The following is a 57,671-nucleotide window of genomic DNA, read 5'->3' as shown; positions in this document are numbered from 1 at the left end:
TGCCGGGGAACATGTCGCCGAATCGCTCCATGAAGTCGGCGAACATCCTGTCCGTGTCCTCACCGGCGGCCCGGGCCTCGAGCATCCGGTTCAGCTCGTTGAACATGTCCTTCATTCGCTGAACCGATTCGGCCGACATGTCGGACATCGCCGACGACATCTGGTTGAAATAGCTCTGCATCAGCTGCGAGCGCAGCTCGTCCATCAGCTCCTCGAACGCTTGGCGCGCCGCGTTGCTGGTCCAGTCGTACTCCTGCAGCGACTCCACCTGCCCGGCGAGATCCGGTGGGAGAAGATCAAGCGCCATACGCCGCTCAGTCGCAACCTCTTCGGTTATGTCGGCGCGCCGTTGATCCCCCGAGGCCCTCGCCTCGGCGACGAGATTGTCGATGCCGTCTCTCTCCTGCTCCACGATCTCACGAAGGCGACGGGCCACATCCTCGTACGGACCGCCGAGATCATGGCGCTCCAACATGTCCCGCCGGCGCTGGCGCAACCGCTCCAGGATGTCCCGCAGCCCGGATAGGCGTTCCCCGTTGCGATCCGTGAACCCGCGTTGGAGAAGCCGTTGCAGTGCCTGATTGAGATCCCCGTGATAAAGGAGCTCGTCGGTCAGCTCATCGAAAACATCGTCCGCGTCGAACTCGAATCCGGTCTGGGTCCCATCCCATCTCGAGTAGCGGAACTTGGCCATCGCCTAACGGGCCCGGTAAGTGGCGCGGACGCCCGCCGCGTCCTTGTTGAGTCTCTTGGCGAGATGAAGGCCTTCCAACACGAACTCCGTCGCGCTGGCGATCTGAGCCGCCGAGTCGTCGGATCCCCTCTTGCCTCCCAGATGGGTGACCACGTCGCGCAGGTAGGGCATCTGACCTAGCGAGTCGACGAAGCTCGCCGCGGGAACGTCGTCGCCGGTGTGAACCACGACCCCGCTGTCGAACTCGGCTACCGCGTCACGCAGCTTGTCCTGGCCGACGGTGCTCTTGAACACGGTCAGCACGGCCTGCTGCACGATTCGCTCGACTACATGAGCGTCGCGGCCCTCGTCGATGGTCTCGATCTCCACCTTCCCGGCGGTCGACGAAGCCAGCGACTCCAGGTCGCTGACGCGGGGCACCGCCTCACTCTCGCCCAGACGAAGCGCCCGCCGTACCGAGCTCGCCACGAGCGTCTCGTAGTTCGACACACTCAAGCGGACCGATACACCCGAACGCTGATTGATATGAGCGTTCTGCCGGGCGAGGTGCGAGATCGTCGCCACGATCTCCGACATGTACTGCGGAACTTCGATCCTCACTCCCGGCACCGAGATGGGAAGCGCTTCCTGGCGAACCACCGATATCTCCGTCTCGATGTCGAGGGGGTAGTGGGTGCGGATCTGCGCACCGAACCGATCCTTCAGCGGCGTGATGATCCGGCCACGGTTGGTGTAGTCCTCCGGGTTGGCAGAAGCCACGAGCATCACGTCGAGCGGCAGGCGGATCTTGTAACCCCGCACCTGAACGTCTCGCTCTTCGAGCACGTTCAGCAGGCCGACCTGGATCCGCTCGGCAAGATCGGGCAACTCGTTGATGGCGAAAATGCCGCGGTTCGTGCGCGGCACCAGCCCATAGTGAAGGGTCAGCTCGTCGGCCAGGTACCGCCCCTCTGCGACCTTGATCGGGTCCACCTCGCCGATGAGGTCCGCTATGGACGTGTCAGGTGTCGCCAGCTTCTCGCCAAAGCGGTTGTCGCGGTGCACCCACTCGATCGGCGTGTCCTCCCCCCGTTCGGCGATCAGATCATGGGCATAACGCGACACTGGTTTGTACGGATCGTCGAGAATTTCGGATCCCGCCACGATCGGAATCCACTCGTCGAGCAGTGAGGTGAGGCTGCGAATGATCCGCGTCTTCGCCTGCCCCCGCTCCCCGAGGAAGATGATGTCGTGGCCGGCGAGGAGGGCATTTTCCAGCTGTGGCAGCACCGTTTCCTCGAAACCGAGCACGCCCGGGACCAGGGGCTGGCCCTCGGCGATCCGCCGGGCCGCGTTGCGGCGAACCTCCTCTTTGACCGGGATCGACTCCCAGCCCGAATCTCGCAGCTGCCCGAGGGTCGCAGGTCGTGAGCTCATGCGGCAAAGCTACCCGCCTTCTCGTCCACTACGTCCCCGCCGGTAAATACCTGTTCGCGCATTACGCGGCATTCGGTGATTGAAAAAAATCCCGTCGGGGGTAGAAGGAGATCGCTTGTTTTAGGTAAAAGTTGTGCATGGGGCGAACTGCCTAGTTTGGCAGTAGACCCTTCCAGGACGTCCGTTATCGCGCCGATATAGGGGTCAACATGAACTCGGTCGCTCTTCCAGTCTCAGCAACAGCACCAGCCCTCGGCGCCGAGGTCGACCTGATACGTCAGGCGGCCCGGGGCAACGAGGAATCATTCAGCGAGCTGTACCGGCGCCACAGCCAGACCGCATGGCGCGTCGCTCAAGCGGTCGCCGTCGACCGTGACAGCGCGATCGCCGCTGTCGCCGAGGGCTTTGGGCGTTCGCTTCGCAGCCTTCGGCGCCAGAGCCGGCTCGACTCCGAGACCTACCGGCCGCTGCTTCTGTCGGCTGTCTATAAGGCCGCGATCGACCACCTGCACAGCCACTCGACCCCGACCCCCACTTTCGCCGCCCGTTCGGTTCCCAAGGGCAAGGGAGCTCACTCCAAGGGAGCCAACGCTGCCCTGCTTGAGGCGGCCTTCCGGAGCCTTCCGGAGCGCTGGCGTGCAGCGGTGTGGCTAGGTGACGTTGAGTCCATGGAGGCGGAACGGATCGCGGCGGTTCTCGGCGTGTCCTCGGCGGTGGCCAGCCAGCTCCTCACCCGTGGGCGCAGGGGTTTGGCCGGTCGGTTCGCTCAGGCCCGCCGGCCCGAGCCCGAGCACCTCGGCAGCGCTCTCCGGCCCCTTGCCGCCGCGGTGCCGGCGAACCTCGCCGACGAGGCCGCAGCAAGGTGGAAGGCACTGGTCAGCGACCCCAGCGCCCGTTTCGCCCCTCTCACCGGCTGGATGAACGAGCGGGCCGTTCGCCCACTCTGGGTTTCGGTGGGCGCCCTCATGGGTCTCGGCCTCATCGGGCTAGGCATCGTCGGGCAGAACAGCTCCGTGAACAACGGTGGCGTCGCCACCGGCAGCCTCCCCGGCGCCAACTCGCCTGGCCTCAACCCGCTAGCCAATAGGGGCGGCCTCGGTGGCCTCGCTGGCGGCGTCGGGACGGTCGCACCGAACAGCGGCCTCAACCCGCTCGGGCTGGGGACGTCCGGTAGCGGGGGCTCAGGAGGAGCCACGACCCTCGGCACCAACCCGACCGGCTCCGTCGCCGGCGGCGGGGGATCTGGCGGCGGTGGTGGGAACACGCCGAGCAGTCCTACGAACAGTTCCAACCCCACTCAGCCTCCGGTTCAAACCCCGACGACGCCGAAGCCGACCCAGGGCCAGACGCTGCTCAATTCGCCGGTGGCCAGCGTGACTAACAGCGGCACCACCGCCAACGTCAACGTCAATAGCGCCCCCACCGGCAACGCCGCCACGGTGACGGTCGGATGCAGCAGCGGTGTCGGCCTCACGGTCGGCGGCACCACGCTCGCGGGCTGCGCGCCCGCCGGCCCGCCGCCGCCGCCGGCAAACACGGTCACTGGTCCTCCGTCGGGCGGCCAAAGCAGCGCCACCAATCCGGTCTCGAACGTCACCAAGACGGTAACGAACACGGTCACCGGAATCACCTCCGGCCTCTGAGTTCTCAATAGCGCAGTACCCTCAGGCCCGCATGGACCTGGGAGGGATGTGGTCGGTCGCGCCGTCGGACGACGAGCTGCGCCGGCGACTCGCCGACCCAGACCTGGACGACTCTGACTGGGAGCGCCTTGCCGTTCCTGGGCACTGGCGATCGCACCCGGCTTTCTCCGGTGCTGACGGCCCGGTCGCGTATCGCCACCGTTTCGAAGCTGAGATGCCGGCGGATGGGAGGCGAGCTTTCCTGACCTTCGACGGTGTCTTTTACCAAACGGACGTCTGGCTAGACGGCGAGTACGTCGGTGACACCGAGGGATATTTCTTCCCGCACACATTCGAGGTCACCGAACTTCTGTCAGCGAAGCGCGACCACCTGCTCGCAGTGGAGGTCGCATGCAGCCGGCAGACTGACCTGCGGGCAAAGCGCAATCTGACCGGCGTCTTTCAGCACTGGGATTGCATCGATCCGGATTGGAACCCCGGTGGAATCTGGGCCCCAGTCCGTCTTTTCGAGACCGGAGAGGTTCGGATTCGCAATCTGAAGGTGCTGTGCCGCGACGCCACCGCCGAGACCGCGACCCTGGAGTTCGAGGCGGAGCTCGATACCGTCGCCCAGGCCGAAGTGACCGTATCGACAGAACTTCGCCGGGAAGGCGCGTCGTCGCCGGCGGCTCAGCGCGTCGATTCTCATTCGTTGGCCGCGGGTGACAACCGCGTTCGCTGGAGGGTCGGAGCAGACCGTCCGGACCTGTGGTGGCCTCACGCCCTGGGCGACCAACCTCTGTACGAAGTGAGCGTCGAGGTTCGCGTCAGGGACAACGACGACGTCAGCGATTCGCGCAAGTTGCTGACCGGGCTCCGTCAGGTGAGAGTGCGTAACTTCTTGGCGACGGTCAACGGCGAGCGCGTCTTCCTCAAGGGAGCGAACTACGGTCCGGCGGCGCGGGCGCTGGCGGAAGTTACCCGTGAGGATCTGGTTCGGGACGTCTCCCTCGCGAAGGATGCCGGCCTGGACCTGCTTCGCGTCCACGCGCATGTCAGCCGCGCGGAGTTGTACGAGGCCGCCGACCGCGCAGGCGTCTTGTTGTGGCAGGACATGCCGCTCCAGTGGGGCTACGGGCAAGTGCGCAGGCAGGCGGTAAACCAGGCGCGCGAGGCGGTCAACTTCCTTGGCCATCACCCTTCCATCGCACTGTGGTGCGCCCACAACGAACCACTCGCGTTGGAGCTGACGCCTGGCACCGCGCTGGCGCCGAGAACGGTCGCGAGATTGGTGGCGGGTCAGGCTCTCCCAAGCTGGAACAAGACCGTCCTGGACCGTTCGATCCAGCGGGCGCTGGAGCGGTCCGACGGATCGCGCGAAGTGGTGGCTCACTCCGGGGTGCTGCCGCACCCGGCGTGGGGAACGGACAGCCATTTCTATTTCGGCTGGTACCACGGACACGAGCGTGACTTCCCCGGAGCGCTCGCGCGGCTGCCGGTGCTCGCTCGATTCGTGAGTGAGTTCGGGGCGCAGGCGGTGCCTGAAACGGCGTCGTTCATGGAACCCGAGCGGTGGCCGGATCTTGACTGGACGCGTCTCGAGGAGCACAACAGCCTTCAGCGCGAGATATTCGAACGAAGGGTTCCGCCTGCGGACTACGTGACATTCGACGATTGGAAGCGGGCAACCCAGGAGTACCAGGCACTCGTTCTGCGTCACCACATCGAAACGCTGCGTCGCTTGAAGTACCGACCGACAGGCGGGTTCTGCATGTTCATGCTCAGCGATTCGCAGCCGTCGGTCAGCTGGTCGGTGCTCGACCACGACCGGATCCCAAAGGCCGGCTACCGCGCGCTTGCGGCGGCGTGCGCTCCTGTCATCGTCGCCGCCGATCGTCCCGATGCGTCCTATCGGCCCGGAAGCCATATCGCCCTTGACATCCACGCGGTCAGCGACCTGCGGAACCCGCTGACAGATGTGGTTGCGAAGGTCGTTTTGAGCTGGCCGGGCGGCCAGCGATCGTGGCGTTTCGCCGGCGATGTCCCGCCGGACTCGTGCGTTCGCATCGGAGCGATCGCTGCATCAATCCCCCCCGAGGCGCCCAATGGCGAGCTACGGCTGGATCTTGCGCTGCGCTGGGACGGCGGCGAAGCAAAGAACGGCTACACGAGCCGAATCGCTTCGTGAGTAGCCGACGGCAGGGCCCGCCAGAAGCATTCCGGGATCCAACACGGCGGGACGGCGGGACCTTTTTTCGCAAAAAGGCACCTATCAGGTGCCCAATCGCAAAGAAACGCTCTGCGCAGGCCCCGAGTGCCTCGGACAAAAGCGGTCAAAGTCGCACTAATCGGGGCGGGTCCGAACACGGCAACCCCGCGCCCCAAGCGACCCGCATCGCCGCGACCTGTCGTCGGTACTTATGCGATTCACGGACAGTTCTGCTCTAGCGTCATCCGGCGAAGGATCACCGACCCGACGTATCGAATAGTGATTGCGGAAGGTCCAAGAAATGAGCGAACGCACCACAAAAGACAGCAACCGCTCGACGAACGGTAAGGCCAAGGCGAAGGTCGCGGCTGCACGCCGGCGATCCGAGCCGCGACTAGGAGAACTCGAGTTTTCGGAGTGGTACGAGACACCAGTGTTCGAGCCAAGTAACGAAGAGCGGATAGAGACGATGGCAACGGGCGGACGGGCTCCGTCGCGTTTGGTAGCCCGGGTTGTGCTGGCAGCCGGGGCACGCCGCGAGCGGCGCCGGGCAGAGCGTCAGCACCAAGAGCCCAATCGCGAAGAGAGCGTCCAATCGGTCGCCGGGTCACCAGCGCCGGCTGCCCCCGCGGCGGCACCTGAACCCGCACCCGAATCCGCGCCCGAACCCGCGCTTGCCGCCGTCACCTCGCCCGCACCAGAACCTGCAGCCGTTGCTGCCGAGGTCACCTCGCCGGAGTTGGCGCCGGACCCGGTGGCGGTCGCAACTGCGGTAATGGACGATCCGGTACCACGGAGCCCAGAGATTTCAACGGAACCGATTGTCGAAGCCCTCGAACCGCCGCCTGCCTTGACGGCAGACGACGGCCCCGAACTTCGCGAGCCCGACCCCGAACTTCCCGCCGCCGCCGCCACCGCCGCGACCGCCGCCAGCGCCGCACCCCCCACCCCTGCCGCCCCCGCCCCCGCTCCCGCCGAAGCGACCGGGCCGGAACCCGTCTTGATCCCGGAGCTCGTCGACCGGCCAGGGTGGCGCAGGAAGGCCAGCGATCTGCTCGACCGCTGGGCGGAAAAAGAAGTCGCCGTCGCCACCAAACTCGACGAGGCACTGGCGCCGGCGATCCCGTGGACAAGGAAGCCGGCCCACTCCCGCCGTCACCGCAGCTCTTGAGGTCGGGCGCGGCAGGCGGCAGCGACGTCCCTGCTGGTAGAACCAACCTTCACGATGCCAAGGTTCCTGTCCGCTGAGTGGTTCGACGCGGTTCGCCAGCACTCCGGGCACACGGCACCAGTCCAGCCACGCCAGGAAGGCCGCACCGGCCAAACCGAGCCGGCCGGTGACAAACACCCCGGCGCCCACGCCCACCACAGCATCCACGGGCCCAGCCCCGATCGGCTCGTGCTGGAACAGGTTGTCATCGGATCACCCGACGGCAACGTCCGGTATTTCGTAGTCGTCGAAAACGGACAAGCCCGAATCGCAGAACCCGGCTTCGCCCGCCAGACCGCGGATCTGACGATCACCACCGACTGGACTACCGCAACCGCGATGGCCAAGGGTGTACTCGCCACCCAGGCTGCGCTTATGCAAGGCCGGCTCCGGGTTCGCGGAGACATGGCCAAACTTGCCGGCCGAGCCGGCGATCTCGCCGGCCTGGACCCGGTTCCCGAGGCGGTTAGGAAGGCCACCACCTACTAGAAACAGGAACGGCCGTTGCCGCGGCAACGCCCAGTTACCGGGCACATTTGTTCGCAGGCATTGCATCTTTTGGATCGCCGCCACGCCGGGGTATCCTCATCCATCTATCTATCGGGGAGGTAGCGCTAGTGACCCTGTCGGACGTGATCGACGACGGCTTCCTGGCTCGATACCGGGCGTTGCTTGACGCCGAGGACGAAGCCTTTGACGAACTGGAGCACGCGTTCGAGGAAGGCGACAGAGCACACTTCGACAAGGATCTGTGCGCGTGGCGCCAGGCGGTCGAGAAGAAGCTCGGCTACCTGCACCGCCTGGGCGTGGTGCTGCCGCCCACGATCAGCGCCTAACCAGCTCTCCGAATCTTCAGCCGGCCGCCGGTTCAACCCGCCGGCGCGGAGACCCATCCGGCGAGTCGCGGTCCGGCGCCGGCCAAGCCATAACCTGGCCGCGCACGACCAGGAGAACGTCTGTCCCGGGAGCCGGCGCTCCAGGCCCGGTCACCCTGATCAGTAGGCGCGACAACGGCTCGCCGCTGACCGTGTGCGCAGTCAAAACCGCGTCATGCCCGAAGAACAACCTCTCGTCCACGTGCGCCGGGATCCCCCCGCCGGCTGGCACCGCGTTACGGGTGCGGGCTTCTATCTGCTCGGGACGCACGAGCACCGTCGCGGCGCTTCCCGGATGAGCCCAGCCGCCCGAGGCCCCTTCTTGCAGCACCAGCCGGCCGAGGCAGGTGGACACCACACCTCCGCCCTCGACCTTGCCGGGAAGCAGGTTGGCCTCGCCGAGGAACGCGGCCACCTCGGCATCGACCGGCCGGCGGTACAGCTCCTCCGGCCTGGCCTGGGCGACGATCCGCCCCTGGCGAAGGATCGCGACCCGGTCCGACACGGACAACGCCTCGTCCTGATCGTGAGTGACCAGGACGGCGGTGGTCCCCCGGTCTCGCAGGATCTGGATCACGTCCCGGCGAACCGCCGCGCGCAGCGCGGCATCGAGGGCGGAGAACGGCTCGTCCAGCAGCACCAATTCCGGCTGGACCGCCAGGGCACGCGCCAACGCGACGCGCTGCTGCTGCCCGCCGGACAGTTCGTGCGGGTACCGCCGCTCCAGTCCGGTGAGGCCGACCATGTCGAGGAGTGATTCGACAGCCTTGCGGTCGAATCGCCGTCCCAATCCGAACGCGACGTTGGCGCCGACCCTCAGGTGCGGAAAAAGAGCGCCGTCCTGCGGCACGTACCCGATCCTCCGTCGTTCAGGCGGAACGGATCTACGGCTGTCGTCGACCGCGACGCCTCCCACGCGCACAATGCCGGATTCGACTCTCTCGAAGCCGGCGACGACCCGGAGGAGGGTGGTCTTGCCGCTACCCGACGCACCGAGCACCGCGATCACCGAGCCGGCCTCGACTTCTAGGTCCACGCCGTCGAGGACGCGGTTGGCACCGTAGCTGTGTCGTACATCGCGAAGCTCGAGTGTGTTCACTGGCTGGCCTCTGCGGGATGGCGGTCAAACCACATCGTAAGGATGTAGCTTGGCACCGCGGCCAGTGCGACCATCACCACCGCGTACGGCGCGGCCGCACCGTACGCAGCGTTGGTCTGGTAGGCCCAGAACTGCGTGGCGAGCGTCTGGACGCCGGTCGGCACCAGCAGCAAGGTTGCGGTGAGTTCTGTGACCGCGGAAAGGAACACGAGAGAGAACCCCGCCGCCAATCCCGGGGCTACCAGCGGCAGGGTCACCCGGAGCATGGCTCCGAGTCGCCGCTCTCCCAGTGACCGTGCGATTTCTTCGAGGCGCCGCGGCGCTTGGGCGACCGACGCCTTGACGCTTATGAGGGCCAGCGGGAAGAAGAGAATCGCGTACGCGGCGACGAGAAGGCTCGACGTCAGGTACAGCGAATGGGCGAAGTGGGTGGTGAAGTAGATCAGCGCGAGCGCGATGACCAAGCCGGGCAGGGACTGCACGAGATAGGTGCTTCGCTCGATGATCAGAGACGTTGGCGAGCGGTGACGGACGACCAGCAGCGCGACCGGTAGGGCGAGCAGGGTGGCGATCAGTCCCGCTCCTGCACTGTAAGCAGCGGAGTGGGCGAGGGAACCCCACACGGACGATCCAGGCAGGGTCGTCGCGTGGCTTGCCGCCATCCAGTAGGTGAGCGTCCCAACCGGCAGCCCGAGGCCTGCTCCCGCGATGAGCGCGAGAACCCCGGTCGCGACGGCCTTTTGGCGTCCCCGTAGGCGGCGCCGGCCGAACGGGCGGGCCGCGCCGCCGCTGGCCCTGCTGAGCCTCCCGCGCGTGCTCATACCGGCCTCGCCGATCAGAACGATGATCCCGATCAGAACAAGGACCAACGACAGGCCCGACGCCCCGGCGGGGTCGAACCCGTTCTGCAGCTGGCCGAAGATCGTCGTGGTGAACGTCTGGAAGCCGACGATTTCGAACGCGCCGTATTCGGCGAGAAGCGCCAAGCACACGACCAGGCAGCCTCCCGTGACCGCCGGCCTGATCTGGCGGAGGGTCACCCGTATGAATGTTTGCAGCGGACCAAGACCGAGGCTCCGTGCGACCTCTTCCTCCGCGGGGTCGGACCTCCTCAACGCGGCCGCCACAGGCAGGTAAACCAGCGGATACAGCGCCAGCGTCATGACGAGCAACGCCCCGCCGAACCCGCGGATCGCCGGCGCTATCGAATGCCACGAGTAGCCGACGACGAAGTCGGGGATCGCGAGCGGCAACACGATGAGCACCGCCCACGCCTTGCGGAACGGGAGGTTCGTCCGCTCGATGATCCACGCCGATGCGGTGCCGAGAATCGCCGCACCCGCACTGACGCCGGCGGCGAGTTCGATCGTGTTGACGAGAAGCACTCGGGTGAGGCGCCGGAAGAGGAGGCGGAACACGTCGTGCCAGCCGGCGTGCGCGGCGTTCAGCACCAGGAAGAGGAGAGGCAGCAGCACCACAACCGCGATCAGCGCGCTGAGCCCGAGCAGCCCCCAAGGAAACTGGGATCTTGTGCCGTTTCGCCGGGTTGGAACAGCGATCGCCACGGCCTCCGCTTCCCTCCTCAGATGAGCTGCGCCTGCTGCAACAGGCGCAGCGCCACCGAGCCGTCACCGAGCTGAGCGACCGTTATCGGCGCGGGTTGGAGCTGCGAGAACGGTTTGAGCCCGGCCGGATCTCCAACGCCGGGCCGCAGCGGATACTCGAAGCTGTTGCTCGACAACAGGGCGTGTTGTCCCGCCTGTGACACCAAGAAGCCGACCAGCTGGTCCGCTTCCGCCTTGTGACGGCTCGACTTGAGCACGCTTGCACCCGAGATGTCGATGACGTAACCGGGATCACCCGCCGACAAGAAACCGATCTGCGACTGCAGCCGCGCGGTTCCGACGTTCTTGGCCGTCCGGTACCAGTAGTAGTGGTCGACGACGCCGAGTTCAGCTTGGCCGCGGTTGACGTCGGCGGTGACCGTTTCGTTGTCCGGGTCGATGTGGCCCGACGCGTTGGACTTCACGGCTTTGAGCCACTGAAGGGCGGCCTGCTCCCCCTCGGCGAGGGCGACCGACGTGACGATCGGCTGGAAGTCCGGCTCGGTCGGGGCGAGCGCAAGCTTGCCTTTCCAGCGCGGGTTGGCGAGGTCGAGGATCGACGTCGGGACCTGTCCCGTCGCCAGCTGGGACGTGTTGTAGACCAGGACGCTCACCCGCGCAGAGAAGCCGACCCAGTCGCCTGCGGGCGAGTTGTACCTCGCCGGGACGACCGACAGCGCGCTCGCGGGCACCGGGGCGAGGAGCCCCTTGCCCTGCAAGAACATGAGCGCCGGCGAATTCTCGGTCAGGACGACGTCGGCAGGAGAACTCGACCCCTCCTGCTGGATCTGCTGAACGAGGGCGTTCTCGTCGCCGCTCCGCGCGTTTACGCGGATGCCGGTCTGCCGCTCGAAGGCCGTGATCTCGGCCTGGGTCGTTTCTGCGTGCTGCCCGCTGTAGAGAGTGATCGACCCTGACGATCCCGGCTTCGAGGTCCCTCCACAGGCAACCAGCACCCCGGCACCAAGCACGACAGCAGCCGCTGCGGCCAAGAACCGGAGGGCCGGCCTTTGGAGCATCCCGACAGTTTCCCAGGCGCTAGGCATGCTTCACAACTTTTCTTAGGGACGCCGAAGATTCTACCGGCCTTCGGTCAGGAGGCGACTGCCGGGGCGGCCGAATCAGACCCGGTTTGGCCGGCCGCCGGGTGGCCTGAGAAGCCGGCCCCGGCGTAACGTCGAACCCGTTTCAACACCCGCCGGCATGCCGGCCGCCAGCCCGGAGGCTCCATAAACACATGTCCGTCAGCCCCATACGTGTAGCAGTGACCGGCGCCGCCGGGCAGATCGGCTACAGCCTGCTCTTCAGGATCGCCAGCGGGGCGCTGCTCGGCCCCGACCAGCCCGTGATCCTTCAGCTCCTGGAGATCACGCCTGCGCTGGGCGCCCTGCAAGGAGTGGTCATGGAGCTCGACGACTGCGCTTTCCCGCTGCTGGCGGGCATCACCACATCAGACGATCCGAACGTCGCTTTCGGAGACGCCAACATCGCCCTCCTGGTTGGCGCCCGACCGCGAAGCAAGGGGATGGAACGCAAGGACCTACTCGAGGCCAACGGAGCGATCTTCACCGTCCAGGGCAAGGCGTTGTCGGACAACGCCGCGGACGACATTCGCGTGCTCGTGGTCGGAAACCCGGCCAACACCAACGCTCTCATCGCGATGCACAACGCGCCCAATATCCCGCGCGAGAGGTTCACCGCGATGACCCGCCTTGATCAGAACCGGGCGAAGGCGCAGCTCTCCGCCCGTTCCGGGCGCCCGGTCACCGAGGTCACCAACCTCACCATCTGGGGCAACCATTCCGCGACCCAGTACCCCGACATCTTCCACGCCAAGATCGGCGGCCGGCCGGCAAAGGACGTCATCGCCGACGACGCCTGGGTGGAGAAGGAGTTCATCCCCGCGGTGCAGCAGCGCGGCGCCGCAATCATCGAGGCGCGAGGCGCGTCGAGCGCTGCGAGCGCTGCGAGCGCTGCGATAGATCACGTGCGCGACTGGATGGGTGGATTTGGGAACGGTGACTGGACGTCGATGGCGATCCCGTCGGACGGCTCCTACGGCGTTCCCGAGGGACTCATGTCGTCGTTCCCGGTGACGACGTCTGGCGGCCAATACCGGGTGGTGCAGGGACTCGATATCGACGATTTCTCACGGACGCGAATCGACGCGTCGGTTGCAGAGCTCGGCGAGGAGCGCGACGCGGTACGCGAGCTTGGCCTCATCGGCTGAGGCCAGACCGCCTTATAGACGGTCGACGATCGCGCTTATAGGCGGTCGATGATCGCGCTTGCGAACTCCGAGGTCTTGACCTCGGTGGCGCCCTCCATCTGGCGTGCGAAGTCGTAGGTGACGATCTTGTCGGCGATGGTCGCCTCGAGGGCGCGGACGATGTCGTCCGCCGCTTCCTGCCAGCCGAGATGCTCGAACATCATCACTCCGGAAAGGAGCACCGACCCGGGGTTTACCTTGTCGAGCCCGGCGTACTTCGGCGCGGTCCCGTGGGTGGCTTCGAAGATCCCGTGACCGGTCACGTAGTTGATGTTGGCGCCAGGGGCGATGCCGATTCCGCCGACCTGCGCTGCCAGGGCGTCTGAGAGGTAGTCGCCGTTCAGGTTGGTGGTGGCGATGACGTCGAACTCGTCCGGTCGGGTGAGGACCTGTTGCAACGTGATGTCGGCAATGGCGTCCTTGACGAGGATCCGGTCGCCGGGCTCGCCCTTCGAGTCCTCCCAGCTGACCGCCACGTCGGGGAATTCCTCGCGCACGAGCTCGTAACCCCACGTGCGGAACGCGCCTTCGGTGAACTTCTGGATGTTGCCCTTGTGAACGAGGGTGACCGACTTGCGGCTGTTCTTGACCGCGTAGTTCATCGCTGCGCGGATAAGACGCTTCGACCCTGACTCCGACACCGGCTTGATGCCGACACCGCTGTCGGGGCGGATGTCCCAGCCGAACTCGTCGTGGAGGAGCTGGATCATCCGCTTGGCCTCGGCGGTGTGCGCCTGGACCTCGAGTCCGGCGTAGATGTCCTCGGTGTTCTCGCGGAATATCACCATGTCGACCAGGTCGGGGCGCTTCACCGGCGAAGGAACACCTTCGAACCACCGCACCGGGCGCAGGCAGACGTAGAGGTCCAGGATCTGCCGGAGCGCCACGTTCAGCGAGCGAAAGCCACCGCCGATCGGAGTGGTCAGCGGGCCCTTGATCCCGATCAGGTACTCGCGAAAGACGTCGACGGTCTCCTCGGGGAGCCAGTCACCGGTCTCGTTGAACGCCTTCTCACCGGCGAGCACTTCGCGCCACGAGATCTTCTTGCCGTGCTTTGCGGCCGCAGCGTCGAGAACGGTCCTGGCCGCCGGCCAGATGTCCACGCCCGTCCCGTCACCCTCGATGAAAGGGATGATCGGCTCGTCAGAGACTTTGAGGGTGCCGTCGGCAGCCATGGTGATCTTGTCGGCCATGGCGCAAGAGTACCGGGGCGACACCTCACACTGTCCCGGTGCACGGAACGCCGATAGGGGGTGCACACGAGACTGTCCCGGGGGGCACCTCACACACTCCCTACCGCGGCGTCACGCTCCCTGCAATAATCATTTTGTGGGCAACTGGGCGCTAGGCCCGGTCAAACTGCTCGGGCGCGACGATGCGCTCGCAGCCGCAGAAGCCGGACTGGCTAGGGGCGGCGGGGTCATGTTGATGGGCTCCCCCGGGGTAGGCAAGACGGCGCTGATGCGCGCCGTCCTCGGAGGTCTGCGTGAAGACGCCCACGCTCGGGTTCTGTGGTTGATGGCGCACGCCTCCGGACCCGACATCCCCTTCGGGGCGTTCGCGCCGCACGTTCCCGAGGTGGTCGGGGTTCCCGGCGCTCGACCGGAGCCCTTTTTCCTCCTTCAGACCATCCGCCAAGCAGTGATCGAAAGCGCCGGGAGCCGAGACCTGACCCTCGCCGTCGACGATGCCCACTGCCTGGACAGTGCGTCGGCGACCCTCCTGTTCCAGCTGATCTCGACCGGGAGCGCCAAAGCGCTGATCGCCGCCCGGGCAGGCGAGGCGCTGGCACCCCCGCTGCGGTCGCTCTGGAAGGAGGGTCTGGTCGAGCGGATCGACCTGGGACCGCTCGACAGGGACGAGACGCTGGAGCTGGCCGAGAACCTGCTCGGGGACGCCGCCGACGGTGAGCTGAGCGAGGCTCTATGGGAGACCAGCGGCGGCAATCCCCTTTACCTCAGCGAGCTGATCCTTTCGGGGACCGATGCCGGCAGGATCGCCAAGGAGCGCGGCGTATGGTGCCTGGTCGGGGGGCTGACCATCGGGCCCCGCCTTCAGGAGCTGCTCGACGAGAGGCTGAGCGCCCTGGACGAGGACCTTCGGGACTCGCTCGAAGTGATCGCCTTCGCCGACCCGGTTCCGTCCCAGGCCCTCGAACGGGTGGTGCCGGAGCAACACCTCGAGAACCTTCAGCGAAACGGTCTTGTGGTGATCGACGCCGGCGCCGGCGAGAAGTACGTCCGGATGAGCCATCCCCTCTACGGAGAGCTGATACGGGGCCGGCTGCCCGATGTCCGCGCGGACGAGCTGCGACGGCTGCTTGCCGACGCATTCGAAGACGCCGGCCTGCTCCAGGGGGATTTCCTGAGGGTGGCCTCCTGGCGCCTCGAATCCGGCGGAACGAAAGATCCCGAATTCCTGCTGGAAGCAGCGGTCAGGGCCTCCGCCCGTTTCGACTGGTCCTTGGCAGCTCGGTTCGCCCGAGCGGCCGTCGACTCGGACGGCGGGACCGCCTCCCGGATAGCTCTCGCCGACGCGCTGGCTCGCCTGGGTCGTCCCGACGAGGCGCTCAACGTTCTTGGGAGCTGTGCCAGTAAGAGTGACGAGGAACGGGCGCGCCTGGCGGTGTTGCGCGCATCGGCGATGTTCTGGGGACTCGGCGACTGGTCGCAGGCCAACCGGACCCTGGAGGACGCGGAGCAAGCCCTCGAGGACACATCGGAGAAGACTTGGGTCGCCGGCGTGAGGGCGGGGATGCTCAACTTCATCGGCAGGCCCGACGTCGCGGCCGGCGCAAGCCGGCCCCTGCTCGACGTTCCCCACCTGTCATCGAAGGCGCGGCTCGCTGCGGGATACGCGTTGTCGACTGCGCTCGCATGGGGCGGTCTGACCGATCAAGCGTTGCGCGTGCTCGACGCGTTCCGGCCGAGCGAACCCGGCGGTGTCTCAGCCGCGCCGCTCGGAATCGACTGGCCGCTTCTCGTCAGGACCAGCGCGTATAGGACCGCCGGGAGGGTCCGGGACACCGAGGAACTGGCCCGCGACGAGTACGCCCTCGCGCTCCAGATGCACAACAACGAAGCCAAGGCGGTCGCTACCGGCGCGCTCGCATGGGTAGCGCTCGTGAGAGGACAGCTACCCCTCGCCGTGCTGCGGTGTCGCGAGGCGATCGCAGCAAACGATTCGACGGCCGCGGGGGACGCGACCGTCGGCCGGCGGCTCCTGTTGTGCCTGCTCGTCGAGGCCCTCGCTCTTTCGGGAGACGCGCTCGGGGCGGCCAGTGTTCTCGCCGAGGCGCGCTCCGAGATACGTATTTCTGAACGGTGGATGGTCCCCCGCCTTTGGATCGCCCGGGCTTGGGTTGCCGTGGGACGAGGGGAGGTAAGCAGTGCATTGCCCGAACTCAACACCGCGATCGACGAAGCCCGGAGAGGTGGCCACGTCGCCCATGAGGAGGTCGCGCTGCTCGCCCGATTGCGACTCAGCGGATCGGGTGGTGCCGACGAAGGGACGGTGAGACGGGTCCAGGAGCTGGCCTCCTGGGTGGAGGGCGATCTCATCCAAGTCATGGCGGCTCACGCGCGGGCGCTGGCGGACCGGTCGGCCGACAGGCTCGACTCCGTCGCGGAGCAGTACGAACTTCTCGGTTTGGGTCTGTACGCAGCGGAGACCGCTGCGCAGGCCAGCCAGGCCCATGCGCAGGCTGGGCAGCCTCGCCGCGCGGCGGCGTCGGCTTCAAGGGCCCAGTCGTTGCTGAGCGGACCCGAATCGGCGCGCCCGGTGACGCTTCAGCTGGCATCGGCGCCCGCGTCCCTCACCCGGCGCGAGAGGGAGGTCGCCCTCCTCGCGCGGAGCGGGATGTCCAGCCAGGCGATCGCAGCCCGGCTCCACCTTTCGACCAGGACGGTCGACACCCATCTGGCGCGCGTCTACTTCAAGCTCGGCATCAGCCGGCGCTCGGAGCTCGGGGACGCTCTGGGGATGGACGATTCGGCTGCGGGATTCGAGTCGCCGACCGGCTGAGCCCAGAAGACGACCCGGTCAACTTGTTTTCGCGCTGGCCGAAACCCGGGTTTCGCTTGGAGCCGGAGTCGCCTTTCGATCAAAACGGAAATTTGGGTTCCCGTTGATATTCCGATGATCCGGCGCGGCTAACTTTTTCGCCGGCAGTACCCGGGGGCAGGTTCTTCGGGGCGGGAAAGGAATCATGCAGCAGAAGTCACGCCGCGCGGCATCGGGCGCGCCCACGAGGTCTCGCCGCCGCGCCCATCGCGCAGCGAAACGCGGCGTTTTGCAGGGTATTTCGTCGATCGCCGAAAACTCCGGTTCCGCCGCAATGGTCGGGGTTTTGGCTCTCGCGGGGGCGACGACGGTGTCGGGAGTCGCCGGCGCGGTGATCCTGGCGCAGCCGGCGACCGCGTCGACGGTCATTGGTGGATGCCTGGCGCCTCTCGTGAATTGCGCCGCGGGAAAGTCGACCTCGGTCCAGGCGGCCTCCGTGCCGGCGCCGGTCGCGCCGGGATCCCAGGGCGCCGCCACCGGCCCGCAGCTGGCGCCCCTGCCGCCCGCCCCTGTCAACCAGAGGTCGATCTCCTACGTTCCTGACCGCCCGATGTCGGGGATCATCAACGTTTCCGGAACCGGCTACCGCCTGGTTGGCAGCGACGGCGGCGTGTATTCGTTCGGCGCGCCCGACACCGCGACCCTTCTGGGCACCTGGCTCAACGGCCGGATCGTCGGATCCGCGACCAACGGGTCGAGCGTCTGGCTCGCAGGGTCGGACGGAGGCGTGTTCACCCTCGGCGGCGCGGGTTTCTTCGGCTCGGAGGGCGGCGTAAAGCTCAACGGCCAGATCGTCGGCATGGCGGCGACGCCCAGCGGCCACGGCTACTACCTCGTCGGCCGAGACGGCGGGGTGTTCACCTTCGGCGACGCTCGGTACTTCGGATCGATGGGAGGCCACCGTCTGAACGGCCAGGTCGTCGCCATGGCGGTCGACCCGGCGACCGGCGGTTACTGGCTGGTCGGCTCGGACGGCGGCATCTTCGCCTTCAACGCACCGTACTTCGGATCGCTGGGAGGCGAGAAGCTGAACGGCCGGATCGTGGGCATCTCGGCCACCCCCTCCGGGAACGGCTACTACCTCGTCGGAAGCGACGGCGGGGTGTTCACTTTCGGCGGAGCCCCCTACTTCGGATCGCTTGGAGGCCGGAAGCTGGGCGGTTCAGTCGTCGGCGTGGCCACCACCCAGTCGGGCAACGGGTACTGGTTGGCCGGAAGCGACGGGGGCGTGTTCACCTTCGGCGACGCCCCGTTCTACGGATCGGCTGTCGCCCCGCCTCCGCCGCCTCCCATGCCGCCCGTTCCCCTACCCGCTCCGCTGGCCTCGGTTGCCCCTTCCGGCCTGGTCGTGCCGCCCGGCTCTACGGGCATGGACATCTCCCGCTATCAATGCGGGGCGATTCCCGGCGGGCACTTCGCCATCTCGGTCGTCCAGGTCACCGGTGGGGCCTTGAACTGGCCGGCCAATCCTTGTTACGCGGCCGAGGCCGCTTGGGCGGGACCCAACCTTCAGTCGTACATCTTCATGGACGGCCTGCCCAACCCACTACCTCCCGAAGCGATGAGCGGTCCCGCCGGAGTGTGCGGGTCGAACGGCGCGTGCCTGGCCTACAACTACGGCTGGTTCTGGGCAGACCACTGGGTCGCCTATTCGAACTCGCTCGGGTTTCACGCACGGCAATGGTGGCTCGACATCGAGACAGGATCGGGCTGGAGCGACGCGGGGACCAACGATCAGGTGATCCGGGGAGCCCTCGACGCGTTGCGGCGCAGCGGCGCTCCCTATGGCATCTACTCGAGCCCCCGGCAGTGGGGCATCATCACGGGCGGCTGGTCCATCCCGGGTATCCAGATCTGGGTGCCCGGAGCCGGGAACCTCTCAGGTCCCGGGTTCACGGCCACGTCTTTCTGCGGCGACCCCTCCGAGAGGTTCGCCGGCGGGGTGTTGCGCTACGTCCAGTACGGCTACAAGGGCGGCTTCCCGGGCTCCTGGCCCGGCCCTCCATCTCGCTACGACCTCGACTACGCCTGCTGAAACACCGAACAGGGACACCGGCCGGGCGGAAGCCTTAACGCCCGGCAGGATCAAAGGATCGCCGATGCTCCGAGCCCGAGATTGGTGTAGATGTCGCGCGTCGCTTGCGACGTGTTGAGCGTGTAGAAGTGCAGCCCCGGGGCGCCCGCGTCGAGGAGGTCCTGACACAGCTTGGTGGCGATCTCGATGCCCGCAGCCTTCACGGATTGGGGATCGCCGGCCGACTCGAGCACCTCCACCACCTCTGGCGGGACGGGCGCGCCCATGCGGGCCATGCGCGGCACCGCGGTGAGGCTGGTGATCGGCATGATTCCCGGAAGCACCGGCTTCGAGACATCTCGCGCGGCGAGGTCCTCGAGAAGCGACAGGTACTCGTCGAGCCGGAAGAAGAACTGCGTGACGCCGAAGTCGGCGAGCCGCATCTTTTCCGCGAGGCGGTCGCGATCCGTCCGCATGTCCGGCGAGCGTGGATGCCCGGCAGGATGCGCAGCAACTCCGACGCAAAAGCCGCCGATCGCATTCGCCAACTCCACAAGCTCGATCGCATGAGCCAGCTCGCCCTCGACTGCGTCGGGGTCCGTAGGAGGGTCCCCACCGAGCGCCATCAGATTCTCGACACCGGCCTTGCGGAACTCGACGAGTATCTCGGCCAGCTCGAGCCTGGTGTGCGCGACGCAGATCAGGTGCGCCATCGGGTTCAAGGTCGTGGTCCGCAGCATGCCGACCACCAGATCGTGCGTTCGCTGCCGGGACGACCTGCCGCCCCGGTAGGTGACCGACACGAACGACGGTTTCAGCGGCTGTAGCTCCATCAGGGTCTGGACCAGCCGAGCGTGCTCCTCGTCGTTCTTCGGGGGGAAGAACTCGAACGAGTAGGTGCGGCCCGCGGCGAGCAGGTCGGCTATCCGGGACATGCGAGAAGGTTAGTGGGGTTAGGCGACGTGCAACCGGTCGACTAGCGTCATCCTGTGATCGAGGAGACTCCGCGTCTGGGCGTGCTTGCGTCGGGCTCCGGCACGGTTTTGGCTGCCATCCTGGACTCCGGCTTGGCGGTGTCGGCGGTGATCCTCGATCGGCCTTGCCGGGCGGGCGACTTGGCCCGGGAGGCTCGAATCGACGTCGAAGTGGTCGAGCGGGAGAGCTTCGGCAAGGACTTCGACCGCGTCGCTTACACCAATCGCGTTATCGACGCCCTAAAGCGGCACCAGATCGACGTCGTCGCGATGGCCGGGTTCGGGACGGTCCTTTCGAGCGACATATTCGCCGTCTATCCCGGTAAAATTCTGAACACTCATCCTGCTCTTCTGCCGGCGTTCAAGGGGTGGCACGCCGTGCGCGACGCCCTCGAAGCGGGGGTGAAGGTCACCGGTACGACAGTCCACGTCGCCACCGAGGATGTCGACGCCGGACCGATCCTCGCCCAAGAGGCGGTGAGGGTGGAACCCGGCGACACCGAAGAGACACTTCACGAACGGATCAAGCAAGTGGAAAGACGGCTCTACCCGGAGACGATCCGCATTTTTCTGAACGACATGAAAGGAGCCCCGCAGTGAGGGTCCTGCTCTCGGTCTACGACAAGACCGGCTTGGAAGACTTCGCCAGGGATCTGGTCGAGCTGGGTCACGAGTTGATCGCCAGCGGAGGCACGGCAAGTGCCCTCGGCGCGGCTGACATCCCGCATAAGACGGTCGAGTCGATCACCGAGGCGCCGGAAATGCTGGGCGGTCGGGTGAAGACGCTGCACCCTCGGCTGCACGGAGGGATCCTCGCCGACCTTTCGAAGACCGACCACGTCGCCGACCTCGAGCGCCAGTCGATCGAGCCGATTGGGATGGTTGTCTGCAACCTGTACCCGTTCACCTCTAAGCCGTCCATCGAGCTGATCGACGTCGGGGGTCCGACGATGGTGCGGGCGGCCGCTAAGAACTGGGCTCATGTCGCGTCGGTCGTGGACCCCGACGACTACGCGTCCGTGCTCGACGATCTCCGGGCGAACGGTGAGGTTTCAGAAGATCGTCGCCGGCGGCTGGCGGCCAAGGCGTTCGCCCACACAGCTGCCTACGACGCCGAGATCGCGAACTGGTTCGCCAGGAACGAAGCAGGGCAGGACAACGACCTGCCCGCGACGGTCCATCTCGCCCTCGAACAGGCTCAGGTGCTTCGCTACGGCGAGAATCCGCACCAGCGCGGCGCCCGTTACCGCGAGATCGGCCACACCAGCTGGTGGGATGGCGTGGTGCAGCACGGCGGGATGGAGTTGTCGTACCTGAACCTCTACGACGCGGACGCGGCGTGGAGACTTGCGCACCAGCTCGAAGATCTCGGGGCTGTTGCAGCGGTCGTGGTGAAGCACGCCAATCCTTGCGGCGCGGCCGTGTCCGACGATGCGCTCACCGCGTATGACAAGGCGTTCGAGGGCGACCCGATGTCGGCGTTCGGCGGCATCGTCGCGCTGACTCGCCCGGTGACCGAGGAGGTCGCCGCCGAGATGGTCGGCAACGCCAAGGCGGATGTCCTCATCGCTCCCGGCTACGACGACGCCGCGCTGGCGCTATTCGCCGCCAAGCGCAAGAACATGCGGGTACTCTCCGCGCCGCCTCCCGGGACCGACTCCTTGCACCTTCGCCAGATCGGGGGTTCATGGCTGGTCCAGGACCCCTACGAGTTCCGATCCGGCCGGGACAGCTGGAGGATCGTCACGAAGGCCCAGCCGACAGACGACAACTGGCGGGACATGGAGCTCGCCTGGCGGGTCTGCGCGTGGGTGAAGTCGAACGCGATCGTCCTGGCTGCCGGCGGGATGGCTGTTGGCATCGGCGGCGGTCAGCAGAACCGGGTCACTCCCGGTGAGATCGCTGCGGCTCGAGCCGCGGGCAGGGCCAAGGGCGGCGCCGCAGCAAGCGACGCGTTCTTCCCCTTCCGGGACGGGCTCGACGCGGTCGCCGCGGCCGGCGTCGCCGCAGTGGTGCAACCGGGAGGATCGGTCAACGACGACAAGGTGATCGAAGCCGCCGACGAGCACGGCCTGGTGATGGTGTTCACGGGAGAAAGGCAGTTCCAGCATTGAGCCCTCTCGAATTCGTGAGGAGGGGGCGATGAGCGCCCCGAAGATCGGCGAACCCGTGATCTTGGCCGGCGCACCGGTCGCCGACGCGGTGACCGAGGACGTCAAGCAACGGGTGGAGAAGCTCGCCTCGGAGGGGAAATCCGTCGGTTTGGCGACGATCCTGGTGGGTGACGATCCCGCCAGCGCCGGCTATGTCGCCAAGAAGCACCAGGCATGCGAGTCGGTAGGGATGCTGTCGGTCGACGTCCGGATCTCGGCGGACGCGTCGCAGGCCGAGCTGATCGAGGCGGTCGAGCAGCTGAACGCCGATCCGCTGGTCGATGGGTACCTCCTTCAGTACCCGGTGCCCGCGGGTTTCGATTTCAACGAGGCGGTCGCCGCGATCAACCCCTCGAAGGATTCCGACGGGTTGCATCCGACCAATCTCGGTTTCCTCGCCTTGGGAGATCCCAACCATCCCCGGCCGTGCACCCCGCTCGGCATTCAGGCCATTCTCGCCCACTACGACGTTCCGGTCGCGGGGCGCAACGTCGTGATCGTCGGGCGAGGCCCCACGCTGGGACGTCCTTTGTCGATGCTTCTGTCGCTCAAGGAGCCGGGTGCCAACGCGGCGGTGACATCGGTTCATACCGGAGTTCCGGACTGGCAGGAGTACACCCGGCGAGGCGACATCGTCGTCGGTGCGGCGGGCGTGCCGTCTATCATCACCCCGGACGTCATCCGCCCGGGATCGTGCGTCATCGGGGGCGGCATCACCTGGGAGGGACGCAAAGCCCTCTCCGATGTCGACGAGTCGTGCGCCGAAGTGGCCGGGTGGATAACCCCGCGTCTCGGCGGGGTTGGTGTTACGACGGTTGCGATGTTGCTGCGCAACACTGTCGCCGCTGCCGAACGAAGGGCGAGTCTTTAACGAGATCCCGCCGGAACGCGGCTCAGTTACTGTGGCTCGTCATACCGGCTGCGACGCGATAGGCGTCTATGTGCCGTTCGGCGCTCGCCTCCCAGGTGTGCGCCGCGGCGATCGCCAATCCTGGTGAACGGCGGGCGTCGAAGGTCGGATCGCCGATGACGAGCTGGTGGATCAGCTCGGCCAGGGTCGCGTCGTCACCTGGATCGAACATGAGGGCGGCGCCGTCGGTGAACTCTTCCATTGCTGACCCTCTTGTCGTAACCGTGGGTGCGCCGCATGCGAGTGCCTCCAGCGCCGGCAGGCCGAAGCCCTCCTCGATCGACGGGTAGACCACCGCGGCTGATTGGCGTAGCAAGGGTGGCACGTCGTTGTCGGGCACGAAGCCGAGCCGTTTGATCCTTTCGGGATGGCTCGACGCGCCGATCGCTCTCTTCAATCGCTTCTCCTCGCTTGCCCACCCGCCGCCGGCGATGACCAGCGACAGCGTCGGGTGGCTGCCGCTGATCCGACCGAACGCCCGAACGAGAGTCGGCACGTCTTTTCGGGGCTCGACAGTTCCGAGGTAGAGAACATACGGAGCGGTCACGCCGGTCAGTCGCAGCGCCTCGGCATCCGAACCTTTCCTGTCCTCGGTCGGCTGGAAGCGCTGGGTGTCCACTCCGTGTGGAGCAATCATGACGTGACCCGCGAGCTTGAACCGGGCCGTCAACCTGTTCGCGGTGGTGCGGCTCACGCATATCAATACCTGAGCCTCTTGTGCCGCGACCTTGATCGCATGGGCAAAGAACAACGCCTTCGACTTCGAGTGCCATTCGGGATGCTCGACAAACGTCAGGTCGTGGATGGTGACCACCTTCGCGACCTTCGCGCGACGCGGCAGCGTGTAGTGGGTCGAGTGGTGCACGGCAGGCGCTATGTCGCGCAGGAGCCGTGGCATGGCCGCCTGCTCCCATATCAGCCGCGTTGCCACCGATCTCGGCGCGGCCGCGCTTATCGACGCGCCCGGAGCTGCGGTCCGCCATCGCTGAGAGTCGCTCCTACTGGTGATCACATCGAGAGACACGTCGTCGCGCTCGTCCAAGGCGCCGAGGAGCCCGGCCACGTACCGGCCGACACCCCCGGCCTGTGACGGAACCGCGGAAGCGTCGATGCTTACGAGCAAGGGAAGCTAAAGCCCCTTGACGATCTCCGCCATCTTCTCCCCCGCCTCGGTGGGGTTCTGCACGACATGGACCCCGGCAGCCGACAGCGCCTCCATCTTCGCCTGCGCGGTTCCCTTCGAACCCGAGATGATCGCGCCGGCGTGTCCCATCTTCTTTCCGGGAGGCGCGGTCACGCCGGCGATGTAAGCGACGACCGGCTTGCTGACCTCCTTGGCAATGAAGTCGGCGGCCTTCTCTTCCTCGGAGCCGCCGATCTCGCCGAACATTGCTATCGCCTTGGTGTCGGGGTCGGCTTCGAATGCGGCGAGGCAGTCGACGAAGTTCGTCCCGGGGACCGGGTCCCCACCGATGCCGACGCAGGTGGTGACTCCGATCCCGAGCTGCTTCAGCTCGTACAGCGCCTGGTAGGTCAATGTTCCGGAACGGGACACGATCCCGACCGGCCCTCCCGGCAAGGCGATCTCGCCGGCGGTTATGCCGATGTTGCACTTGCCGGGGCTGATCACTCCTGGGCAGTTGGGGCCGAGCAGCCGGGTCCCCGGGTAGGACTCGATCAGCGTGTTGTACACGCGCGCCTCGTCGTGGGCCGGTATGCCCTCGGTGATGCACACCACGAACGGGATCCCGGCGGCGGCGGCTTCCAGGATCGCCGCGGGCGCGCTCTTCGGCGGAACCGAAACAAACGACGCGTTGGCTCCGGTCGCCTCGACCGCCTCGGCAACGCTGTCGTAAACCGGTATCCCTTCCACGTCCTGGCCGCCCTTACCGGGTGTGACGCCGGCGACGACCTTGGTCCCGTAAGCCTTGTTGCGCAAACCGTGGAAGCGTCCCTGACCTCCGGTCAGGCCCTGCACGACCACCTTGGTGTTCTCGTCTACAAAGACACTCATCGATTCTCCTTCCCGGCCGGGCGCCCCGCAGGCCCGGCCTCCTCCGCCAGGCGGGGGCCCCAGCCCCGCCGGCGGCCGTGGTCCCGGGTTGCACTCATCCGCCGACTCCCGCGAGCTCGACGGCCTTACGGGCCGCGTCCAACATTGTCGGTGAGGACATCACCCTGTCCGAGAGGACCGCCTTCAGGATTTCCCGGCCCTGGTCCGCGTTGGTGCCGTCCAAACGGATCACCATCGGGGCCTTGATGCTGACCCTCCCGAGCGCCTGAACGATCCCGTTGGCGACCTCCTCACCGCGCGTGATGCCGCCGAAGATGTTGATGAAGATCGCCCGTACGTTCGGGTCGGAGTTGATCACCTCGAGAGCGTTCGCCATAACCTCGGCGTTGGCACCCCCACCGATGTCGAGGAAGTTGGCGGGCGACCCGCCTACCTGATTGACGACGTCGCAAGTGCTCATCGCCAGGCCCGCTCCGTTGGCGATGATCCCGACAAAACCTTCGAGCCCCACGTACTGCAACCCTTTGCTCTTGGCGAGGCGCTCCCGCTCGTCGAGTTCGTCTATGTCCCTGAACTCGTCCCACTCCGGATGCCGGAAAGCAGCGTTGTCGTCGAGAGTCACCTTCGCGTCGAGCGCGTGCACCTTCCCTTCAGGCGTCAGGATCAAGGGGTTGATCTCCACCAGGTCCGCGTCGCCCTCGACGTAGCAGCGGAACAGATCGACGAGGATCCGGGCGGCACCGTCACGAGCTTCGGCATCCAGGCCTGCATCCTCAACCAGCTGGCGCGCGGCCCCCTCGCTGAAACCCTGTGCGGGATCGATGTAGAGCCGCGCGATCGCGGCGGGGTCTTCGTCCGCAACCGCTTCGATGTCCACGCCTCCCCGCGCGGAGACCATGGCGAGGTACTTCTTCGCTGCCCGATCGAGGGTGAAGCTCGCGTAGTACTCCTTGGCGATATCGGAAGCGTGCTCGACCCACAGTCGGTGAACGACGTGACCCTTGATGTCCAGTCCGAGAATGTTGCCGGCGTGAGTGCGCAGCTCCTTCTCGTCGTTGGCGAGCTTCACTCCGCCGGCCTTGCCCCGCCCGCCGACCTGCACCTGCGCCTTGACCACTACCGGGTAGCCGGCCTTCTCCGCTTGTGCGACTGCTTCTTCGACCGTGTCCGCAATCCCGCCGGCTGAAACCGGTATGCCGAAACGGGCGAAGTACTGCTTGCCCTGGTACTCGAACAGATCCACTCTCGCTCCTGTCTTCTCTCCTCGGAATCAGCAGAAAAAAGCCAACGGCCGGCGCGCCTCACGCCGTTCCGGCTGTCTCCCGCTCGTCCAACGTCTGCTCCAGCCAGCCGGTGATCTCACCGAGCGGCGCACCGGGAGTAAAGATCCTCGCCACCCCGGCCTTGGCCAGCTCAGGTATGTCGGCGTCGGGAATGATCCCGCCGGCGAAAACGAGAATGTCGCCGGCGCCGCGCTTATCGAGCTCGCCGATGATGCGGGGGAACAGCGTCATGTGAGCCCCGGAAAGGATGGACAGCCCGACCGCGTCGGCGTCCTCCTGGATGGCCGTCTCGGCGATCTGCTCGGGCGTCTGGTGCAGGCCGGTGTAGATGACCTCGAACCCCGCCTCCCGGAGCGCGCGAGCGATGACGCGCGCTCCCCTGTCATGTCCGTCCAATCCAGGTTTGGCGACCACCACCCGGTAGGGCCGTTCCATCGGCCACAGATACTCGCAGGTCGCCACGTACGCGGGCCAACCAACGTCCTCACCAGGCGGGACGCACGCCGGTACGCGACCCCAATCCCTGGGACGCCTCCCGGTAAAATTTCCCAATCGCATCGAATGATGAGCTTCCCCCCAGAACGGTCTACCGCCGGCCGCCCGTTGAGGGCGGGTGGGGAACCCGAGGAGCCTCCGAGATCGGCACGCACTCGGCCGTGCCCGGTCCGCGCGGCCGTCGCTTCCCTCGCGGGCCGCGGCTGATCACCCGCCGTCGCTGGCCTCGCCGGGTTCTCGTCGTCGCCAACCTGCTGGTGGGCTTGACCATTGTCGGTGCGGCGGGCGCCTACGGGTACGTCAAGTGGCGTTTCGCTCAGATCCACACCAAGGACGTGAGCACTCTCACCGAGAAGAGCACGGGTGGAGGCGCGCCGTTCACTCTTCTAGTGGTCGGCAGCGACAGCCGCGCTGCGATCTCCGCCAACAACCCCAACTCGCAGGCCTTCGGCTCGTCATCTCAGGTCGGAGGCCAGCGATCCGACACGATCATTCTGGTGAGGGTCGTCCCGGCGGCAAGACAGCTGATGATCATGTCGATCCCCCGCGACCTCTGGGGGCCGATCCCCGGTCACGGCAGCGATCGGATCAACTCGGCCTTTGACAACGGGCCGGCTCTTCTGGTCCAGACGATTCAGCAGGATCTGGGAGTCCCGATCAACCACTACGTGGAGGTGAACTTCGACTCCTTCCGCGACATCAGCAACGCGGTCGGCGGAGTGAAGTTCTACTTCCCCACCCCCGCCAAGGACGCCTACTCGGGTCTCGCGATCCCGACACCTGGCTGCTACACGTTCCAGGGAGACTCGGCACTCGCGTTCGTTCGCTCCCGCCACTACCAGTACAACCTGAACGGATCCTGGCACTACGAGGGACTCAGCGACCTCGCCAGGATCCAGCGCCAGCAAGCCTTCGTGAAGAAGTTGATCAAGAAGGCCGAGGGCGAGTTCACCAACCCGATAGCTCTAAACAGCGTGATCGCTGGCATCACCAAGAACCTGACGGTCGACAGCAGCTTCGGTTCCACCCTGATGCTGGATCTTGCGCGGGACTTCCGGACGATGAACGTAAGTGCGTTACCGGCGCTGACGATCCCGACGTACGGGTTCACGACCGCCGGCGGCGCCGAAGTGCTCGGACTGCAACAGCCCCAGGCGTCTCAGGCGATCGCCGCGTTCAACGCGTTCGGCAACACGCCTCCGCCGGCCCCGTCTCAGTCGAAGCCCTCGGGCTCGTCCCCCACCGCTCCGGCTGTCACTATGCCGCCGGTGACGGTCGCTCCTAGGTCGGTGAGCATCGAGGTTGCCAACGGCTCGGGCAACTCGGGCCAGGCGAACTCGCTGGCCACCTGGCTGACCGGGCAGGGCTACCACGCGGGGATCGTCGCGTCTCCCGGCTACGGCCACGCCACCACCGAGATCCGTTACGCCCCCGACTCCAAGACCGCCGCCGAGCAGATCGCCGCGAAGGTACCCGGTGGGGCGACGCTCGTTCTGGCTCCAGACCTGACACCGACGCCGTACAACCTCGAGATCATCACCGGAAGCTCCTACGACGGATCGGCTTCGGGTGCGGCGGGCGGCGCGGCCAGCGCCGGGCCGACGACCACTGTGACGACGGTTCCGGGCACCAACTCGACCGTCTACGAGTTCCCCGGCCAGTCAGGGCCGCCGCCTGCCAACTGCCAGTAAACAGCCGGCGCTTCACGCCCTCTTCAGCGGCGCCAGCGAAAGCGCGAGGTGCTTCTCGCCGACGGACGGAAAACGGACCCTCGCCTCCGCCTTCTCGCCCTCCCCCTGCACCGAAATCACCACGCCCTCGCCCCACTTGGCGTGAACCACGGTCTCGCCGGCCCGCAGGCCTAGACGATCTGCGCCGGTTCCGTGCACGGGCCCAACCTTGCCCCGCCGCATCGCCGCCTCCACTATCGCGTCCCTGCCGCTGATCCCACCCGGTCCGGCGGGCCTCGTCCCGCCCCCGCTTCGCCGGCTGCCGCCGTCGGTGCGCACGAGGGCTTCGGGGATCTCGTTGATGAACCGGCTCGGAGCGTTGTACTGGGTCTGGCCCCACAAAGTCCGGCACCACGCGTTGGAGAGGTACAGGCGTTCGCGCGCCCTGGTGATCCCGACGTACGCAAGCCGGCGCTCCTCTTCGAGCTCGTCTGGTTCACCCAAAGAACGCAGATGCGGGAAGACGCCCTCCTCCATCCCGATTATGAACACGATCGGGTACTCCAGGCCCTTGGCGGTGTGCAGGGTCATCAACGTCACCTTGGAGGTGTCGGAGTCGACCTCGTCTGCGTCGGCAACGAGGCTCACCTGTTCGAGGAACGAGTCCAGGTCCTCCGACTCCCGTGCCGCTCCGACGAGCTCCTCCAGGTTCTCTATGCGCCCGGCCGCTTCGATTGTGTGCTCTGCGGCGATCTCGGCCATGTACCCGGTTCGGTCCATCAGCGCCTCTAGCAGCTCCGCCGGCCCGATGCCCTGATCTCGCTCTGCGCGCAGCTCCGACAGCAGTCCCATGAGCGCGCGAAGCCCCCCGAGCGCCTTTCCGGTAACGCCTGCCTCCTCGGCGTGGTCGATGGCGCCGGCGAACGAACCCGAGTGCTGTCGAGCCCACCGGTCGAGACGGTCGACGCTCGTATCACCGACACCCCGTCGCGGCACATTCACGATCCTCTTCAGCGAGACCTCGTCCTCTGGGTTGGCGATCGCTCGTAAGTACGCGAGGACGTCCTTGATCTCCCTGCGGTCGTAGAAACGGGTTCCGCCTACGACCTTGTACGGCACGTCTCGGCGAACCAACTCTTCTTCGATCGCTCGGCTCTGCGCGTTGGCACGGTAGAAGACGGCGATGTCACCCCACTGGTAGGCCGTCCCGTCGCCTCTTCCTGCACCGTCCGCTCGGTGCAGGCGCAGGACTTCCGCAGCCAACCAGGAGCCCTCGTCGTGCTCGTCCTCCGCGTGGTAGTGGACAACGAGCTCCCCGCCGGCATGCTCGGTCCATAACGCCTTCGGCTTGCGCATCGCGTTGTTGGCGATGACCGCGTTCGCCGCGTTGAGGATCGTCTGAGTAGATCGGTAGTTCTGCTCCAGCACGATCACGGTCGTGTCAGGGAACGCCTCCTCGAACTGCAGGATGTTGCGGATGTCCGCACCCCTCCAGCCGTAAACCGACTGGTCGCTGTCTCCGACCACGGTGACTTGGCGGTGTTCGCCGGCAAGCAGGAGCACCAGCTCGTTCTGCGCGCGGTTGGTGTCCTGGTACTCGTCGACCAGGACGTGACGGAACCGCTCGCGGTAGTGCGCGAGCACGTCGGGACAAGCCTGAAAAAGATTGACGGTCACGAGCAGCAGGTCGTCGAAGTCCATTGCGTTCGCAGCGAGGAGACGCTGCTGGTACTCGCGGTAGACCTCGGCAACCTTGCGTTCCATAAGGGTGCGTGCAGTGCCCGAGAAGCTCTCGAAGTCGACCAGTTCGTTCTTGGCCGCCGAGATGTAGCCGTGAATCGCGCGCGGAGGGAACTTCTTGGGGTCGAGCCCGAGGTCCCGCACGACGTAGCCGACCAGCCGCACCGAGTCGGCCTGGTCGTAGATGGTGAAGTTGTTCCGGTACCCGAGGCGGACGGCGTCGCGGCGAAGGATCCGGACACAGGCGGAGTGGAACGTCGAGACCCACATTCGCTGGGCGACCCGCCCGACAAGGCCCTCCACCCGGTCGCGCATCTCCTCCGCCGCTTTGTTGGTGAAGGTGATCGCAAGGATCTCGTATGGGGAAAGTCCCTTGTCCGAGATCAGCCAGGCGATCCGGTGGGTGAGCACTCGCGTCTTGCCGGATCCGGCGCCGGCCACGATCAGGAGCGGTTCGCCGGGATGGGTCACCGCCGCAAGCTGGGCCGGGTTGAGCCCGTCGAGCAGGGACCGCCCTTGGTGGCCGAGTGGATCGGAGTCCGGCTGGACCCCGTCCGGGTGGGAGTCGAGCGCCATTGCCCGATCCACGGTACCGGGTGCGAGAGACCGTGCCCTGTCTCCAAGTCATTGCTTCTGGGGGGCTCATTGCTTCTGGGGGGCTCATTGCTTCTGGCGGGCTCTTGAGTTCGGACGGGCGCTCCCCTGCTGGCGGCGACCAGTCCCATTAGGGCAAAGTGGCGGACCATGATCGGTATCTGCCAGGACCGGGTGGTAGTTGTGACCGGCGCCGGCCGCGGCATCGGGCGCGAGCACGCGCTCGAGTTCGCCCGCCAGGGTGCGAAGGTCGTCGTCAACGACGTCGGCGCGGCAGTGGACGGAACCGGCAGCTCCGAAGGACCCGCCGGCGAGGTCGTCGACACCATCCGGCAAATGGGAGGCGAGGCTCTCGCCAACGGCGACGACGTCTCGGACTTCGAGGGAGCGCAGCGTCTGATCAAGACGGCTATAGACACGTTTGGTGGCCTGCACGTGGTCGTGAACAACGCGGGCATCCTCCGTGACCGGATGCTCGTCAACATGTCCCCCGAAGAGTGGGACGCGGTCATCCGGGTGCATCTTCGCGGAACGTTCGCGACGAGCAGGATCGCAGCCGACTACTGGCGAGAGCGCTCGAAGGCCGGCGAGGACAACGACGCCCGCATCGTCAACACATCGTCGCCATCAGGGATCTACGGCAACGTGGGCCAGACCAACTACGGAGCGGCGAAGGCCGGGATCGCCTCGTTCACGATCATCGCAGCGATGGAACTGGGACGCTACGGCGTCACCGTGAACGCGATCGCACCGGTCGCGCTCACTCGCATGACCGAGAACCTTTCCGTCGCCGGCCAGCAGCCGAACCGCAAGCCGGAAGGCTTCGACGCGTCCTCGCCGGCGAACATCGCGCCGCTCGTCGTGTGGCTGGGCAGTCCCGAATCAAGGGGCGTAACCGGGCGGGTGTTCAACGTCCGCGGCGGGCAGATCAGCGTGGCCGAAGGCTGGGTCGCCGGCCCGGCCATCGATAAAGGCGACAGGTGGGATCCCGCAGAGCTCGGGGCGGTCATCCCCGACCTGGTCGAGCGTGCCGCCCCCAACGCGGGGATGGACGGCCGGCGCGGTTAGCACGCCGTCTCAACGCAGCAGCGCTACTCCCACTCGATCGTGCCGGGCGGCTTGGACGTGATGTCGAACGCAACCCGGTTCACACCCGGAACCTCGTTGATGATCCGGCTCGACAACCTTTCCAGCACCTCGTACGGCAGGCGCGCCCAGTCGGCTGTCATCGCGTCGTCGGATGTGACCGCGCGGATGACGATCGGGTAGGCGTAGGTGCGCTCGTCGCCCATGACGCCGACGGTCCTGACCACGGGCAACACGGCGAAGCTCTGCCAGAGGTCACGGTAGAGACCGGCTCGGCGGATCTCCTCGGTGACGATTGCGTCGGCGGCCTGAAGAATCGCGACCCGTTCGGACGTGACGGTGCCGACTATGCGCACCGCGAGTCCCGGTCCGGGGAACGGCTGGCGCCAGACGATCTCCTCAGGCAGACCGAGTTCCTCGCCGACCGCTCGCACCTCGTCTTTGAACAGATTCCGCAGCGGCTCGACGAGCTCGAACTGCATGTCGTCCGGCAATCCGCCGACGTTGTGGTGCGACTTGATCTTGGCGGCGTCCTTGGTGCCGGACTCGATGATGTCGGGATACAGCGTCCCCTGCACCAGGAACCGTGCTTCGCCGAGATCCGCCGCCGCTTCCTCGAACACTCTGATGAACGTCTCGCCGATGATCTTGCGTTTGCGCTCCGGATCGATCACGTCGTCGAGCGCTCCGAGAAAACGATCCCCCGCCTTCACGTGAACCAAGTCCACGTTGAACTGCTCCCTGAACGTCGTCTCGACCTGATCACCCTCGCCGGCGCGCAACAGCCCGGTGTCGACGAAGACACACGTCAACTGCGAGCCGATCGCTTTGTGCACCAGTGCGGCGGCGACCGCGGAGTCGACTCCACCGGAGAGGCCGCATATCACCCGCTCCTTGCCTACCTGCTCGCGAATCGCCTCGACGGAGGCTTCGATGACGGAGGTCATCGTCCAGGACGGCCGGCATCCGCAGACCTCGTACAGGAACGCCTTCAGGATCTCCTGGCCCCCGCGGGTGTGGACCACCTCGGGATGGAACTGGACGCCGTAGATGGCCCTGGAGGGATCCTCGAGCGCGGCTACCGGGGCGTCGGCGGTCATCGCTGTCGCGCGGAAACCGGCCGGGGCCTGGGTGATCGCATCGAAGTGGCTCATCCAGACGTCGAACGAGGGAGGAACGCCGGCGAATAGCACCGACGGCGCCGGGCCGTCGGAGGTGAGCGAAAGTGTGGTGCGCCCGTACTCGCCCTTTCCCGAGCCGTCGACGACGCCATCGAGTTGCCGGGCGATCAACTGTGCGCCGTAGCAAATGCCGAGCATCGGGACGCCCGCCCCGTAGATGTCCGGGTCGAGCAAGGGAGCCCCCTCAACGTTGACCGACTTTGGGCCTCCGGAGAGGATCACGCCTGCCGGCTTCCTTGCTTCGATCTCGGCGGCGGTGATCGTGTGCGGAACGATTTCGCTGTACACGTGGGCTTCGCGAACGCGCCGCGCGATCAGCTGCGCGTACTGCGCTCCGAAGTCGACGACGAGTATCGGCCCGTCGGTCGAAAGAGCGTGGGGGGTGCTGGCTGCGGGCACCGAGCCGGTTAGTGGCCCATCCCGACGCCCTGGGCGCGCTGAAGGTTCTTGCCTTCGGTCTGGAGTGCGGGGGCCACCATTACCTCGGCCTTCTGGAACTCCTTGACCGACTCGTAACCGCAGGTGGCCATCGACGTCCGTAGGGCTCCGAAGAGATTGAGTCGCCCGTCGTTCTCGTGGGCCGGTCCGACCAGAATCTCCTTCAGGGAACCGCGGATCGTGGTCTTGACCCTCGCTCCGCGCGGAAGGCTCGGATGGAACGTCGCCATTCCCCAGTGGTAGCCCTTGCCCGGCGCTTCGATCGCGGCGGCCAGAGGAGATCCGATCATCACCGCATCCGCACCGCAGACGATTGCCTTGGCGATGTCGCCTCCTGTGCCCATGCCCCCGTCGGCGATGACATGGACGTACACGCCGGTTTCGTCGAGATGCTGAGCGCGGGCGGCGCGCGCGTCGGCGATGGCCGTCGCTTGCGGAACCCCGATACCGAGGACACCGCGTGTGGTGCACGCGTGGCCGGGCCCGACGCCGACGAGGATCCCGACCGCCCCGGTCCGCATGAGGTGAAGGGCGGCCTGGTAGGAAGCACACCCGCCGACGATCACCGGGATGTCGAACTCACGAATGAACCGCTTCAGGTTCAAGGGCTCCACTGTCTTCGAGACGTGCTCCGCGGAAACGACCGTTCCCTGGATGACGAACAGATCCAGCTCTGCGTCGATGAGAGCCTTGGCGAACTGCTGGGTGCGCTGGGGGGTGAGAGAGGCGCATGACACGACGCCGGCGTCTTTTATCTCCCGGATCCGCTGAGTGACCAACTCGGGCTTGATCGGCTCCGTGTAGATCTGCTGCATACGTGCAGTTGCTTTGTCAGCGTCGAGCTGCGCGATCTCTTCGAACAGCGAGTCGGGGTCCTCGTAGCGGGTCCAAAGACCCTCGAGGTTGAGCACGCCGACGCCGCCGATGCGGCCGACCTCGATCGCAGTCGCCGGGCTGACCACCCCGTCCATCGCGGAGGCCATCAGCGGCAGTTCGAATCGGTACGCGTCGATCTCCCAGCTGATGTCGACGTCCTCGGGGTCGCGCGTCCGCCGGCTCGGGACGATCGCTATGTCATCGAACCCGTAGGCCCTGCGCCCGGATTTTCCTCGCCCGATCTCTACCTCGGCCACCCTCACTCCCTGTCGCTCGCGTCGTTGTCGATTTGACCCCAGCCTAGTGGGCTAGGCCTGGTTCCCAGCGCGACCAGAACGAGCCGTCCGGTCACCTGAAGAGGGATCGGGACGTGTGTTCGCGGTGCTTATCGAGGCTTATCGAGCGGGACCGTCGCCGGCCTGCGCAGGCGCAGGCGGCTTCCACCGGCCTGTGCCGGCGGGCTCCCACGCGGCGGGCGGAGGAGGCCAAGTCGCGGGCGGCTCATCGCCTTGCGGCTGCGTGGTCGGCGTCTGCCCGTTGGGCTCGATCTGAGTCTGCGTCGGTGCGGTCGCCCGGGGCTTGGCGAGCACCTGGGTCACTATCCCGGCCGCTCGCTGAGCGAGTTCTCCCCGCTGGGTCGGGGCCCTCGGGACCGGGGGCTCAGGCAGGTCTCCGACCGAGGGACGCTCGAGGTTGCCGCCGCATCGCGTGCAGCGTGCAGGCGGCTGTTTCGCCGCGACCGTCCCGCATCGGGGGCAGAACATACAATTAAAGGGTACTGGCTTCATCGGGGGTTGCGGTAGCGGCAATGCCACTTCGATCACCCCGGCTTTATCGGCCGACGGCGCCCCCAGCCTGACCAACAGCCTGACAATTGGCCCGTCGGCCGGCCAGACTCGCCCGGCGATCAGCCCCCGAGAAGGACCACGTCGAGCAGCTCACGCAGCATCCGTGCCGTCGCCCCCCACACGGTGTCGCCGATCAGCTCGAAGAAGCTCATCGGCTGCTCTCTGCCGTCGGGAAAGGTCCACAGCTCCTCCCGGTAAACGTCCGGTTGGGTCAGCTCGATCACCGGGACGGTGAAAGCGCGCTCGACCTCCGCCGGGTTGGGGCGCAGTATCGGGCGCCCGGGCAGCTCACCGACGAAGGGGGTTATAGGGGCCGGGTTGGCGAATGTCGAGAGGCTGGATAGTTGCCCGAAGATGTCGACCGACGACGGGTCGATTCCGACCTCTTCGCGCGCTTCGCGCAGGGCGGCCTGCTCCGGCGACTCGCCCGGATCGATCCGCCCCCCGGGGAACGACACCTGGTGGGTGTGGGAGCGCAACCGCGACGACCGTCGGGTGAGCACGGCGTGACTCTGCCCGGCCTCGTCGAACAGCGCGCATAGAACCGCCGCCGGCTGCCGCGACTGCCCGGGAAGCGTCACCCCAGGCACCTCCTCGGGAAGTTCGGGCGTGGGGCCTCGGGCGGCCAGCGCCTCGCGAACATCTGCCACGAGGATCCGTTCAGGGAGAACGGCCCCGGGGCGGCTCCAGGGCGCACCGGGCCCGGGCCGGAACGACGCCGGCCGGGGGATCAGTTGCGGTCCGCCTCGATCTTGTGCGACGCCGGAATCCGGATCGTGGGCGATCTCAGACAACCGGTGTCCAGTCTTCTGCGGAGGGTGCGCCGCCGCCGGCCGCGTCCGCGCCCTCAGAGCCGGAGGCGCTGGTGGACACAGACTCGCCGGCCGCAACCGGCTCCTGCGCGGCCAGGCCCTCGAGAAGCTCGCGCAGCCCGCCCGTCTTGAGGTTCGACATGACTCGGCCCGGCGGCGTGTCGCCGCGTTCCCACTCCATCCAGGCGCTCAGCAACTTGGCGGGGTCGGGCGGCGGTCGGTCCATAAGCCTCAATCTACGGGAGTGGCCAGCGACTCCTGTCCGGACAAGCGGTGATCACCGGTAGTTTCCCGATTGCCGCTCCACCCCGCCTAAGCCTGTGCGGGGCCGGGCGCGCCAAGTCGCCTCGTCGTTTTCCCAGCGGGGACGACGGGCGACTCGGTGCGGTTCGGTCCCGGCATGGCCGGGTGGTCGGAGGCCTGCTTAGAAGCCCATGCCTCCCATACCGCCCATGCCACCTGCGGCGGCGGCAGCGGCAGCAGCGGCCGGATCCTTCTTCTCCGGCTTGTCGGCAACAAGCGCCTCGGTGGTGAGCAGCAGCCCGGCGATCGAGGCGGCGTTCTGCAGGGCGGAGCGGGTGACCTTGGCGGGGTCGATGACCCCGGCCTTCAGAAGGTCGACGAACTGCCCGGTCACCGCGTTGAGCCCGGTGTTGCCGGTCTCGTGCTCTGCCTGCTGGATGATCACGGACCCCTCTAGGCCGGCGTTGAAGGCGATCCACTTGAGGGGCTCCTCGAGCGCCTTGCGGACGATGCCCGCTCCGGTCGCCTCGTCACCTGAGAGCGACGACACGACCGAGTCGACGGCCGGGCGGGTCCGAAGGAGAGCGGTGCCGCCACCGGGGACGATGCCCTCTTCGATCGCCGCGCGGGTGGCCGAAAGAGCGTCCTCGATGCGGTGCTTCTTTTCCTTCAGCTCCACCTCGGTGGCCGCGCCGACCTTGACAACAGCAACGCCTCCGGACAGCTTGGCAAGCCGCTCCTGGAGCTTCTCGCGATCCCAGTCGGAGTCTGTCTCGTCGATCTCCCGCTTGATCTGGGCGATGCGACCCTTGACGTCCGCTTCGGAGCCGGCGCCTTCGACGATCGTGGTGTCGTCCTTGGTGACGACGACCTTGCGGGCCTTGCCGAGCAGGTCGAGCGTGGTGTTCTCCAGCTTGAGCCCGACTTCCTCGGAGACGACCTGGCCGCCGGCGAGGGTGGCTATGTCGCCCAGCATCGCCTTGCGGCGGTCACCGAACCCGGGCGCCTTCACCGCAACCGAGGTGAAGGTCCCGCGGATCTTGTTGACCACGAGCGTCGCGAGGGCCTCACCCTCGACGTCCTCGGCGATGATCAGGAGCGGCTTGCCGCCCTGCATCACGCGCTCGAGCACGGGCACGAGGTCGTGAACCGCACTGATCTTGGAGTTCGCGATCAGGATGTAGGGCTCGTCGAGGACCGCCTCTTGGCGCTCCTGGTCCGTGACGAAGTACGGCGACAGGAATCCCTTGTCGAACTGCATTCCTTCGGTGAAGTCGAGCTCCAGGCCGAAGGTGTTGGACTCCTCTACCGTGACCACGCCGTCCTTGCCGACCTTGTCGATCGCATCGGCCAGGACGTCGCCGATCGAAGCGTCAGCCGCGGAGATAGCAGCGACCTGAGCGATCTCGCTCTTGTCGTCGATCTCCTTCGCCTGCTTCTTGATCCCTTCGACCGATGCGGCCACCGCCTTGTCGATGCCCCGCTTGAGTGCGGTCGGGTTGGCACCGGCGGCAACATTGCGAAGGCCCTCACGGACCAGCGCCTGGGCGAGGACGGTGGCGGTCGTGGTGCCGTCGCCGGCCACGTCGTTCGTCTTGGTCGCTACTTCCTTGACCAGTTGGGCACCCATGTTCTCGAAGGGATCCTCGAGCTCGACCTCGCGGGCGATGGTGACCCCGTCGTTGGTGATGGTGGGGGCGCCGAACTTCTTCTCGATGACAACGTTCCGGCCCTTCGGCCCGAGAGTCACTTTGACCGTGTCGGCCAGTTTGTTGACCCCGGCCTCAAGGCCCCGACGAGCGTTCTCGTCGAACTTGAGCTGCTTGGGCACTTGTTACTTAACCTTTGCTAGTACGTCGCGGCTGGTGAGGATGAGGAGGTCCTCCCCATCGATGGTGATCTCGGTCCCGCCGTACTTCGAGTAGACGACCTTGTCGCCGACCTTGATGTCCAGGGGGATCAGTTCGCCGGTGTTCTCGGCGCGGCGGCCGGGGCCGACGGCGAGAACCTCGCCCTGCTGGGGCTTCTCTTTGGCGGTGTCGGGGATGACCAGGCCCGAGGCGGTCTTCTCCTCGGCCTCGCTCGGGCGGACGACAATGCGATCGTCGAGCGGCTGCAGACTCATTTCTCTTGTGCCTCCGTTGGCTGATTAGCACTCTCAGGTGACGAGTGCTAACGATAGCGGCCGCCCAGAGTTAGTTCAACACGAACCTGCCCCCGTGCCCAATCACTGCAGCCACACTCCAGGGACCGCACTGCACGGGCCCTACTCCAGCGGCAGCCGGAGGTTCGGGTCGGCGCCGGCGTCGAGCGGCGTCGGCCCGTCCATGCGCAACCGGTGCCAGGCGGTCGCCCCGACCATGGCCGCGTTGTCGGTGCACATCGCCCGGCTGGGGACGAACGCGGCCCGCCCGTCCTCGGACGCGGCATTGACGATCCGCTCCCGGAGGGATGAGTTCGCCGCTACCCCGCCACCGATGCAAATCGAGCGGGCGTCGACCGCAGCCGCGGCCTGCCGGGTTTTTTCCACCAGGATGTCGACCACCGCTTCCTGGAACGAGGCGGCGATGTCAGCTGTCGAAACCTCGGGATGCGCGCGCACGTACCGCACCACGCTCGTCTTCAGCCCGCTGAACGAGAAGTCGAAGCCTTCGCCCCGCAGCCCCCGAGGGAACGCGACCGCAACACTGTCCCCGGACTCCGACAGCCGGTCGATCGCCGGGCCACCCGGGTAACCGAGCCCCAGAAAACGAGCCACCTTGTCGAACGCCTCGCCCGCTGCGTCGTCGATCGTCTGGCCGAGAAGCCGGTACCGCCCGTCGGGGAGCATGTGTATCAGCATGGTGTGGCCGCCCGAAACCAGAAGGACCACCGCCGGCAGCGCCATCTCCGGGTCCTCGAGGAAAGCCGCGTGCAAGTGGCCTTCCAGGTGGTTCACGCCGACGAAGGGCACGTCCCACGCCAGCGAGTAAGCCTTCGCCGCGCTCACCCCCACGAGCAGCGAGCCGATCAGTCCCGGCCCGATCGTCGCAGCGACGGCGCCAAGCTCGACGCCTCGTACGCCGGCCAAGCGCAACGCCTCGTCAACCACAGGAGTCAGCAACTCGACGTGAGCGCGCCCGGCCACCTCCGGCACGACCCCCCCGAAACGCGAATGGAGGTCGACCTGGCTGGAGACGATCGAGCTGCGCACGTTCCGGCCGTCCTCGACCACCGCCGCGGCGGTCTCGTCACACGAGGTCTCGATGGCGAGAACGATCATCGCCGTGCCCGGAGGTCGGTCTCGTCGATCGTCGCGCCGGCGATGCCTTCTTCTATCGAAGCGAGCATCTCCGCATAGTCGGCGGTGTCGATGTCGTGCGCCCACATGATCAGCGCGTCCTCGTTCGACTCGGTGTAGTAGTTCTTGCGGAGCCCCTCGGTTCGAAAACCGAACCTCCCGTACATCGCCTGCGCCCCCAGGTTGGACACGCGCACCTCGAGGGTCAGGTGGCGGGCGCCGAACCCGCTGGCTGCCCGGGTCAGGTTGAGCATCAACCGGCTCCCGATCTGGTGGCGCTGCCAAGCCGGGTCGACGGCGATGTTGGTCACGTGCGCCTCGTCGGCCGCGTACATCAGCCCGGCATACCCGACGAGCGTCGAGTCGACTCGCGCGGCGATGTAGTAGCGCGACGTGCGCAGGTTCAGCTCGCTCATGAAAAGCGTGAGGGTCCAAGGCCGTGGGTACACCTGCGCCTCGATCTTGAGGACCGACCGGAGGTGCCGCCGGCGCAACGGGACCAGGTGGACGGGGAGATCCTCAATCAGGCTCGTCACGCTGCTCCCATCCGATCCGGACGTCCGGTCCCCTCAGGTACTCGGCGGTGATCTTGTCGGGACAAAGAGCGGCTCTCGTGGCTGCAAGCTCCACCAGAACCTTGGGCGAGGGGTGGTCGTGCTCGGGGCCGGTGAGCCGCAAGCCGTCAACCGACCCAAGCAGCTCGGCGTAACGGCGAGCGCCGTCGCCGGTGGCGATCATCGGTCCGCTCGACTCGATCTGATGACGCAGCGCGTCGAAGAGTTGCTCCGGGCTGTTCACCCGGGGTTCGGTCGTCGCGACCATGCCGTCACCCCCGGCGACGTACTCAGCCCAGAACACTTCGCCCCTTCTGGCGTCCACCACCGCGACAACCGCGGCTCCTGCAGCCCGGTGGGGATGGGCGAGCAGATCCAAAGACGAGCACGGAACGGCCGGCACGTCGAGCGCGCTGGCCAGCGCCTTCGCGGTGGCGATGCCGACACGGAGCCCCGTGAAGAGGCCGGGTCCGTTGTCGACGGCGACGCGCTCGATGTCCCTGATGTGGACATTGGCGAGCCTGAGGATCGTCTGGATCGCCGGTGCCAGCAGCTCCCCGTGGCGCCGGCCGCGGTCGATCTCGACAGCGGCGATCGGCGCGCCTGCTTCGCCGACCGCAACGCCGACCAGGTTGGTAGCTGTCTCGATCCCGAGGGTGAGCGGTTCGGTCACGGCAACCGCTTCTCGAGCTCGTTCCATCTCCCAGCCCACGAGCCGCCCGGGCTGCTGAACGTGAGGAGCCGCTCGCCAGCATCTTCGCCGGCCATGCGAAGCTGAATGCTCAGGTGGTCGGGGCCCAGAGCCGGCGCTCCTTTCTCGCCCCACTCGATGACGGCCGCTGCTCCCTCGTCCAACAGCTCGTTCAGGCCGAGATCGGCGACTTCGTTCAACTGGTCAAGCCGGTAGAGGTCGGCGTGGTACAGATCGAACCCTGCGGATGTCGGGTAGCGGCGAACGAGGGTGAAGGTGGGGCTGGTGACAGGTTCGGTCACACCGAGCTGCTTGGCGAACCCCTGGGTGAAGGTTGTCTTGCCTGCACCAAGATCGCCGTCTAGCAGGATCACGTCTCCCGCGGTGGTCAGCCCGGCGACGACGCCTGCGATCTTCCTGGTCGTCTCCACGTCCTGAGACCGGGTTTCCAGAGGAGTCATGTGAGTGCGGGGCGGGGAGGGACGGGCGCGGCGTCGAGGAGTTGTCGCGCCCGAACAAAGTCCGCTCGCATCTTGGCGAGAACTTCGCCGCCACCGCGCAGCGCGGCCGCGGGGTGGAAGGTGGGAACCAGCTGCGCCGTGTCACCGCGGAACGGGTAGACGTTGCCGCGTAGCTGGGTGATGCCCTGTTTGGTGTCGAGGAGGACTCTGGTCGCGAAGTTTCCGAGGGTGAGGATGACCCGTGGAGCGATCAGATCGACCTGCTGCTCGAGATACGGACGGCACTCGGCGATCTCGCCCGGCTCCGGATCCCGGTTGCCGGGGGGCCGGCACTTGACGACGTTGGCGATGTAGACCTGCCGCCGCTCGAGGCTCGCCTCCTCCAGCAACAACCGGTCGAGCAGTTGGCCGGATCGCCCCACGAAAGGCCTTCCCTGGACGTCCTCTTCGTGGCCGGGACCCTCGCCCACCACCATGAGCCCGGCGTGCGGGTCGCCTTCTCCGAATACGACGTTGGTGCGTCCGCCGGCCAAGGGACAACGGGTGCACGCCAGCGCGATCGTTTCAAGTTCGGCTAGCCCTGGCACGGCGTCTCATCGTACCGGCGGTGCATCCCTCTCCACCCTTGGTGCCTTCGATAGCGTCGCGCGATAGTCGGTCTGCCAACCGGCACGGGACGAAGGAGGCTTCCCTGAGCAACCCCCCGCCCAACGATCCCTGGTCGCAGCAACCACAAGGCGGCCAACCGCCCCCACCTCCTCCTCCACCTCCACCGCCTCCGCCACCGGGAGCGGGTGGCTACCCGCCGCCCGGGGGCTACCCGCCGCCCGGGGGCTACCCGCCGCCTGGGGGATACCCGCCGCCTGGGGGATACCCGCCGCCCGGGGGATACCCACCGCCCGGCCCAGGCGGATACCAGCCACCGGGCGGAGGTGGTTACCCGCCTCCGCCGCCCATCGACCCGAGATACCAGTACGGCCAATCCACGGGATATGTACTCGCCGGATGGTGGTACCGGGTGGGAGCCACCGTCACCGACGTGCTGGTTCTGTTGATCCCGAACATCGTGATCGCGGTGGCCTCCAACCGCTACGGCTACTACGCCGGGGGGGCGATCCTGCAGTTCGTGTACACCAGCATCATGCTCTCGCTGCGCGGGCAGACTGTCGGGAACATGGCCGTCGGCACCCGGGTGGTCGACGCAAGAACGGGAGGGCCGCTAACAGGTGGCCGGGCGGTGGGCCGCGCGGCAGCGCAGTTGTTGTTCAACGCGCTCTCGATCATCGTGATCCCAGGTCTGCTCGACATCCTTTGGCCGCTTTGGGATCGCGACAATCAGACCCTTCACGACAAGCTCGCCGGTACGGTCGTCCTCCGCAACAACTAGCAACACCTAACGGCAGGCATCGAGGATCGCCTGCTCCACCGCCCAGGCGCCCAGCGCGCGAACGGTCTCCACATGTGCGGACACCGAACCGGTAGCCGCGACCACCAAGGCGTCGCCGTCTGCAGCAGTGTGTGCCGGTTCCAAAGCGCGCGCCATACCGTCGTGCCCGGACTCGGCCACCAGGCGGCAGGCGCCTTTGTCGAGGGTCGCGTTGGTAACCACGACACCCACGGTCGTCGCGGCGATCACGCTCGCTCCTTCCTCCGGAAGCACCGGCAGGCGTGGGCCTTCGAATTCGGCGCCGCGCGGCTCACCGAAGGCATTCACTGCCATCAGCGCGCCGACGACGACGTCGCCCGACCGGGCGATGGCGGAACCGAGCCCCGCCGGCCGCGCGAAACCCTCCGCCCCGCGTCCCCTCCACTTGCCGATCGTGGCGCCGGTCCCGGCGCCGACCCGGCCTCGAAGAACCGCCTCGTCTGCATCGCGCGCGTCGACGCAAGCGGCGTAACCGTTGTCGGCGGCCGGCCTCACCGAGGGATCGCCTACACCGAGATCGAACAGCACCATCCCGACGACGATCGGCACCGGACCTGCAGGAGTCGGGTAGCCGAAGCCACGCTCCTCGCACCACCGAACGACGCCGTCGCTCGCAGCCAGCCCGAAGGCCGAACCGCCGGTGATGAGCACGGCGTCGACGTTGGCGACTGTCCGGCGCGGATCGAGCAACGCCCACTCCCTCGTTCCCGGCGCGCCGCCGCGGACCTCGCCGGACGCGACCGTGCCGGCCGGCAGGATGACAACGGTGCACCCCGTTTCCGCCTCGGTATCGGTCCAGTGCCCCACCCGAACGCCGGCAATGTCGGTGACCCCGCCCGCCGGCGACGCCTCACCGCGCTCCACGTTCACTCGCCGCCCAGGTAGACCCGGGGCACTCGCGAGCTGATCCCGCAAACGACCTCGTACGCGATAGTGCCGGTCCGGTCGGCCCACTCCCAGGCGCTGATCGATTCCGCGCCCTGGGTTCCTATCAGAACGACCTCATCGCCTCGCCTGACGACCTCACCGGGTCCGCAATCGACCATCAGCTGGTCCATCGTGACCGTCCCCGCGACAGGCCGGCGGCACCCTCCGATCAATACCTCCGCTCCCGCGGCGGACAGCGAACGGGTCACCCCGTCTGCGTATCCGAGCGGCACCGTCGCGACGGTCGAGTCGTGATCGAGCCGGTATCGCAACCCGTACGAGATGCGTTCGCCCGAGGCGACCTCCTTCACGTACGAGACCCGCGCCTTCAAGGACATGGCCGGTCGCAAACGGTCGGCCGGGGAGATACCGCTGAGACCGCTGTCCGAGGCCAGCCCGTAAAGCGAGATCCCGCAGCGAACCATGCCCAGGCGGGACTTCGGATGCCACAAGGCGGCCGCCGAGTTGGCGGCGTGAAGCAGCGCCGGCGACACACCCGACCGGCGCAATGCGATGCAGGCCTCGTCGAATCGGTCGAGCTGAATCGACGTGTACGCGTTGTCGAGCTCGTCCGAGACCGCGAGGTGAGTCCAGAAACCCTCGAGCCGCAAACCCGGAGTCGAAGCGGCGCGCACGGCCAGGTCGGTGGCGTCCCCCATTGGGGCGCCCACCCGGTGCATCCCGGTGTCGGTTTTCACGTGGACGGAAAAAGGTTCGGCGAAATCGTTCCTTACGCTCACCGCTTCAGCAAGCGCGTTGAGTCCCTCGGGTGTGTAGATCGTCGGAGTTAGACGCGCTGCAACCAGCTCACCCATCGCCTCCGGGACCGGTTCGGACAACAGCAGCACCGGAGCGGTGATCCCGGCCTCCCGAAGCTCGATCCCCTCTTCGACCAGAGCGACAGCCAGCCAGTCGGCTCCGCCCTCGAGCGCCGCGCGAGCCACCGGCACCGACCCGTGCCCATACCCTCCCGCCTTTACGACCGCGCACAGCTTTGCCGGGCTGACCTCGCGTCTGAGCAGCGACGCGTTGTGCCGTATGGCATCAAGATCGATCTCCGCCCACGCCGGCCGCAACCGGCCCGCCTTCACCTCTAGCTCGACAGACGACGTCACTCTTCGCGCAACTCCGAAAGCCACAACGACACCAGCACGGGCAGGTCGGTCGCAACCAACCCCTCAGCCGGTCCCAACGACGCGGCCCGGCCGTGCACGTGCGCAGCGAGAGCCGCCGCCTGGAAAACTGGCACCCCGCGCGCGACGAACGCGCCGATCAGTCCCGACAGCACGTCTCCCGTTCCAGCGGTCGCCAACCTGGAGGAGCCCGAAGTCGACACGAGAACCCGCCCATCGGGGTGCGCGACGAGGGTCGTCGAGCCCTTCAGGAGGACCACCGCTCCGCTCCGGCGTGCCGCCTCCCTGACTGACGCGAAACGATCCTCGGCCGGTGGGCTACCCGTGAGGTGGGCGAACTCGCCGGCGTGCGGGGTGAGGACTATGGGGCTTTTCCGATTCGCCGTCACCGATCTGACCTCGTCGAGCCCGTCGAAGGAGCTGATCCCGTCCGCATCGACAACCGCCGGCACGTCGGTCGAGCCGAGCAAGTCGGCGACCGGCGAGGCGTTGGAGCCTTTCGTTGGATGCGCTGACGCACCGAGGCCCGGCCCGACGACCAGCGCCTTCGCCCGGCTGGCTCCGGCGGCGGCAGCCTCCGCCCAGTCGCGTGCCGGGAGGTCGTGGCCGACGTACTCGCCGGGCGGTAGACCGCCGCCCTGGGGTGACCCGGGTACTCCCACCCACGCGTACCCGGCGCCGGCATGAAGCGCGGACTGCGCGACGAGGAGCGGCGCTCCGGGCATTGCCGGCGAGCCGCCGACTATTTGCACGGCCGACTGCCACTTGTGCGCCTCGCGCGGCCGCGGGGGCAGCATTCGCTGGACGTCCGCGTCGGTGACCAGCCAGGCCCGTGCGGCCTCGGACGCGAGATCGCCAAGCCCGATGTCGTCCAATTCGATCGACCCGCTGTGCTCGGGACCTGAGCCGATCAGCAGTCCAGGCTTCAGAGCGGCGAACGTGACCGTGACATCGGCTACCACCGCATCCCCGCCCGCAACCGGCACACCCGTCTCGCCTGAAATCCCAGACGGGATGTCGACGGCCAGAACCGCCGCAGATCCGGGGTCGGGCGCCGCGTACGGACGGCTCAGGCCGGTACCGAACGCAGCGTCGATGAACAGGTCCGCCTCGGGAAGCAACTCCCCCGGCTGGAGCTGCTTCACCTCGAGGATCCGCACCGCCGCGCCGGACCTGACGAGTATGCGTGCCGCCACCCGGCCGTCCGCTCCGTTGTTACCGGGCCCGGCGACGACCACCACACGCTTGCCATAGGTACCGCCGAGCAACCTCCGGGAGGCGGACGCGACCGCGTATCCCGCGCGTTCCACGAGAACGTCGACCGGCTCGGTCGCAGCCCGGTCGACGCCGGCCATTTCGCTCGGCGTCAGGACCGGTATCACGAAACGGCCGCCACTACCGCCGACGCGACCGTTTCGGTGTGGGTTAACGAAACGAGCCAAGAGCCGATGCCCCTCCCCGCCGCCAGGGCGGCGGCCCGGCCGGTCACCGCGAGCAGCGGCCCGCCGTTGCCGGATCGGACGACTTCGACGTCAGGCCAATCGATCGAGCCGATACCAACCCCGAGCGCCTTCATCGCCGCCTCCTTGGCAGCGAACCTCGCGGCGAGAGCCGGGGTCGGGTCAGCGAGCCGGCCCGCATACTCGCGCTCTCCGGCGGTGAAGACCCGCTTCGCCAACGAAGCTCTTCGAGTCAGCACGGCGGCAAAACGTTCGATGTCCACGGAGTCGATGCCGATCCCGACAAGCGCGCCGCCCAAGGATCACCGAGCTCCCGAGCGCCACCGGGTTGCGAGCTGGTACACCGGCTCGGTGAGCAGATCCACTATCGGCACGTCCCCGAGCCGGGAGTCGTCGAACGTCGGCTCGGTTTCGGTGACCGCGTCGGAGAGTGCCGAGTATCTCGTCCTGTAACCGCTGAGCACGCGTTTGGCGGCGTCCGCGTCGAGGTCGTCCTTGAAGCGCACGTGCAGCAGCGTCATGCCGGTCACCTGGCTCCCCTTCACCTCCGGAATGAGCACCACGGTGCGGCCGTCGCTCGCGCCTCTCACGACTGTTACCTCGCGTTCCTCGGCGGCGCGGTGCTTGCTTCCCCGCAGCCTTGGATCGCGACCGGTTCGCGAGGGAAGGTTTCGAGCCGCTCCTCCCTGATCCACAACCGAAGCGGTCGGGCCTCGGGGAGCCGACCACTCGATCTTGTACCGGGTGTAGCCGGTCACCTCCTCGACGGCCTCGTCCAGGGCACCGAGGGTCCGCAAAGCCCGGTATCCGAGCATGTCTGCGGTAGCGCCGGCGCCGAGCGTCGACTTCACGAGCGGCACGCCGAAGAGCACCTCCTCGCTGCGGGATATCCCGACCGTCACGGTCTTGGCCTGATGCTTGATGGCGTCGACCGGGCGGGTCAGCTCGTCGATCCCTGTGCTCAGCGCGTCGAGAAGATCCGAGAGGAGCGCGTCCGGTGTGGCGATCTTGCCGGTCTCGTGTTCGTAGGCGTCGAGGGGGAGCAACCCGGTGGCGTAACGGAGCAGGGAAACCAGCCGGACGGCGGTTGAAGCCTCGAGGTTCCCGTTGTAGCTGCCGTCGCGCAGGCCCTGAATGAACGGCTGGGTTGCCGCCTCGAGCTCGGGTCGCAGCCGATCGAGTATCCGATCCTCGCCACCTGCCGCGGCGTGCTCGATGGCTGCTCTAGCTGCCCGAAGCGGGCGGGCCTGCGCGTCGATGGACAGCGCGGCCTCGTACCCGAAGAGATGGCCGACCATCGCTGAGAGGACGAAGGCCAGCTCGGAGTCCACCGCAGGGACGGTGATGACGTCGCCGGTCGCCTTGCGAAAACGTTCTGCCTCCGCCTCGGGGACGATCACCACGGGCGCGGCCTTGTGCGCCTTGTAGATAGCCACTTCTTTGGCGACATCGTCCGCGTTCGGACCTTTCAGGCCAGCGGCGCACACAAGGATCAGAGGCTCGCAGGATAGATCGATGTGCTTCTTGTCCTCGGTGGCGTCGCTCGATATCGACCTGTAGCAAAGCTCGGAAAGCTTGATCCGGACTTCCGACGCGGCGACCCGGTCGGGCCCGCTTCCGACCACGGCCCAGTAGCGCCGGGCCGGCGCGACGGATGATGCGAGCCGGCCGACCTCTTCGCGGGCGGAAAGCACCTGTTCCATGGCGACCGGCAGATCCCGAAGTCCCGAAAGGATGCTGTGCAGCCGTTCGCCGATCTCGCCGCGGCAGTGTCCTGCCGCCTGCGCGAGCGCGCCTGCGAGGAGCCATCCGGCAGCAACCTGTGCGTAGAACGCTTTGGTGGACGCGACGCTCATTTCGACGTCGCGGCCGTCGGACGTGTAGAGCACGCCCTGGGCTTTGGTCGATAGGTCGCTGTTGCGGCGGTTGACGACGGCTACCACGTGGGCGCCGCGCGCCCGTGCGAGATCAACGGTCCGGTTGGTGTCCGTGGTCGTTCCGGACTGGCTTATCGCGACGACGAGCGTGTTGCTCATGTCGTCCTTCAGTCCGAACCCCGACAGCTCCGTCGCGGGTTGGGCCGTCACGGTCATGTCGGGAAGACATGACGAGATCGCCGCTGCAACCGCCTGGCCCGCGACCGCGGCAGTGCCCTGTCCAACCACCACGATCTGTTCGATCCTGCAGTCGGCGAGGGCCGTAGCGAGCGCCGGCGGGACCGTTTCGGGACCGACCCGGACTGCGAGCCGGCCTCCCTCGCCGGTTCCGATCCGTCCGCGCAAGGTCTTACGAAACGACGAGGGTGCCTCGGTCAGCTCCTTCAGCAGGAAGTGCTGGAAGCCGCCGCGGTCGACGTCGCGTGTGGTGATCTCCGCCTGGATGATCTCTTCAGGGCTCACCGGCAGCTCTGTGCCGTCGTAGCGGTAACGGCAGAGGCCCGAAAGGGTGCCGGCGCCGTCGCGGTCGATGACCACGACCTGTCCGCGGGTGCTCTCGCCATCCATGCGGAGGTAACGGTCGGTCTCCTCCACCAGGCCGTACGGCTCGCTGGCGACGACGAACGCGTCCTCGGCGATGCCCACGTTGAGGGACTGCCCCGAGCCGAACAATGCGAGCTGGATCGAATCGGGAGAACCCGCCGTCGATGCGCCGATCGCGACCGATCCATCGAAACGCCGGACGGTCTCGAAGAACGCCTGATTCAAGTCGGCGCCATCGGCGAGTCCGCGCGAGATCAGCGTCGGGATGACTTTCGCATCGGTCGTCAACTCAGCGGGGATGGCGAGCGACTCGGACAACCGCAGCTCGGCGTGGTTGTCGACATCCCCGTTCAGCGCCGCCACGACGTAAGGGGCCGCCGGACGTCCGAGTTCCTCCGAGTTGACCGGGTGCGCATTGGGCTGGGAGATGATCCCGACGCTCGCCCACCGGGTATGGCCGAGAACCGTCACGCGGGCCGAGTCCGGGGCTATTGCCCTGGCGAGAAGCTGATCCGAACGGATCTGAGATCGAAGGGCGAGGACGTTGTCTCCGAGCTCGCCGATCTCGGCAGCGGCCTTGTAAACGAAGCTGAGACAGTCGTCTTGGACCCGGACGGCGCCGGCAGTGAAGAGCGGATCGGCGGCGCGGGGAGCGATGAGCTCGAGGATCTCAGGATCGTCGAGATCGAGGCCGTGGTTCAAGACGAGCACGTGGAGGCCGGCGGAATCACGGCCTCGGACCTCCAGCCGGTCCAGAGACGAAAGGGCGACCTCGATGGCCCACCACCCCATGAGGTTTTGGCCGACGAGGTTTTGGCCGACGAGTTTTTGTCCGAGGAGGTTCTGATCCACCACGTCCGTGCCGTTGCCGGCGCCAACCTCGGCGGTCAGGTCCCTGACCGCGCGGGCTGTTCCGAGCCGGTCGCGGTCTATCGCCCACCATGCGTCCTTGAGGTCGATCAGAACCGCGTTGAGATCCTCTTGCAGGGCCGGGGACAGATCCTGCGCGGAGGCGTCCAGCCACGATTCGAACCCGGCGAGGAGCTTGCCGATGCGACCGGTGACGGCGGCGACGTCGTCGATCACCCCCTCGGTCCGGAGAAGGCAGCTCAGGCCGGGCGTGTAGCGCAGCGACCGGTCGGTCTCCACCAACCGTTGCGAGGCGGATCTCAGGGGATCGAGGTCGCCGCCGGCGATGTCCTCCGAGGCGAGGATCTGCTCGACCTCACTCAGGTCCGCCAGTACAGCCGCGGGTTCGGGTGCCGGCCGGCTGGCGGGTCGAGGGAGGACGGCGACGATCCCGCACATGGGCCCAAGGCTACCGGGCGGAGGTCGCCGGCCCGGGGCAGAACGGTTGCGTCAGGCTCCCGGACTCCCGGGCGTCAGGCTCCCGGACTCCCGGGCGTCAGGCTCCGGGACTCCCGGGTTTCAGGCTCCGGGACTCCCGGATTTATCAGCCATGTCGCGCACCGCTAGGACGGAGAACACCACGCACGATCCGATCGGTGACCCCGGCCCTGGATAGCACCGGTTGGTCCACGAGGCCATGGTGTTACCAGCCGCGTACAACCCGGGCAGGACCGTTCCGTCTTCGCGCAGTGCGCGGCCCTTGGGATCGCAACGGACCCCACCCTTGGTGCCCAGGTCGGCAGGCAGAACCTTCCACGCGTAGAACGGCGGCGACTCGAGCGGGCCCAGATTGGGGTTCGGTTCGTGCTTGGGGTCACCGAAGAAGCGGTCGAAAGCGGTCTCGCCCCGACCGAAGCGGGAGTCCTTCCCCCGCCGCGCATCCTGGTTGAACTCGTCGAGCGTCTTCGACAGGCCGCCGACCGGCACACCGATCCGCTCGGCCATTTCTTCGAGGGTGTCGCCGGTGAGGACCGTTGCGCTCTCGAGCCATTCTGCGCCGATGGGCTCTCCCGGCTTGCCTGTAGCAAAGCCGTACTTGTCGACGTGCGCCTGGTCCACGACGAACCAGCACGGGATGTGTGATACGCCGCTTCGGTGACCGTCGAGCATGGCCCGCCCTAGACGGTCGTACGGCAGGGACTCGTTGGCGAAACGCTCGCCGGCTCCGTTGACCATGATCCCGCCCGGCTTGCCTCTCTCGAACAGCCGGAACGACACGGTGCCATCGGGCAACGCCAAGCCGGGGGCCCACCAGCACTCGTCGAGAAGCTCTACCGACGCGCCCGCCTCGATCGCCGCTCGCAACGGGCCGCCGGTGTTCCCGGGCGCGCCGAGGGTCCAGTCGGCTCCGAGCGGCGGCTGGTAGCGGTGGCGCATCTTGGAGTCCCTTTCGAACCCCCCGGCCGCCAGCAGGACCCCGCGCCGGGCTCGTATTCGGACCGGCCCCGATGCGGTCGTCGCAACCGCACCCGTGACGACGTCGTCTTCGACGATAAGTGACTCGAGAGCCGTCTCCCTCTCGAGAGCCGCGTCGGTCTGCGACAGGGCAACAAGGAGCCGGGCGAGAAACGCCCGCCCGCCGAACATGTACGGGAAGGGCTCGATCCAGCCTCCCTTCGCAGGGGGTAGCGGCTGGCGCAGGTGCTCGATCACCTTCTCGTGGCCTTTGGCATCGAAGTTGAGTGCGTAGATGGAGCGTCCGTCCGGCAGCGCGCCCGGCTTCTCGCAGAAGTAGTCGGGGAACGCACGCCACTCGAACTCGAGCCACGGATTTTGTTCGAGTTCCTCGATCACCGTCGGACCCGCAGAGAGGTACACGTCGCGAAGCTCTCGGCGGTCGGTGCCGACCGTGGCGTCCAGATACTCCTCTAGCAGTTCCGGCGAGTCCGGCACTCCCGCCCGCTCGTTCGCCGGGCTCAGCGGGATCCACAGGCCGCCCCCGGAGTAGGCGGTGGTCCCGCCGAACTGGTCGGTTTTCTCGATCACGACCGTTCGAAGCCCGCGGGTCGCCGCGATGAGGGCGCCGGCCAGCGCGCCGCCTCCCGACCCAACTACGAGAACGTCGCACTCCCGGTCCCAATTAGCTGCCATCGGCTGCGGGACGCTAGCAACGGCTCAAGGGGCCTCCCGGTTGACGGTTCCGTTGGGCGGGACCGCCGCTCGAGCAGCTGACCCGGCAACTCTGCACGGTGCGCTTTTTTGCACGATACGCAATTTTTCCTGCTACCATGCTCGCATGGCCGCGGTCGACCTGTCTCCCCCCACCCACCGCGAACGCAAGAAGCAGGCCACCCGCCGAGCCATCCACGCCGCGGCCCTGCAGCTCGTGGAGCGCCACGGGCTTGCCGGCGCGACCATCGAGGCGATCAGCGAACAAGCGGGGGTGGCGCCCCGGACCTTCTGGTCCTATTTCACCTCCAAGGAGGAGGCGGTTCTGGACCACGATCCCGAGCGTCCCGAGAGGCTGCGGCTGGCGCTTCTCAGCCGCCCTTTCGGAGAGGACGCTTTGACATCGGTTCAGGCTGTTCTGGAGGAGGATATCGTCAGCCGGGCAACGGACCGCGCAGTGTCGATTCGCATCGCGGAGCTGGTGCGACGCGAGCCGGAGCTGAGGGCCGCGGTGAGCGCCACTTTCGACCAGGTCGGGCAGGCGTTGGTGACCGCCGTTGCGGAGCGCACGGGCCAGAACCCTGAGCGCGACGTCTACCCCGGCCTCCTCGTTGGATCGGCTTGCGTCGCCTGCCGCGTTGCGTTCCTGCGCTGGACGGGCCTCCCCGGCCGGCCAGGCCTTCGGACGCTGCTCGGCGAGGCTTTCCACCAGCTGGCCGCCGGCCTTTCGGGTCCTCTCCCGAGAGAATCTCGTCGATGACCGCCACGCTCGATGCACCGGTAGTCAACGCCAACGGCTACACGAAGCGCCAGATCCTTTTCATCATGTCCGGGCTCATGCTCGGACTGCTCCTCGCTTCGCTCGACCAGACGATCGTGTCGACCGCACTGCCGACGATCAGCAGGGACTTCCACCGGCTGGACCTGTACAGCTGGGTGGTTACCGCTTACCTGCTGACCTCGACTGCCAGCACACCGCTGTACGGGAAGATCGGCGACCAATTCGGGCGCAAGCGCATATTCCAGATCGCGATCGTGATCTTCCTGATCGGGAGCGCGCTTTCGGGGCTCGCCCAGAACATGTACCAGCTGATCATCTTTCGTGGCGTTCAGGGCGTGGGCGCGGGAGGGCTCATTACCCTCACGCTGGCGATCATCGGCGACGTCATCCCGCCGGTAGACCGCGGCCGGTACCAGGGATACTTCGGCGCGGTGTTCGGTGTCTCGAGCGTGATCGGACCACTGATCGGTGGTTTCCTCGTTGACCAGGCGTCGTGGCGTTGGGTCTTCTACGTCAACCTACCTGTGGGTGCCGTTGCCCTGATCGTGATCAACCGGGTGCTTCAGCTGGACCATGTGTCCCGGAGGTCGCGGGTCGATGTACTGGGCGCGCTGCTGATCGTCACCGGAGTCTCGTTCTTACTGGTCGGCGTGCAAAACGCCGGCTCGGCGGCCAAGGTGACCGCATCGTCCGTCCTTTTCGGCATCGTCGGCATCGCGCTCATCGGAGTGTTCGTGTGGTGGGAGAGGCGAGCAGCCGAGCCGATCGTGGATCTAGGCCTCTTCAGGATCAAAGTGTTTACGGTCTCCAACGTGCTGGGATTCATCACCGGAATGGTGATGTTCGGAGCGCTGCTGTTCCTGCCTCTCTACTTCCAGACCGTCCGGAAGATCAGCCCGACCTTCTCGGGGTTGCGGCTTCTTCCGATGCTCGCCGGGATGTTGTCGATGTCGATACTTGGCGGCCGGCTTGTCTCGCGCACCGGCCGCTACCGGTGGTCGGTCATAGCCGGCACGGCGATCCTGGCGGTGGGGATCGGCATGATGAGTCTGATCAGGGTCGACACCGCTGAATGGATCATCGCGCTGATGCTCCTCATCATCGGAACCGGGCTCGGCCTGTTCATGCAGGTGCTTGTTCTGGTCGTCCAGAATGCCGTACCACGAGAGAACCTCGGTGCCGGCACGGCCGCGGTGACGTTCTTCCGCACCCTGGGCGGAGCAATAGGAGCTGCTGTTCTCGGCGCGGTGCTGGTTCTTCAAGAGAAGACCCACGGTGCCCACTACGTCCATGTATACGGAAGGGTAGAGGGACCGCTGCAGTCCTTCACCCACGCCATGGACACAGCCTTCAGATATGCGTTCCCTGTGGCGGTGATCGCCTTCTTGTTGTCGTTCCTGCTGCAGGAAGTGAAGCTGCGGGGCAGCAGCGCCTTTACCAAAACGCCGGCCGTCGAGAGCCTGGGCTGAATTTATAACCCGAAGGCTGATTCCATCGAGGCCGCCGACGCGGCCTGGCCGGTCGCGGGAACACCAAGCAGGTCTTCGGCGGTGCGAAGCAACGAGTAGTGGTTGAACAGGGCCGCGCTTTTCGTTCCGGGCGCGGTGGTCGGGCTGACCACAATTGTTGCGACGTGGCACCCAACGGCGGTCGCGTTGGCCGCACAGTTGTTGGAACTGCCACCTTCACCCTCGTCCCATGTGATGAAGAGGGCGACGGTCCCCGACCGGAAGGCCGAGCTGCCGACGATCTCGCCCACGGTCGTGTTCAGCCATCTGTCACCGTCGGCGACCGAGCCGTCATGGGTGTCGTCGATGAGGTTCGGGGTGATGAACGAGAAGGCCGGCAACGTTGCGCCGGCGAGGTCATCACGAAACGAAGTGAATGGAACATCGTTGGACGGGCACGTCCCCGTCAACGCCACGAAATACGGAGGAGGATTGTGCCGGACCGCATACTCGCCCGCGCTGGCGCGGTCACATGCGGTGGGCATCGACTCCTCGTAGGCCTTCCAGCTTGCGACCTGGGAGAAGATGCTCGGAACGGAAGGGCCAGCTCTACACGACGAACTCGGGCTGCAATCGGATACAAACTGAGCGACCGATCCGATCGGCAGGCCCGATGTTCCCGCTATGTAGTTGGGCAGGCTCGGGTGGGTGACGTTGTGGTAGTTGGTGGCCAACCCGCACTCGCCGGCGAGCTTGTTCTCGAACGGCGCGGAGGGCGACCCGATGACGCTGCCGTAGGAGTGGTTCTCCATCCATATCCACACCACGTGCCGGTAATTCGCCCTTGCGGTCTGCAGGAAACCACAAGGGGTCACGGGCGCCGGCGTCGTGGTAGGGGGCAGGCCTGGGACGGCCTGCGTCGACGGAGTTGTGCCAGAGGCGGCGGTGGTCGGTCCTGCGGCCGGGTGGGAGAATGAGCTTCCGCACGCGACCAGGCCCACTGAAGCCAAGACGGCAACAGCACCGGTTCGACCGGCCGCAGCCCTCGAAGCGACGATCAATCCTCGAGCTGACGAGACGCTGAAGCCACTGCCGCAGCGAGCCTCTCGGCCGCGGCAGCGGCGGCGTCCTCGGTCGGCGCTTCCACCATCACCCGCACCAGCGGCTCGGTTCCTGAGGGGCGCAAGAGGACTCTGCCGTCCGAACCAAGATCCTCAGTCTCCCGTTGAACAGCCGCGCTGACCGTAGCTGACGCGACCAGCGCTGCTCCCGATCCCCCCGCAACGGTGACGTTTCGAATCACCTGCGGGAGACGCACCATCGACGTGTCCGCCAGCTCGGACAACGGCTTCCCCGCCCGCACGATCAGATCCATGAGCATCAGTCCCGAAAGGACGCCATCCCCTGTCGTCGCCAGGTCCCTGAAGATGATGTGACCGGACTGCTCGCCACCCAGCGACCAACCATTGGCGTCGAGAGCCTCGAGCACGTAGCGGTCTCCCACCGGTGTCTCGTGCACGCGGATGCCGGCCTGCGCCATCGCCCGCCGCAAGCCGAGATTGGACATCACCGTGACCACCAAGGTGTCGCCGGCAAGCCGCCCGCGCGCTTTCAGATCGGAGGCGAACAACGCGAGCAGCCGATCGCCGTCCACAACCGCTCCGGCGCTGTCGATGGCGATTACCCGGTCGGCGTCCCCGTCGAGCGCCATGCCGGCGTCGGCCCCGTGCCGGCGCACCGCGGCGGCGAGCGAGGAGGGATCCGTCGAGCCGCATGCGGCGTTGATGTTGACGCCATTCGGAGCGGCGGCCAGCACCTCGACGACGTGTGCGCCCGCGGAGGACAGGATCCGCTCGGCGGTGGTGGTGGCGGCGCCATTGGCGCAGTCGAGCACCACCCGGATCCCACCTAGCTTCCGCCCTTCCAGCGCGGCGACCACCGTCTCGCAGTACCAGTCCCGGGCCTCGGGCTCGGACCACAGCCTGCCGATCCTCTCGCCGGAGAGAGATCCCGGATCGCGCGAGGCACTTGGGCTCGCGCCAGAATCTCCGCGGGTCAGCTCGGCGAGGACGGCTTCGACCTTCTCTTCCTCCGCGTCGGTCAGCTTTCGCCCGCCGGCGGACAACAGCTTCACCCCGTTGTCCTGAAAGGGATTGTGCGAAGCGGACACCACCGCGGCCGGCAGCCCTTTCGATGCTGCAATTGCCGCGACCCCCGGGGTGGGTATCACACCGAGGTCGATGACGTCTGCCCCCTCAGCGGACAGCCCGGCGGAAAGCGAAGCCTGGACCATCGGCCCGGACAGGCGGGTGTCCCGCCCGACGAGGAAGACCGGCCGCTCACTGCCGGCTGAAAGCGTCCGCGCCGCAGCGCGCCCCAGGGCGACCAGGAGCTCGGGCGACAGCTCGACGCCGGCGAGCCCGCGGACGCCGTCTGTCCCGAAGCGCAACGACACAGGACTAAGGGACAAAGGGCTGGGGCCGCCGGGCAGTCACCCGGTCAGCGCTTGGAGTACTGAGGCGCCTTCCGGGCCTTCTTGAGGCCGTACTTCTTGGATTCCTTCTCCCGGGCGTCCCTCGTCAGGAACCCCGCCCTCTTGAGGGGCACCCTGAGATCAGGCTCCAGATCGGCCAGGGCCCGGGCGATTCCCAGGCGCAGCGCGCCGGCCTGCCCCGAGATGCCCCCGCCGTCCAGCGAGCAATCCACGTCGTAGACCTCGGTCTTCTCGACCAGGCGCAAAGGCTCGGTGATGATCATCCGGTGGGTCGCGGAGGGGAAGTACTCGTCGATCGGTCGCTTGTTCACCGTCACCGCGCCCGACCCCGGACGCAGGCGGACCCGGGCGACAGCGGCCTTGCGCCGGCCGGTGGACTGTACGAGGGGCTTCTCTGGCACTTTGACGATCGTCTTCCTTAGGAGGCCCGGCGGGTGCGCGGATCGACGGGCAGTGGCTTCGGGCTCTGGGCGGAGTGAGGATGGGTGGGGCCGGCGTAGACCTTCAGCTTGCGGATCATGTGCCTGCCGAGCGGGCCCTTCGGAAGCATCCCCTTGACGGCCATACGGAAGGTTCCCGCCGGGTCCTTTTCGAGGAGGTCCGCATATGTGCGCGAAGTCAGCCCCCCCGGATAGCCGGAGTGGCGATACCGCAACTTCTTCTCGGCCTTGTCGGCGGTCATGAGGATCTTGGCCGCGTTCACGACGATCACATGGTCCCCGGTATCGACGTGCGGGGCGAAGATCGGCTTGTGCTTGCCCCTGAGCACCCGGGCGACCTCGGTGGCCAGACGCCCGAGGACGGCACCGTCCGCGTCGACCTCGAACCAGTCGCGCTGGATGTCGGCGGGCTTCGGAGAGAATGTGCGCACGGGGCTCTGGGTCCTCACTAATACGGAAAAGGGCGGAACACCTCGCGCAGGGGCGCGACGGGCCGACTCACCAGGATAGAGGCTCCGGCAGGCGACTGGCAATCAGGTCCGGGGTCGGGATCAGAACCCGGAAGGGGGCGTGTCAGACCGTCAGTCCCGGGTTGGTGCCGTCTGCCTGACCTGCTTATTGTTGCACCGGATATGGATCTAGCGACCCGTCTAGTCGGAAGCGACTTCGGCTCCCCTCACGGCGTGA

49 protein-coding genes (1 of these 49 running past the window's edge) are annotated in these 57,671 nt (G+C 66.9%); 16 read left to right on the top strand and 33 right to left on the bottom strand.

All coding sequences use genetic code 11. The annotated features are described in order from the left end of the window. Both VFZ97_01450 and VFZ97_01445 read right to left on the bottom strand, forming a co-directional pair. Window positions 1-694 carry the start of a hypothetical protein gene (locus tag VFZ97_01450; protein ID HEX6392074.1) on the bottom strand. Its footprint begins 1,310 nt before the window's first position, so 694 of the gene's 2,004 nt are visible here — the first part of the coding sequence; the start codon lies at window positions 692-694; the stop codon falls past the left edge of the window. A gap of 3 nt (window positions 695-697) precedes the next feature. Beyond that, window positions 698-2,110 (bottom strand): sigma 54-interacting transcriptional regulator, encoded by a 1,413-nt coding sequence (locus tag VFZ97_01445; protein HEX6392073.1) that lies wholly within the window; start codon window positions 2,108-2,110, stop codon window positions 698-700. 209 nt (window positions 2,111-2,319) lie between these two features. Between VFZ97_01445 and VFZ97_01440 the strand changes: the two genes are divergently transcribed. The 5 genes from VFZ97_01440 (at window position 2,320) to VFZ97_01420 (ending at window position 7,987) form a co-directional block, all read left to right on the top strand. Continuing rightward, complete coding sequence (locus VFZ97_01440) at window positions 2,320-3,753, top strand: RNA polymerase sigma factor (GenBank protein HEX6392072.1); 1,434 nt, start codon at window positions 2,320-2,322, stop codon at window positions 3,751-3,753. 31 nt (window positions 3,754-3,784) lie between these two features. Next, complete coding sequence (locus VFZ97_01435; protein ID HEX6392071.1) at window positions 3,785-5,920, top strand: hypothetical protein; 2,136 nt, start codon at window positions 3,785-3,787, stop codon at window positions 5,918-5,920. 322 nt (window positions 5,921-6,242) lie between these two features. Continuing rightward, on the top strand, window positions 6,243-7,112 hold the full coding sequence (locus VFZ97_01430) for a hypothetical protein (protein HEX6392070.1): 870 nt from the start codon (window positions 6,243-6,245) through the stop codon (window positions 7,110-7,112). 54 nt (window positions 7,113-7,166) lie between these two features. Continuing rightward, window positions 7,167-7,640: an SCP2 sterol-binding domain-containing protein gene (locus tag VFZ97_01425; GenBank protein HEX6392069.1), complete on the top strand. Its 474-nt coding sequence runs from the start codon at window positions 7,167-7,169 to the stop codon at window positions 7,638-7,640. Between the two features lie 128 nt (window positions 7,641-7,768). Then, window positions 7,769-7,987, top strand: a complete 219-nt coding sequence (locus VFZ97_01420; protein HEX6392068.1) for a hypothetical protein — start codon at window positions 7,769-7,771, stop codon at window positions 7,985-7,987. Between the two features lie 16 nt (window positions 7,988-8,003). Here VFZ97_01420 and VFZ97_01415 read toward each other — a convergent pair whose 3' ends face one another. Genes VFZ97_01415 through VFZ97_01405 form a run of 3 tightly spaced genes read right to left on the bottom strand, consistent with a single transcriptional unit; the run spans window position 8,004 to window position 11,775 of the window. Beyond that, on the bottom strand, window positions 8,004-9,125 hold the full coding sequence (locus tag VFZ97_01415; protein ID HEX6392067.1) for an ABC transporter ATP-binding protein: 1,122 nt from the start codon (window positions 9,123-9,125) through the stop codon (window positions 8,004-8,006). Next, complete coding sequence (locus tag VFZ97_01410) at window positions 9,122-10,690, bottom strand: iron ABC transporter permease (protein ID HEX6392066.1); 1,569 nt, start codon at window positions 10,688-10,690, stop codon at window positions 9,122-9,124. Before VFZ97_01410 ends, VFZ97_01415 begins: the two co-directional genes overlap by 4 nt. A 17-nt stretch (window positions 10,691-10,707) precedes the next feature. After that, window positions 10,708-11,775 (bottom strand): extracellular solute-binding protein, encoded by a 1,068-nt coding sequence (locus tag VFZ97_01405; protein HEX6392065.1) that lies wholly within the window; start codon window positions 11,773-11,775, stop codon window positions 10,708-10,710. A 191-nt stretch (window positions 11,776-11,966) separates the two neighbouring features. On the opposite strand from VFZ97_01405, the gene VFZ97_01400 reads away from it, so the two are divergent. Continuing rightward, a complete protein-coding gene (locus VFZ97_01400) occupies window positions 11,967-12,959 on the top strand; it encodes a malate dehydrogenase (protein HEX6392064.1) in 993 nt (330 codons plus the stop codon). Window positions 12,960-12,994: 35 nt separating this feature from the next. On the opposite strand, the gene icd is transcribed toward VFZ97_01400, so the two are convergent. Further along, a complete protein-coding gene (gene icd, locus VFZ97_01395) occupies window positions 12,995-14,191 on the bottom strand; it encodes an NADP-dependent isocitrate dehydrogenase (GenBank protein ID HEX6392063.1) in 1,197 nt (398 codons plus the stop codon). A 136-nt stretch (window positions 14,192-14,327) separates the two neighbouring features. On the opposite strand from icd, the gene VFZ97_01390 reads away from it, so the two are divergent. Together VFZ97_01390 and VFZ97_01385 are read left to right on the top strand one after the other, a co-directional pair. Then, entirely contained in the window at window positions 14,328-17,021 is a 2,694-nt protein-coding gene (locus tag VFZ97_01390) for a LuxR C-terminal-related transcriptional regulator (GenBank protein ID HEX6392062.1), read from the top strand. Between the two features lie 313 nt (window positions 17,022-17,334). Beyond that, window positions 17,335-19,095, top strand: a complete 1,761-nt coding sequence (locus tag VFZ97_01385; protein HEX6392061.1) for a hypothetical protein — start codon at window positions 17,335-17,337, stop codon at window positions 19,093-19,095. A gap of 50 nt (window positions 19,096-19,145) precedes the next feature. Here VFZ97_01385 and VFZ97_01380 read toward each other — a convergent pair whose 3' ends face one another. After that, window positions 19,146-20,009, bottom strand: a complete 864-nt coding sequence (locus VFZ97_01380) for a methylenetetrahydrofolate reductase (protein ID HEX6392060.1) — start codon at window positions 20,007-20,009, stop codon at window positions 19,146-19,148. A gap of 54 nt (window positions 20,010-20,063) precedes the next feature. Here VFZ97_01380 and purN point away from each other — a divergent pair, with 54 nt between their 5' ends. Genes purN through VFZ97_01365 form a run of 3 tightly spaced genes read left to right on the top strand, consistent with a single transcriptional unit; the run spans window position 20,064 to window position 23,072 of the window. Beyond that, a complete protein-coding gene (gene purN, locus VFZ97_01375; protein ID HEX6392059.1) occupies window positions 20,064-20,648 on the top strand; it encodes a phosphoribosylglycinamide formyltransferase in 585 nt (194 codons plus the stop codon). Next, window positions 20,645-22,162, top strand: coding sequence for a bifunctional phosphoribosylaminoimidazolecarboxamide formyltransferase/IMP cyclohydrolase (gene purH, locus VFZ97_01370; protein ID HEX6392058.1), 1,518 nt, complete (start codon window positions 20,645-20,647; stop codon window positions 22,160-22,162). The genes purN and purH overlap by 4 nt, the downstream gene beginning before the upstream one ends. Before the next feature lie 28 nt (window positions 22,163-22,190). Beyond that, a complete protein-coding gene (locus tag VFZ97_01365; protein HEX6392057.1) occupies window positions 22,191-23,072 on the top strand; it encodes a tetrahydrofolate dehydrogenase/cyclohydrolase catalytic domain-containing protein in 882 nt (293 codons plus the stop codon). A gap of 22 nt (window positions 23,073-23,094) precedes the next feature. Here the strand turns inward: VFZ97_01365 and VFZ97_01360 are convergent, their stop codons facing one another. The 4 genes from VFZ97_01360 to VFZ97_01345 all read right to left on the bottom strand — a co-directional run bounded on the left by VFZ97_01360 (window position 23,095) and on the right by VFZ97_01345 (window position 26,843). After that, window positions 23,095-24,234 (bottom strand): glycosyltransferase family 1 protein, encoded by a 1,140-nt coding sequence (locus VFZ97_01360; protein HEX6392056.1) that lies wholly within the window; start codon window positions 24,232-24,234, stop codon window positions 23,095-23,097. A 6-nt stretch (window positions 24,235-24,240) separates the two neighbouring features. After that, window positions 24,241-25,125 carry a succinate--CoA ligase subunit alpha gene (gene sucD / locus VFZ97_01355; GenBank protein ID HEX6392055.1) on the bottom strand — a complete coding sequence of 295 codons (885 nt, stop codon included), beginning with the start codon at window positions 25,123-25,125 and terminating at the stop codon, window positions 24,241-24,243. A 94-nt stretch (window positions 25,126-25,219) separates the two neighbouring features. Beyond that, window positions 25,220-26,368 carry an ADP-forming succinate--CoA ligase subunit beta gene (gene sucC, locus VFZ97_01350; GenBank protein HEX6392054.1) on the bottom strand — a complete coding sequence of 383 codons (1,149 nt, stop codon included), beginning with the start codon at window positions 26,366-26,368 and terminating at the stop codon, window positions 25,220-25,222. Window positions 26,369-26,426: 58 nt separating this feature from the next. Then, window positions 26,427-26,843, bottom strand: coding sequence for a cobalamin B12-binding domain-containing protein (locus tag VFZ97_01345; protein HEX6392053.1), 417 nt, complete (start codon window positions 26,841-26,843; stop codon window positions 26,427-26,429). A 221-nt stretch (window positions 26,844-27,064) separates the two neighbouring features. Between VFZ97_01345 and VFZ97_01340 the strand changes: the two genes are divergently transcribed. Further along, window positions 27,065-28,594 (top strand): LCP family protein, encoded by a 1,530-nt coding sequence (locus VFZ97_01340; protein HEX6392052.1) that lies wholly within the window; start codon window positions 27,065-27,067, stop codon window positions 28,592-28,594. Between the two features lie 12 nt (window positions 28,595-28,606). Here the strand turns inward: VFZ97_01340 and pcrA are convergent, their stop codons facing one another. After that, window positions 28,607-30,889 (bottom strand): DNA helicase PcrA, encoded by a 2,283-nt coding sequence (pcrA, locus tag VFZ97_01335; GenBank protein ID HEX6392051.1) that lies wholly within the window; start codon window positions 30,887-30,889, stop codon window positions 28,607-28,609. Window positions 30,890-31,057: 168 nt separating this feature from the next. Between pcrA and VFZ97_01330 the strand changes: the two genes are divergently transcribed. Continuing rightward, entirely contained in the window at window positions 31,058-31,975 is a 918-nt protein-coding gene (locus tag VFZ97_01330; GenBank protein HEX6392050.1) for an SDR family oxidoreductase, read from the top strand. A gap of 23 nt (window positions 31,976-31,998) precedes the next feature. Here the strand turns inward: VFZ97_01330 and guaA are convergent, their stop codons facing one another. The 11 genes from guaA to VFZ97_01275 all read right to left on the bottom strand — a co-directional run bounded on the left by guaA (window position 31,999) and on the right by VFZ97_01275 (window position 41,964). Further along, the gene (gene guaA, locus VFZ97_01325) at window positions 31,999-33,573 is read right to left on the bottom strand and encodes a glutamine-hydrolyzing GMP synthase (protein HEX6392049.1); all 1,575 of its coding nucleotides are present in this window, start codon (window positions 33,571-33,573) and stop codon (window positions 31,999-32,001) included. 8 nt (window positions 33,574-33,581) lie between these two features. Continuing rightward, complete coding sequence (locus VFZ97_01320; protein ID HEX6392048.1) at window positions 33,582-34,745, bottom strand: GuaB3 family IMP dehydrogenase-related protein; 1,164 nt, start codon at window positions 34,743-34,745, stop codon at window positions 33,582-33,584. 650 nt (window positions 34,746-35,395) lie between these two features. Next, the gene (locus VFZ97_01315) at window positions 35,396-36,130 is read right to left on the bottom strand and encodes a CoA pyrophosphatase (protein HEX6392047.1); all 735 of its coding nucleotides are present in this window, start codon (window positions 36,128-36,130) and stop codon (window positions 35,396-35,398) included. After that, window positions 36,123-36,374, bottom strand: a complete 252-nt coding sequence (locus VFZ97_01310; GenBank protein ID HEX6392046.1) for a hypothetical protein — start codon at window positions 36,372-36,374, stop codon at window positions 36,123-36,125. The genes VFZ97_01315 and VFZ97_01310 overlap by 8 nt, the downstream gene beginning before the upstream one ends. A gap of 198 nt (window positions 36,375-36,572) precedes the next feature. Further along, window positions 36,573-38,222, bottom strand: coding sequence for a chaperonin GroEL (groL, locus tag VFZ97_01305; protein ID HEX6392045.1), 1,650 nt, complete (start codon window positions 38,220-38,222; stop codon window positions 36,573-36,575). Between the two features lie 3 nt (window positions 38,223-38,225). Further along, complete coding sequence (gene groES / locus VFZ97_01300) at window positions 38,226-38,516, bottom strand: co-chaperone GroES (GenBank protein HEX6392044.1); 291 nt, start codon at window positions 38,514-38,516, stop codon at window positions 38,226-38,228. A gap of 141 nt (window positions 38,517-38,657) precedes the next feature. After that, window positions 38,658-39,653: a tRNA (adenosine(37)-N6)-threonylcarbamoyltransferase complex transferase subunit TsaD gene (gene tsaD / locus VFZ97_01295; GenBank protein ID HEX6392043.1), complete on the bottom strand. Its 996-nt coding sequence runs from the start codon at window positions 39,651-39,653 to the stop codon at window positions 38,658-38,660. Continuing rightward, window positions 39,650-40,207, bottom strand: a complete 558-nt coding sequence (gene rimI, locus VFZ97_01290) for a ribosomal protein S18-alanine N-acetyltransferase (protein HEX6392042.1) — start codon at window positions 40,205-40,207, stop codon at window positions 39,650-39,652. The genes tsaD and rimI overlap by 4 nt, the downstream gene beginning before the upstream one ends. After that, entirely contained in the window at window positions 40,191-40,898 is a 708-nt protein-coding gene (gene tsaB / locus VFZ97_01285) for a tRNA (adenosine(37)-N6)-threonylcarbamoyltransferase complex dimerization subunit type 1 TsaB (GenBank protein HEX6392041.1), read from the bottom strand. The genes rimI and tsaB overlap by 17 nt, the downstream gene beginning before the upstream one ends. Beyond that, window positions 40,895-41,347 carry a tRNA (adenosine(37)-N6)-threonylcarbamoyltransferase complex ATPase subunit type 1 TsaE gene (gene tsaE, locus VFZ97_01280; protein ID HEX6392040.1) on the bottom strand — a complete coding sequence of 151 codons (453 nt, stop codon included), beginning with the start codon at window positions 41,345-41,347 and terminating at the stop codon, window positions 40,895-40,897. Before tsaE ends, tsaB begins: the two co-directional genes overlap by 4 nt. A gap of 26 nt (window positions 41,348-41,373) precedes the next feature. Then, on the bottom strand, window positions 41,374-41,964 hold the full coding sequence (locus VFZ97_01275) for a uracil-DNA glycosylase (protein HEX6392039.1): 591 nt from the start codon (window positions 41,962-41,964) through the stop codon (window positions 41,374-41,376). 20 nt (window positions 41,965-41,984) lie between these two features. Between VFZ97_01275 and VFZ97_01270 the strand changes: the two genes are divergently transcribed. After that, entirely contained in the window at window positions 41,985-42,764 is a 780-nt protein-coding gene (locus VFZ97_01270; protein ID HEX6392038.1) for an RDD family protein, read from the top strand. Between the two features lie 6 nt (window positions 42,765-42,770). Here VFZ97_01270 and VFZ97_01265 read toward each other — a convergent pair whose 3' ends face one another. The 6 genes from VFZ97_01265 to VFZ97_01240 form a co-directional block, all read right to left on the bottom strand. Then, window positions 42,771-43,673, bottom strand: coding sequence for a P1 family peptidase (locus VFZ97_01265; protein ID HEX6392037.1), 903 nt, complete (start codon window positions 43,671-43,673; stop codon window positions 42,771-42,773). Further along, window positions 43,670-44,845 carry an alanine racemase gene (alr, locus tag VFZ97_01260; GenBank protein ID HEX6392036.1) on the bottom strand — a complete coding sequence of 392 codons (1,176 nt, stop codon included), beginning with the start codon at window positions 44,843-44,845 and terminating at the stop codon, window positions 43,670-43,672. Before alr ends, VFZ97_01265 begins: the two co-directional genes overlap by 4 nt. Continuing rightward, window positions 44,842-46,245 (bottom strand): NAD(P)H-hydrate dehydratase, encoded by a 1,404-nt coding sequence (locus tag VFZ97_01255; protein HEX6392035.1) that lies wholly within the window; start codon window positions 46,243-46,245, stop codon window positions 44,842-44,844. Before VFZ97_01255 ends, alr begins: the two co-directional genes overlap by 4 nt. Next, window positions 46,242-46,622 (bottom strand): holo-ACP synthase, encoded by a 381-nt coding sequence (locus VFZ97_01250; GenBank protein HEX6392034.1) that lies wholly within the window; start codon window positions 46,620-46,622, stop codon window positions 46,242-46,244. The genes VFZ97_01255 and VFZ97_01250 overlap by 4 nt, the downstream gene beginning before the upstream one ends. A gap of 3 nt (window positions 46,623-46,625) precedes the next feature. Further along, complete coding sequence (locus VFZ97_01245) at window positions 46,626-50,111, bottom strand: SIS domain-containing protein (protein ID HEX6392033.1); 3,486 nt, start codon at window positions 50,109-50,111, stop codon at window positions 46,626-46,628. 120 nt (window positions 50,112-50,231) lie between these two features. Continuing rightward, on the bottom strand, window positions 50,232-51,803 hold the full coding sequence (locus tag VFZ97_01240; protein HEX6392032.1) for an FAD-dependent oxidoreductase: 1,572 nt from the start codon (window positions 51,801-51,803) through the stop codon (window positions 50,232-50,234). A gap of 145 nt (window positions 51,804-51,948) precedes the next feature. On the opposite strand from VFZ97_01240, the gene VFZ97_01235 reads away from it, so the two are divergent. Beyond that, a complete protein-coding gene (locus VFZ97_01235) occupies window positions 51,949-52,581 on the top strand; it encodes a TetR family transcriptional regulator (GenBank protein HEX6392031.1) in 633 nt (210 codons plus the stop codon). Then, window positions 52,578-54,071, top strand: a complete 1,494-nt coding sequence (locus VFZ97_01230) for an MDR family MFS transporter (GenBank protein HEX6392030.1) — start codon at window positions 52,578-52,580, stop codon at window positions 54,069-54,071. The genes VFZ97_01235 and VFZ97_01230 overlap by 4 nt, the downstream gene beginning before the upstream one ends. Before the next feature lie 2 nt (window positions 54,072-54,073). Here VFZ97_01230 and VFZ97_01225 read toward each other — a convergent pair whose 3' ends face one another. The 4 genes from VFZ97_01225 to rplM are packed head-to-tail and all read right to left on the bottom strand — an operon-like array spanning window position 54,074 to window position 57,415. After that, the gene (locus tag VFZ97_01225) at window positions 54,074-55,111 is read right to left on the bottom strand and encodes an alkaline phosphatase family protein (GenBank protein ID HEX6392029.1); all 1,038 of its coding nucleotides are present in this window, start codon (window positions 55,109-55,111) and stop codon (window positions 54,074-54,076) included. Beyond that, window positions 55,108-56,505, bottom strand: coding sequence for a phosphoglucosamine mutase (glmM, locus tag VFZ97_01220; GenBank protein ID HEX6392028.1), 1,398 nt, complete (start codon window positions 56,503-56,505; stop codon window positions 55,108-55,110). Before glmM ends, VFZ97_01225 begins: the two co-directional genes overlap by 4 nt. Window positions 56,506-56,549: 44 nt before the next feature. Beyond that, window positions 56,550-56,945: a 30S ribosomal protein S9 gene (gene rpsI, locus VFZ97_01215; protein HEX6392027.1), complete on the bottom strand. Its 396-nt coding sequence runs from the start codon at window positions 56,943-56,945 to the stop codon at window positions 56,550-56,552. A gap of 17 nt (window positions 56,946-56,962) precedes the next feature. Beyond that, entirely contained in the window at window positions 56,963-57,415 is a 453-nt protein-coding gene (rplM, locus tag VFZ97_01210) for a 50S ribosomal protein L13 (protein ID HEX6392026.1), read from the bottom strand. Between the last annotated feature and the right edge of the window lie 256 nt (window positions 57,416-57,671).

Source organism: Acidimicrobiales bacterium (genome assembly GCA_036378675.1).
Lineage (GTDB): Bacteria > Actinomycetota > Acidimicrobiia > Acidimicrobiales > Palsa-688 > DASUWA01.
The sequence above is the reverse complement of the archived record's forward strand: the minus strand, read 5'-3'. Positions and strand labels throughout refer to the sequence as shown.

What these genes read in the sequence shown, in the direction of transcription:
- VFZ97_01445 (HEX6392073.1), bottom strand. Translation starts at nt 2,110, where the DNA reads ATGAGCTCACGACCTGCGACCCTCGGGCAGCTGCGAGATTCGGGCTGG.
- VFZ97_01440 (HEX6392072.1), top strand. Translation starts at nt 2,320, where the DNA reads ATGAACTCGGTCGCTCTTCCAGTCTCAGCAACAGCACCAGCCCTCGGC.
- VFZ97_01435 (HEX6392071.1), top strand. Translation starts at nt 3,785, where the DNA reads ATGGACCTGGGAGGGATGTGGTCGGTCGCGCCGTCGGACGACGAGCTG.
- VFZ97_01430 (HEX6392070.1), top strand. Translation starts at nt 6,243, where the DNA reads ATGAGCGAACGCACCACAAAAGACAGCAACCGCTCGACGAACGGTAAG.
- VFZ97_01425 (HEX6392069.1), top strand. Translation starts at nt 7,167, where the DNA reads ATGCCAAGGTTCCTGTCCGCTGAGTGGTTCGACGCGGTTCGCCAGCAC.
- VFZ97_01405 (HEX6392065.1), bottom strand. Translation starts at nt 11,775, where the DNA reads ATGCCTAGCGCCTGGGAAACTGTCGGGATGCTCCAAAGGCCGGCCCTC.
- VFZ97_01400 (HEX6392064.1), top strand. Translation starts at nt 11,967, where the DNA reads ATGTCCGTCAGCCCCATACGTGTAGCAGTGACCGGCGCCGCCGGGCAG.
- icd (HEX6392063.1), bottom strand. Translation starts at nt 14,191, where the DNA reads ATGGCCGACAAGATCACCATGGCTGCCGACGGCACCCTCAAAGTCTCT.
- VFZ97_01385 (HEX6392061.1), top strand. Translation starts at nt 17,335, where the DNA reads ATGGTCGGGGTTTTGGCTCTCGCGGGGGCGACGACGGTGTCGGGAGTC.
- VFZ97_01380 (HEX6392060.1), bottom strand. Translation starts at nt 20,009, where the DNA reads ATGTCCCGGATAGCCGACCTGCTCGCCGCGGGCCGCACCTACTCGTTC.
- VFZ97_01365 (HEX6392057.1), top strand. Translation starts at nt 22,191, where the DNA reads ATGAGCGCCCCGAAGATCGGCGAACCCGTGATCTTGGCCGGCGCACCG.
- sucD (HEX6392055.1), bottom strand. Translation starts at nt 25,125, where the DNA reads ATGAGTGTCTTTGTAGACGAGAACACCAAGGTGGTCGTGCAGGGCCTG.
- VFZ97_01345 (HEX6392053.1), bottom strand. Translation starts at nt 26,843, where the DNA reads ATGGAACGGCCCTACCGGGTGGTGGTCGCCAAACCTGGATTGGACGGA.
- pcrA (HEX6392051.1), bottom strand. Translation starts at nt 30,889, where the DNA reads ATGGCGCTCGACTCCCACCCGGACGGGGTCCAGCCGGACTCCGATCCA.
- VFZ97_01330 (HEX6392050.1), top strand. Translation starts at nt 31,058, where the DNA reads ATGATCGGTATCTGCCAGGACCGGGTGGTAGTTGTGACCGGCGCCGGC.
- VFZ97_01310 (HEX6392046.1), bottom strand. Translation starts at nt 36,374, where the DNA reads ATGGACCGACCGCCGCCCGACCCCGCCAAGTTGCTGAGCGCCTGGATG.
- groES (HEX6392044.1), bottom strand. Translation starts at nt 38,516, where the DNA reads ATGAGTCTGCAGCCGCTCGACGATCGCATTGTCGTCCGCCCGAGCGAG.
- tsaD (HEX6392043.1), bottom strand. Translation starts at nt 39,653, where the DNA reads ATGATCGTTCTCGCCATCGAGACCTCGTGTGACGAGACCGCCGCGGCG.
- VFZ97_01245 (HEX6392033.1), bottom strand. Translation starts at nt 50,111, where the DNA reads ATGTGCGGGATCGTCGCCGTCCTCCCTCGACCCGCCAGCCGGCCGGCA.
- VFZ97_01240 (HEX6392032.1), bottom strand. Translation starts at nt 51,803, where the DNA reads ATGGCAGCTAATTGGGACCGGGAGTGCGACGTTCTCGTAGTTGGGTCG.
- VFZ97_01235 (HEX6392031.1), top strand. Translation starts at nt 51,949, where the DNA reads ATGGCCGCGGTCGACCTGTCTCCCCCCACCCACCGCGAACGCAAGAAG.
- VFZ97_01230 (HEX6392030.1), top strand. Translation starts at nt 52,578, where the DNA reads ATGACCGCCACGCTCGATGCACCGGTAGTCAACGCCAACGGCTACACG.